The 55,139-nt window shown below is 68.2% G+C and carries 60 protein-coding genes and 4 pseudogenes (1 of these 64 running past the window's edge); 34 read left to right on the forward strand and 30 right to left on the reverse strand.

Going from position 1 to position 55,139, the window contains the following annotated elements; genetic code table 11:
• Positions 1-261 precede the first annotated feature (261 nt).
• From ACZ470_RS34180 to ACZ470_RS34190, 3 genes are all read right to left on the reverse strand, one after another.
• The gene (locus ACZ470_RS34180) at positions 262-1,023 is read right to left on the reverse strand and encodes an SDR family oxidoreductase (protein ID WP_468433796.1); all 762 of its coding nucleotides are present in this window, start codon (positions 1,021-1,023) and stop codon (positions 262-264) included.
• 232 nt (positions 1,024-1,255) lie between these two features.
• Positions 1,256-2,170 (reverse strand): helix-turn-helix transcriptional regulator, encoded by a 915-nt coding sequence (locus tag ACZ470_RS34185; protein WP_468433639.1) that lies wholly within the window; start codon positions 2,168-2,170, stop codon positions 1,256-1,258.
• 134 nt (positions 2,171-2,304) lie between these two features.
• A complete protein-coding gene (locus tag ACZ470_RS34190) occupies positions 2,305-2,850 on the reverse strand; it encodes a TetR/AcrR family transcriptional regulator (protein WP_468433641.1) in 546 nt (181 codons plus the stop codon).
• A 71-nt stretch (positions 2,851-2,921) separates the two neighbouring features.
• Between ACZ470_RS34190 and ACZ470_RS34195 the strand changes: the two genes are divergently transcribed.
• Both ACZ470_RS34195 and ACZ470_RS34200 read left to right on the forward strand, forming a co-directional pair.
• Positions 2,922-3,989 (forward strand): aldo/keto reductase, encoded by a 1,068-nt coding sequence (locus tag ACZ470_RS34195; protein WP_468433643.1) that lies wholly within the window; start codon positions 2,922-2,924, stop codon positions 3,987-3,989.
• A 237-nt stretch (positions 3,990-4,226) separates the two neighbouring features.
• The gene (locus ACZ470_RS34200; RefSeq protein ID WP_468433645.1) at positions 4,227-4,904 is read left to right on the forward strand and encodes a nitroreductase family protein; all 678 of its coding nucleotides are present in this window, start codon (positions 4,227-4,229) and stop codon (positions 4,902-4,904) included.
• Positions 4,905-4,908: 4 nt separating this feature from the next.
• Here the strand turns inward: ACZ470_RS34200 and ACZ470_RS34205 are convergent.
• The 3 genes and pseudogenes from ACZ470_RS34205 to ACZ470_RS34215 all read right to left on the reverse strand — a co-directional run.
• A pseudogene (locus ACZ470_RS34205) lies at positions 4,909-5,548 on the reverse strand (IS5 family transposase); the annotation flags it as partial.
• Between the two features lie 37 nt (positions 5,549-5,585).
• On the reverse strand, positions 5,586-5,930 hold the full coding sequence (locus ACZ470_RS34210; RefSeq protein WP_468433647.1) for a RacP protein: 345 nt from the start codon (positions 5,928-5,930) through the stop codon (positions 5,586-5,588).
• 68 nt (positions 5,931-5,998) lie between these two features.
• A complete protein-coding gene (locus tag ACZ470_RS34215) occupies positions 5,999-6,277 on the reverse strand; it encodes a DUF6192 family protein (protein WP_468433649.1) in 279 nt (92 codons plus the stop codon).
• 41 nt (positions 6,278-6,318) lie between these two features.
• Here ACZ470_RS34215 and ACZ470_RS34220 point away from each other — a divergent pair, with 41 nt between their 5' ends.
• Entirely contained in the window at positions 6,319-7,302 is a 984-nt protein-coding gene (locus ACZ470_RS34220; protein WP_468433651.1) for an MsnO8 family LLM class oxidoreductase, read from the forward strand.
• A 306-nt stretch (positions 7,303-7,608) separates the two neighbouring features.
• Positions 7,609-8,271, forward strand: coding sequence for an amidohydrolase family protein (locus ACZ470_RS34225; protein WP_468433653.1), 663 nt, complete (start codon positions 7,609-7,611; stop codon positions 8,269-8,271).
• Between the two features lie 146 nt (positions 8,272-8,417).
• On the opposite strand, the gene ACZ470_RS34230 is transcribed toward ACZ470_RS34225, so the two are convergent.
• From ACZ470_RS34230 to ACZ470_RS34240, 3 genes are all read right to left on the reverse strand, one after another.
• On the reverse strand, positions 8,418-8,594 hold the full coding sequence (locus tag ACZ470_RS34230) for a transposase family protein (protein WP_468433654.1): 177 nt from the start codon (positions 8,592-8,594) through the stop codon (positions 8,418-8,420).
• A 232-nt stretch (positions 8,595-8,826) separates the two neighbouring features.
• Positions 8,827-9,381, reverse strand: a complete 555-nt coding sequence (locus tag ACZ470_RS34235; protein WP_468433656.1) for a GNAT family N-acetyltransferase — start codon at positions 9,379-9,381, stop codon at positions 8,827-8,829.
• A 129-nt stretch (positions 9,382-9,510) separates the two neighbouring features.
• On the reverse strand, positions 9,511-10,110 hold the full coding sequence (locus tag ACZ470_RS34240) for a TetR/AcrR family transcriptional regulator (protein WP_468433658.1): 600 nt from the start codon (positions 10,108-10,110) through the stop codon (positions 9,511-9,513).
• A 125-nt stretch (positions 10,111-10,235) separates the two neighbouring features.
• On the opposite strand from ACZ470_RS34240, the gene ACZ470_RS34245 reads away from it, so the two are divergent.
• On the forward strand, positions 10,236-10,628 hold the full coding sequence (locus tag ACZ470_RS34245; RefSeq protein WP_468433660.1) for an ester cyclase: 393 nt from the start codon (positions 10,236-10,238) through the stop codon (positions 10,626-10,628).
• 108 nt (positions 10,629-10,736) lie between these two features.
• Here ACZ470_RS34245 and ACZ470_RS34250 read toward each other — a convergent pair whose 3' ends face one another.
• Together ACZ470_RS34250 and ACZ470_RS34255 are read right to left on the reverse strand one after the other, a co-directional pair.
• On the reverse strand, positions 10,737-11,276 hold the full coding sequence (locus tag ACZ470_RS34250; RefSeq protein ID WP_468433662.1) for a DinB family protein: 540 nt from the start codon (positions 11,274-11,276) through the stop codon (positions 10,737-10,739).
• A 59-nt stretch (positions 11,277-11,335) separates the two neighbouring features.
• Positions 11,336-12,502 (reverse strand): acyl-CoA dehydrogenase family protein, encoded by a 1,167-nt coding sequence (locus ACZ470_RS34255; protein WP_468433664.1) that lies wholly within the window; start codon positions 12,500-12,502, stop codon positions 11,336-11,338.
• A 439-nt stretch (positions 12,503-12,941) separates the two neighbouring features.
• On the opposite strand from ACZ470_RS34255, the gene ACZ470_RS34260 reads away from it, so the two are divergent.
• On the forward strand, positions 12,942-13,820 hold the full coding sequence (locus ACZ470_RS34260; protein WP_468433665.1) for a helix-turn-helix transcriptional regulator: 879 nt from the start codon (positions 12,942-12,944) through the stop codon (positions 13,818-13,820).
• 18 nt (positions 13,821-13,838) lie between these two features.
• On the opposite strand, the gene ACZ470_RS34265 is transcribed toward ACZ470_RS34260, so the two are convergent.
• Positions 13,839-14,408 (reverse strand): amidase family protein, encoded by a 570-nt coding sequence (locus ACZ470_RS34265; RefSeq protein WP_468433667.1) that lies wholly within the window; start codon positions 14,406-14,408, stop codon positions 13,839-13,841.
• Between the two features lie 247 nt (positions 14,409-14,655).
• Positions 14,656-15,318 (reverse strand): TetR/AcrR family transcriptional regulator, encoded by a 663-nt coding sequence (locus ACZ470_RS34270; RefSeq protein WP_468433669.1) that lies wholly within the window; start codon positions 15,316-15,318, stop codon positions 14,656-14,658.
• A gap of 58 nt (positions 15,319-15,376) precedes the next feature.
• On the opposite strand from ACZ470_RS34270, the gene ACZ470_RS34275 reads away from it, so the two are divergent.
• Positions 15,377-16,246: an SDR family NAD(P)-dependent oxidoreductase gene (locus ACZ470_RS34275; RefSeq protein WP_468433670.1), complete on the forward strand. Its 870-nt coding sequence runs from the start codon at positions 15,377-15,379 to the stop codon at positions 16,244-16,246.
• Between the two features lie 154 nt (positions 16,247-16,400).
• Here ACZ470_RS34275 and ACZ470_RS34280 read toward each other — a convergent pair whose 3' ends face one another.
• Positions 16,401-16,835, reverse strand: coding sequence for an Rrf2 family transcriptional regulator (locus ACZ470_RS34280; RefSeq protein ID WP_468433672.1), 435 nt, complete (start codon positions 16,833-16,835; stop codon positions 16,401-16,403).
• Positions 16,836-16,965: 130 nt separating this feature from the next.
• Here ACZ470_RS34280 and ACZ470_RS34285 point away from each other — a divergent pair, with 130 nt between their 5' ends.
• Positions 16,966-17,226, forward strand: a complete 261-nt coding sequence (locus ACZ470_RS34285) for an SDR family oxidoreductase (protein WP_468433798.1) — start codon at positions 16,966-16,968, stop codon at positions 17,224-17,226.
• Here the strand turns inward: ACZ470_RS34285 and ACZ470_RS34290 are convergent.
• Together ACZ470_RS34290 and ACZ470_RS34295 are read right to left on the reverse strand one after the other, a co-directional pair.
• Positions 17,160-17,462, reverse strand: a pseudogene (locus tag ACZ470_RS34290) (MFS transporter); the annotation flags it as partial. The gene ACZ470_RS34285 and the pseudogene ACZ470_RS34290 sit on opposite strands and share 67 nt — an antisense overlap.
• Before the next feature lie 590 nt (positions 17,463-18,052).
• Positions 18,053-19,084 carry a TfuA-like protein gene (locus tag ACZ470_RS34295; protein ID WP_468433674.1) on the reverse strand — a complete coding sequence of 344 codons (1,032 nt, stop codon included), beginning with the start codon at positions 19,082-19,084 and terminating at the stop codon, positions 18,053-18,055.
• A 319-nt stretch (positions 19,085-19,403) separates the two neighbouring features.
• Here ACZ470_RS34295 and ACZ470_RS34300 point away from each other — a divergent pair, with 319 nt between their 5' ends.
• The 6 genes from ACZ470_RS34300 to ACZ470_RS34325 all read left to right on the forward strand — a co-directional run bounded on the left by ACZ470_RS34300 (position 19,404) and on the right by ACZ470_RS34325 (position 22,283).
• Positions 19,404-19,628 carry a hypothetical protein gene (locus ACZ470_RS34300; protein WP_468433676.1) on the forward strand — a complete coding sequence of 75 codons (225 nt, stop codon included), beginning with the start codon at positions 19,404-19,406 and terminating at the stop codon, positions 19,626-19,628.
• Between the two features lie 51 nt (positions 19,629-19,679).
• A complete protein-coding gene (locus tag ACZ470_RS34305) occupies positions 19,680-20,315 on the forward strand; it encodes a methyltransferase domain-containing protein (protein ID WP_468433800.1) in 636 nt (211 codons plus the stop codon).
• A gap of 53 nt (positions 20,316-20,368) precedes the next feature.
• A complete protein-coding gene (locus ACZ470_RS34310; protein WP_468433678.1) occupies positions 20,369-20,794 on the forward strand; it encodes a helix-turn-helix domain-containing protein in 426 nt (141 codons plus the stop codon).
• Between the two features lie 86 nt (positions 20,795-20,880).
• Positions 20,881-21,456 carry a transposase gene (locus ACZ470_RS34315; protein WP_468433680.1) on the forward strand — a complete coding sequence of 192 codons (576 nt, stop codon included), beginning with the start codon at positions 20,881-20,883 and terminating at the stop codon, positions 21,454-21,456.
• 45 nt (positions 21,457-21,501) lie between these two features.
• Positions 21,502-21,753, forward strand: coding sequence for a hypothetical protein (locus ACZ470_RS34320; protein WP_468433682.1), 252 nt, complete (start codon positions 21,502-21,504; stop codon positions 21,751-21,753).
• On the forward strand, positions 21,717-22,283 hold the full coding sequence (locus ACZ470_RS34325) for a hypothetical protein (protein WP_468433683.1): 567 nt from the start codon (positions 21,717-21,719) through the stop codon (positions 22,281-22,283). The genes ACZ470_RS34320 and ACZ470_RS34325 overlap by 37 nt, the downstream gene beginning before the upstream one ends.
• Before the next feature lie 16 nt (positions 22,284-22,299).
• Here the strand turns inward: ACZ470_RS34325 and ACZ470_RS34330 are convergent, their stop codons facing one another.
• Positions 22,300-23,049 carry a TrmB family transcriptional regulator gene (locus tag ACZ470_RS34330; RefSeq protein ID WP_468433685.1) on the reverse strand — a complete coding sequence of 250 codons (750 nt, stop codon included), beginning with the start codon at positions 23,047-23,049 and terminating at the stop codon, positions 22,300-22,302.
• A 170-nt stretch (positions 23,050-23,219) separates the two neighbouring features.
• Between ACZ470_RS34330 and ACZ470_RS34335 the strand changes: the two genes are divergently transcribed.
• From ACZ470_RS34335 to ACZ470_RS34375, 9 genes are all read left to right on the forward strand, one after another.
• A complete protein-coding gene (locus tag ACZ470_RS34335) occupies positions 23,220-24,320 on the forward strand; it encodes a carbon-nitrogen hydrolase family protein (protein WP_468433687.1) in 1,101 nt (366 codons plus the stop codon).
• Complete coding sequence (locus tag ACZ470_RS34340; RefSeq protein ID WP_468433689.1) at positions 24,313-25,410, forward strand: phenylacetaldoxime dehydratase family protein; 1,098 nt, start codon at positions 24,313-24,315, stop codon at positions 25,408-25,410. The genes ACZ470_RS34335 and ACZ470_RS34340 overlap by 8 nt, the downstream gene beginning before the upstream one ends.
• A gap of 230 nt (positions 25,411-25,640) precedes the next feature.
• A complete protein-coding gene (locus ACZ470_RS34345; RefSeq protein WP_468433691.1) occupies positions 25,641-26,768 on the forward strand; it encodes an urea ABC transporter substrate-binding protein in 1,128 nt (375 codons plus the stop codon).
• Positions 26,769-26,799: 31 nt separating this feature from the next.
• Complete coding sequence (locus tag ACZ470_RS34350) at positions 26,800-27,666, forward strand: ABC transporter permease subunit (protein ID WP_468433693.1); 867 nt, start codon at positions 26,800-26,802, stop codon at positions 27,664-27,666.
• Complete coding sequence (locus ACZ470_RS34355) at positions 27,666-29,528, forward strand: ABC transporter permease subunit (protein ID WP_468433695.1); 1,863 nt, start codon at positions 27,666-27,668, stop codon at positions 29,526-29,528. Before ACZ470_RS34350 ends, ACZ470_RS34355 begins: the two co-directional genes overlap by 1 nt.
• Entirely contained in the window at positions 29,515-30,219 is a 705-nt protein-coding gene (locus ACZ470_RS34360) for an ABC transporter ATP-binding protein (RefSeq protein WP_468433696.1), read from the forward strand. Before ACZ470_RS34355 ends, ACZ470_RS34360 begins: the two co-directional genes overlap by 14 nt.
• Before the next feature lie 23 nt (positions 30,220-30,242).
• The gene (locus ACZ470_RS34365; RefSeq protein WP_468433698.1) at positions 30,243-31,769 is read left to right on the forward strand and encodes an amidase; all 1,527 of its coding nucleotides are present in this window, start codon (positions 30,243-30,245) and stop codon (positions 31,767-31,769) included.
• Positions 31,770-31,872: 103 nt separating this feature from the next.
• Positions 31,873-33,126 carry an urea ABC transporter substrate-binding protein gene (locus ACZ470_RS34370; RefSeq protein ID WP_468433700.1) on the forward strand — a complete coding sequence of 418 codons (1,254 nt, stop codon included), beginning with the start codon at positions 31,873-31,875 and terminating at the stop codon, positions 33,124-33,126.
• A 47-nt stretch (positions 33,127-33,173) separates the two neighbouring features.
• Positions 33,174-34,772 (forward strand): ABC transporter substrate-binding protein, encoded by a 1,599-nt coding sequence (locus tag ACZ470_RS34375; protein ID WP_468433702.1) that lies wholly within the window; start codon positions 33,174-33,176, stop codon positions 34,770-34,772.
• On the opposite strand, the gene ACZ470_RS34380 is transcribed toward ACZ470_RS34375, so the two are convergent.
• On the reverse strand, positions 34,729-35,112 hold the full coding sequence (locus ACZ470_RS34380) for an ATP-binding protein (RefSeq protein ID WP_468433704.1): 384 nt from the start codon (positions 35,110-35,112) through the stop codon (positions 34,729-34,731). The genes ACZ470_RS34375 and ACZ470_RS34380 overlap by 44 nt on opposite strands.
• A gap of 190 nt (positions 35,113-35,302) precedes the next feature.
• On the opposite strand from ACZ470_RS34380, the gene ACZ470_RS34385 reads away from it, so the two are divergent.
• Positions 35,303-36,529: a PucR family transcriptional regulator gene (locus ACZ470_RS34385; RefSeq protein WP_468433802.1), complete on the forward strand. Its 1,227-nt coding sequence runs from the start codon at positions 35,303-35,305 to the stop codon at positions 36,527-36,529.
• 82 nt (positions 36,530-36,611) lie between these two features.
• On the opposite strand, the gene ACZ470_RS34390 is transcribed toward ACZ470_RS34385, so the two are convergent.
• Positions 36,612-36,794, reverse strand: a complete 183-nt coding sequence (locus ACZ470_RS34390) for a hypothetical protein (protein ID WP_468433807.1) — start codon at positions 36,792-36,794, stop codon at positions 36,612-36,614.
• Between the two features lie 36 nt (positions 36,795-36,830).
• Between ACZ470_RS34390 and ACZ470_RS34395 the strand changes: the two genes are divergently transcribed.
• The 3 genes from ACZ470_RS34395 (at position 36,831) to ACZ470_RS34405 (ending at position 39,782) form a co-directional block, all read left to right on the forward strand.
• Positions 36,831-37,196, forward strand: coding sequence for a hypothetical protein (locus ACZ470_RS34395; RefSeq protein WP_468433706.1), 366 nt, complete (start codon positions 36,831-36,833; stop codon positions 37,194-37,196).
• Between the two features lie 501 nt (positions 37,197-37,697).
• Complete coding sequence (locus tag ACZ470_RS34400; RefSeq protein ID WP_468433707.1) at positions 37,698-38,987, forward strand: hypothetical protein; 1,290 nt, start codon at positions 37,698-37,700, stop codon at positions 38,985-38,987.
• A 45-nt stretch (positions 38,988-39,032) separates the two neighbouring features.
• On the forward strand, positions 39,033-39,782 hold the full coding sequence (locus ACZ470_RS34405; protein WP_468433708.1) for an alpha/beta fold hydrolase: 750 nt from the start codon (positions 39,033-39,035) through the stop codon (positions 39,780-39,782).
• Positions 39,783-40,074: 292 nt separating this feature from the next.
• Here the strand turns inward: ACZ470_RS34405 and ACZ470_RS34410 are convergent, their stop codons facing one another.
• Positions 40,075-40,812 (reverse strand): BlaI/MecI/CopY family transcriptional regulator, encoded by a 738-nt coding sequence (locus tag ACZ470_RS34410; protein WP_468433709.1) that lies wholly within the window; start codon positions 40,810-40,812, stop codon positions 40,075-40,077.
• Positions 40,813-41,632: 820 nt separating this feature from the next.
• Between ACZ470_RS34410 and ACZ470_RS34415 the strand changes: the two genes are divergently transcribed.
• Positions 41,633-41,830 (forward strand): hypothetical protein, encoded by a 198-nt coding sequence (locus ACZ470_RS34415; RefSeq protein ID WP_468433711.1) that lies wholly within the window; start codon positions 41,633-41,635, stop codon positions 41,828-41,830.
• Positions 41,831-42,051: 221 nt separating this feature from the next.
• Here ACZ470_RS34415 and ACZ470_RS34420 read toward each other — a convergent pair whose 3' ends face one another.
• Complete coding sequence (locus ACZ470_RS34420) at positions 42,052-42,459, reverse strand: MDR/zinc-dependent alcohol dehydrogenase-like family protein (protein WP_468433713.1); 408 nt, start codon at positions 42,457-42,459, stop codon at positions 42,052-42,054.
• Between the two features lie 55 nt (positions 42,460-42,514).
• Positions 42,515-42,790 carry an alcohol dehydrogenase catalytic domain-containing protein gene (locus tag ACZ470_RS34425; protein ID WP_468433715.1) on the reverse strand — a complete coding sequence of 92 codons (276 nt, stop codon included), beginning with the start codon at positions 42,788-42,790 and terminating at the stop codon, positions 42,515-42,517.
• Between the two features lie 229 nt (positions 42,791-43,019).
• Between ACZ470_RS34425 and ACZ470_RS34430 the strand changes: the two genes are divergently transcribed.
• Positions 43,020-43,619 (forward strand): TetR/AcrR family transcriptional regulator, encoded by a 600-nt coding sequence (locus ACZ470_RS34430; RefSeq protein WP_468433716.1) that lies wholly within the window; start codon positions 43,020-43,022, stop codon positions 43,617-43,619.
• 341 nt (positions 43,620-43,960) lie between these two features.
• Positions 43,961-45,187, forward strand: coding sequence for a cytochrome P450 (locus tag ACZ470_RS34435; RefSeq protein WP_468433718.1), 1,227 nt, complete (start codon positions 43,961-43,963; stop codon positions 45,185-45,187).
• A gap of 81 nt (positions 45,188-45,268) precedes the next feature.
• Here the strand turns inward: ACZ470_RS34435 and ACZ470_RS34440 are convergent, their stop codons facing one another.
• The 7 genes and pseudogenes from ACZ470_RS34440 to ACZ470_RS34470 all read right to left on the reverse strand — a co-directional run.
• Positions 45,269-46,531 carry a cytochrome P450 gene (locus tag ACZ470_RS34440; protein WP_468433720.1) on the reverse strand — a complete coding sequence of 421 codons (1,263 nt, stop codon included), beginning with the start codon at positions 46,529-46,531 and terminating at the stop codon, positions 45,269-45,271.
• Positions 46,528-47,145, reverse strand: coding sequence for a GTP-binding protein (locus ACZ470_RS34445; protein ID WP_468433722.1), 618 nt, complete (start codon positions 47,143-47,145; stop codon positions 46,528-46,530). Before ACZ470_RS34445 ends, ACZ470_RS34440 begins: the two co-directional genes overlap by 4 nt.
• Positions 47,126-47,482, reverse strand: coding sequence for a DUF742 domain-containing protein (locus ACZ470_RS34450; RefSeq protein WP_468433724.1), 357 nt, complete (start codon positions 47,480-47,482; stop codon positions 47,126-47,128). The genes ACZ470_RS34445 and ACZ470_RS34450 overlap by 20 nt, the downstream gene beginning before the upstream one ends.
• Complete coding sequence (locus ACZ470_RS34455) at positions 47,479-47,898, reverse strand: roadblock/LC7 domain-containing protein (RefSeq protein ID WP_468433726.1); 420 nt, start codon at positions 47,896-47,898, stop codon at positions 47,479-47,481. The genes ACZ470_RS34450 and ACZ470_RS34455 overlap by 4 nt, the downstream gene beginning before the upstream one ends.
• Positions 47,899-48,015: 117 nt before the next feature.
• Positions 48,016-49,797 (reverse strand): sensor histidine kinase, encoded by a 1,782-nt coding sequence (locus tag ACZ470_RS34460; RefSeq protein ID WP_468433728.1) that lies wholly within the window; start codon positions 49,795-49,797, stop codon positions 48,016-48,018.
• Positions 49,798-50,398: 601 nt separating this feature from the next.
• Positions 50,399-50,656: a hypothetical protein gene (locus tag ACZ470_RS34465; RefSeq protein ID WP_468433730.1), complete on the reverse strand. Its 258-nt coding sequence runs from the start codon at positions 50,654-50,656 to the stop codon at positions 50,399-50,401.
• 641 nt (positions 50,657-51,297) lie between these two features.
• Positions 51,298-51,405: pseudogene (locus tag ACZ470_RS34470) on the reverse strand (CGNR zinc finger domain-containing protein); the annotation flags it as partial.
• Here ACZ470_RS34470 and ACZ470_RS34475 point away from each other — a divergent pair.
• A pseudogene (locus tag ACZ470_RS34475) lies at positions 51,383-51,544 on the forward strand (IS701 family transposase); the annotation flags it as partial. The pseudogenes ACZ470_RS34470 and ACZ470_RS34475 sit on opposite strands and share 23 nt — an antisense overlap.
• On the opposite strand, the gene ACZ470_RS34480 reads toward ACZ470_RS34475, so the two are convergent.
• A complete protein-coding gene (locus ACZ470_RS34480) occupies positions 51,466-51,921 on the reverse strand; it encodes an MFS transporter (RefSeq protein WP_468433803.1) in 456 nt (151 codons plus the stop codon). The pseudogene ACZ470_RS34475 and the gene ACZ470_RS34480 sit on opposite strands and share 79 nt — an antisense overlap.
• 185 nt (positions 51,922-52,106) lie before the next feature.
• Between ACZ470_RS34480 and ACZ470_RS34485 the strand changes: the two genes are divergently transcribed.
• The 3 genes from ACZ470_RS34485 to ACZ470_RS34495 form a co-directional block, all read left to right on the forward strand.
• The gene (locus tag ACZ470_RS34485) at positions 52,107-52,775 is read left to right on the forward strand and encodes a helix-turn-helix transcriptional regulator (RefSeq protein WP_468433731.1); all 669 of its coding nucleotides are present in this window, start codon (positions 52,107-52,109) and stop codon (positions 52,773-52,775) included.
• 152 nt (positions 52,776-52,927) lie between these two features.
• A complete protein-coding gene (locus ACZ470_RS34490) occupies positions 52,928-53,590 on the forward strand; it encodes a Pvc16 family protein (protein ID WP_468433733.1) in 663 nt (220 codons plus the stop codon).
• 17 nt (positions 53,591-53,607) lie between these two features.
• A protein-coding gene (locus tag ACZ470_RS34495; RefSeq protein ID WP_468433735.1) for an ATP-binding protein crosses the window boundary here: on the forward strand, positions 53,608-55,139 show its 5' portion. 496 nt of this gene lie beyond the right edge of the window; 1,532 of the gene's 2,028 nt are visible here — the first part of the coding sequence; the start codon lies at positions 53,608-53,610; its stop codon lies beyond the right edge, outside the window.

Below are 55,139 nucleotides of genomic sequence, written 5' to 3' on the forward strand. Positions count from 1 at the left end.
TTTCTTTTTCCCCCCCCCCCCCCCCCCCCCCCACCCCCCCCCCCCCCCCCACCCCCCCCCCCCCCCCCCCCCCCCCCCCCCCCCCCCCCCCCCCCCCCCCCCCGCCGGCGGATTCCCCACCACGAACTACCTGCTGCGCAATGGCAGGACGTCGCGGTGGGCAGTCTCCACCTCTTGCCGCGCCGCGGTCGTCCGGCCCGGTTCACGACGCGTACCGTCTCGCTGCTCCCTGCCGTACCCGGCGGTGCAGGGGCAGTGGTGTCACACCAGGCCTCCATTGATCCGCAAGACCTGGCCGTTGACCCAGTGCCCCTCCGCGCTGGTGAGGAAGGAGACCACACGGGCGGTGTCCTCCGGTGTGCCCAGCCGCTCCAGAGGTGGGATCTTGGCCAGCCGGTCGATGTCTTCGTCCGTCTTGCCCTGGAGAAACAGTTCCGTAGCCGTCGGACCGGGGGCAACGGTGTTCACTGTGATGTCCCGCCCGCGCAACTCGCGTGCGAGGATCAAGGTGATCGACTCGACGGCTCCCTTGCTTCCCGCGTAAGGGCCGTAAGCGGGGAACTGGGTGCCGACCGCAGAGGTCGAGAATCCCACGAACGACCCCCCCGCACGCAGTCGCCGAGCAGCCTGCTGGGCAACGACGAAAGTACCGCGGACATTGGTGCGGATCACGGAGTCGAGGACCGCCAGGTCGAGGTCGGCGATGGGTGACCCGACCGCTCGGCCCGCGCAATTGACGACGACGTCCACGCCGCCGAACTCCTGCTCCGCCTCGTCGAACAACGCGGCGACCGCATCCTCGTCCGCCACGTCCGCCTTCGCGCTGATGGCCCGTCCGCCGGCAGCGGCGATCGCCGCCACCGTCTCCTCGGCGGCAGCCTCGTCCTGGACGTAGTTCACCACGACGGCCAGGCCGTCCCGTGCGAGCCTCTGGGCGACTGCCCGGCCGATACCGCGCGATCCGCCGGTGACGACAGCAACACGTGTGGCCGCCGAGGTGTCAGTGGGGTGGTTCGTAGTCATGTTGTCCACCATGCACACCGCCAGTCGGCGGAACCAGGGGATGCCGTCCCATGTGACCCCGCCCCGACCGGGCGCGGGTCCGGTCCAATTCCTCGGACATCCGCCTCCGCGGGCACACCACTGTCGAAGACCGCATTTGGTGTGTCATGACCACCCGATGCGGCCGCGTCCCCCTGGACCGACGATGAGCGGTGTCTGCCTGACAAGGCCGAGACCGGTGTGGGGGACCCCTTCATCGCCTCTGTGCCAGCGGGGTGCTCCGTTCGCCGATGTCGAGCACCGCGTCAGGCCTCAGCGGCTGGCGAGTTCCTTCGGATTCGACGGCGGTGAGCATGTCGAGTGCGTTGGCACTGTCGGTACCGAGCGCCGGGGTGAACCAGAGCAGTCGTTGGCGGCCGTCCTCGCTGAAGAGGTTGAGGCAGTTGACCTCCACGAGGCCCAGGGCTGGGTGGATGAGTCGCTTGCGGTCGTCGTGGCGGAGCGCGACATGATGCTCGGCCCAGACCTCCGCGAACTCCCTGGATATGGCCCGCAGCTCTTTGATCATCGACGTCGCCTCCTCGTCGTGGACGTGCCGGGCGGCGGCCACGGCCCGGAGCTCGGCGGCGAGAGCACGTGACTGTGCGGCGTGGTCCGCCTCGGGGTAGAGACACCGTGCGTCATCGTCGGTGAACCACCGGTAGATGAAGCTGGCGCGTTTGCCCTGGTACGCGGACTGGTCGCCGAGCAGTGCGACGGCCAGTGGGTTCTGCACCAGTGTGACGTGGAGATCGGTGATGACTTGCGCGGGGGTGGAAGGCAGACGGGCGAGCAGGTCGAGCATGCCCGGGTGCACGTGCGCGCTGGGGCCCGCGGCGGTGGGCACGGGGCGGTCGGCGAGGCGGAAGAGGTAGTCGCGTTCGTCGCGTGTCAGTCGCAGTGCGCGGGCGAATGAAGCAAGCATCTGCTCCGACGGCTGCGAGCCGGTACCGCGCTCGAGTTCGCTGTAGTAGTCCACGGAGGCGCCGGCCAGCTGCGCGACCTCGTCGCGGCGGAGCCCGGGTACTCTGCGGCGTGGGCCGGCGACGAGGCCGACGTCCTCGGGGCGGATGCGTGCGCGGCGAGAGCGCAGGAATGCGGCCAGCTCGTGGTACTTCGCGGGACTCATGGATCCAGTCTGCTGCGGGGTGGGACTCCATGACAGGGGATGGGGTCCCGTGGTTGCGACGATGTGTGTGAGCCCATCGGGGTGGGCCGACGGATTCGGGTCGGACTACGTGATGAGCTTCCACCACAGGACAGTCAGTTCGCAGGGGAGTCGATGATCGCGATCAGAGCCGCGGCGAAGGGTGTGGGATCGACGTCGCCTCTGACCGCGAGCTGCTGGAGGTAGCCCTGACAGAGGGCGACGAAGGCCTCGGCGATCCGGTTCGCGTGTGCGGGTTTGTGGTGGGGCAGGAGCGCCGTGACTGCGTGGCGCATCTCCTCGAGCTGACGTTGGACGAGCGTTGCGAGGCTCGCGGAAACAGCGGCCTCAGCGTAGATCTGAGCGACCAGTCGGGCGTGGTCCCGTTCAAGCGCGAGGGTGCGGATGTGCTGCAGGAAGTCCTTGATCTGGGCCTCGCTCAGCTCTTCGGGGAACGCCTGGTTCGCCTGTGAGCAGATGGCGGCGAAGATCTCGTCCTTGCCTTTGAAGTACCGGTAGATCGATCCGACGGACAGTCCGGAGGCCTCGACGAGGTCGGTCATGGCGGTTCGGGCGAAGCCGTGTGCGGCGAACCGCTCGCGAGCGGCGTCGATGATCTGCTGTCTGCGGGCGTCGAGATGGGCTTGGCTGACCTTCGGCATAAAGAATGACCCTTCATTTTTTTATGTTACCGTCTTCAACGATACAAGTCCGGATGCTGAGGAGATTGTCCGTGCGTTACCAAGTCTTCGGACGACACAGCGGCTTGCGGGTCTCGGAGTACGTGCTGGGTACGGCCAACTTCGGCTCGGCGCCGACCTCAACGGGCGTCGAGGGGGCGCGGGCTATCTTCGAGTCGTTCGCCGCGGCCGGCGGTACCACGATTGACGTGTCGAGCATCTACCAGAACGGCGAGGCCGAGAAGATCTTGGGTGGCCTGCTCGGGAACGAGCGGGACGACTACGTGGTGATGTCCAAGTACAGCGGGACTCGGCAGGCTCAGGTGCGCACCGGGACCACCGGCAACAGTCGCAAGACCATGATTCGCTCTGTGGAAGAGAGTCTGCGGCGTCTGCGTACCGACTATATTGACGTGTTCATGCCGCACTTCCCTGACGGTGTCACACCTGTGACGGAGATCCTTGCGGGACTCGACGACCTGGTTCGAGCGGGCAAGATCCGATACGGCGCGTTGTCGAACTTTCCTGCCTGGCGGGTGGCGGGTGCCATGGTCAGGTCGGAGTTGAGCGGGCACGTGCCGTTGGTCGGCATCCAGACCGAGTACAGCCTGGCGGAGCGATCCGCCGAACGTGAGCTCATCCCGATGGCCGAAGCCCACGGACTCGGCGTGATCTTCTACGCCCCGCTGGCAAGTGGCCTGCTCACCGGGAAGTACCGTCGTGGTGAAGGGGGACGGCTCACGGCGTGGTCCCACAGCGATTCATCCGCCAGTTCGGCAGTCGAGGGGAGCGAGCAGCGCACCGCGGTGCTTGACGCGGTCCTCTCCGTGGCGGCTGAGGTCGGAACCGGCCCGGTCCAAGTAGCACTCGCGTGGCTGCGCCAGCGCGCGGCGCGGGCACATACGTCGATGCTCCCGATCGTGGGGCCTCGCACTCCCGACCACCTGGCGACCTATCTCGACGCGCTGGACCTCGAGCTCGACCCGCGCCACTACGAGGCGTTGGATGAGGTGAGCGCAATCCGGCTCGGCACGCCCCACGAAGACGTGGCCGGCGCGCTGGCTCGCGGCGTCGACGGGGACCGGAGCCTCCTCGACGTCCCCCATGTCCCTGTCGTCTGAACCTTCACGACACTCCGTCCGCCGACGGCCTCCAAGCACCGACGTGTTCTCTACCGGTTGGGGGGGCACCGACGTGCCCTCCACCGGTGGCACCGCCGAATTCGAGGAGACCGGACTCCACCCCTACAAGAGGTCCGGACCGCTCCGCCCTGCCCGGTCGTGGTGTTCTTCCGGTGGAAAACACCGAGCGACAGATCCCTGCCGCCTGGGTGGCGGCCCACTCAGAGGAGCAACACCATGAACAGCGACCCGGCTGACCGCTACCTCGGTCTCTCCGCCGATGAGGTCCTCACCACCACGCGTGCGGTGCGACGGCGTCTCGATCTCACGCGTCCCGTCCCACGCGACCTGATCCAGGAGGCCGTGAAGGTCGCCACCCAGGCGCCGACCGGCCGCAATCAGCAGCAGTGGGACTTCATTTTCATCGACGAGCCGGAGATGAAGGCGAAGGTGGCCGACATCTGGCGAGCAGGCCTCATGCACGGCGCGCCGGACGAGCACAGCTCCGCGCCGATGCCCACCCGGATGAGTTTCCAGTCCGCGGAGTGGGGACGGATCCGGGACAGCCTGGGCCACCTTCTTCATCACATGCACGAGGTTCCGGTCCTGATGATCCCGGTGGTGCGGGTCGCTCGCCGTGAGGAGATGGCCAGTACCCGGGGGCAGGCGCACAACTGGGGTTCGGTCATCCCGGCGACGTGGAGCTTCATGCTGGCGGCGCGGGAGCGCGGCCTGGGCACGGCATGGACCGTCGCGCACCTGTCCTTCGAGCGTGAGATGGCTAACCTGCTCGGTCTGCCGTTCGAGAACACGGTCCAAGTCGCGCTGACGCCGATCGCCTACACGATCGGTACGGACTTCAAGCCGGCGAAGCGTGCCGACGCCGCCAACTTCAGCCACTGGAACCACTGGTAGTCGTCCCCTTCGCCCCTTCGGGCCTGCTCACGGTCTTGACCGTGAGGTTGAGGAAGGTTGGCCCAGCTGACAAGCCTTCCGCCGAAGATGGAATCGGCCCAGACGACGGCGATCTGAGGGCGCATGAGACGTAGCCGGAAGAGGACTTCCTTGGCTGCGACGGCATCGTGGGTGTTGGCCGGCGTCACCATGACGAACTGCAGCAACCCCTTCATTGTCACAGGCGATATGTCTCTTCCGGCCCGGTATTTTCTTGCCCGGATCGTATCCGGATGTGGCTCTCGGGACGGTGGCGGCGACCTTGACGGACTGCGAGTCGATCACCGCAGCCACGGGGTGCGGGGAGGTCCCCATGGCCTGGCGGACCCGGCACCGGAGCTGGTCGCGGATGAGGTTGGAGACTCCGGCCGCACTCCAGCGGCTGTAGAACCCGAAGACTGTCTGGAAGGGGGGAAGTCCGCAGGCAGGGCCCGCCACTTGCAGCCCGTATCCACCACATATCGGATGGCGTCGACGATCTCGCGGCGCGGCCACTTCTCGGGGTGACCTCCCGAGGAAGTCTCGTTCGCCGGAGTGGGCAACAGGTGCTCCAGCAAGGCCCACTCCGCGATAGTGGTGTCCGAGGGATAGCGGCTCCGGCGCATCCGGGCCTCCTGGGAATCCGTCCCCGCCCGGCGGGGATCAGGTAAGCAGGTCGAGGGTGGACTCCACCGAGTCAAGCTGGGCGACCAGGTGGCGGACCCATTTGTCATCCGGGGTGAGCGCGGCGTGCGGGGTGACCGTGCCCGTGATCAGCCTACGGACCTCGGTCGGCTTCACTCGGACCGCTCCCACCTTGTAGGCCTGCAGGGCATCACCGTCCGCCGCGAACTGATAGCCGTCCAACCGTGTGTAGACCAACGGTGCCCAGCCCTTGTTCGCGGTGGTGTCGCGCAGCATCGCCAGTCCCGAGCGGACTTGGCTGCGCGTCAGTTCAGTGGCCCGCATCAGCTGCGGCATGTGCAGGCCCGCGGGTCTGGCCTGCATCAGTACCCCTCAGATTGCAGTGGCGTACTCGCGCGCGGCATCACCGCGCTCGCGTGACTGCGGCGCGGTTACTCACCCCGCAGCAGCTTGGTCAGCTCCTCGTCCATGTTCAGGTGCCCGCTGTCGACGGCGGACACGATCCACTCGCAGGTCGCGCGGGCCCTGTCGACCTGTTTGTGCATCAGCTCTCGCTCGTCCCCGGACAAGCGGCGCCCGTACATCTCCGGCACCAGGCGGCCGGTCGCTGCCACGAACTTGTGGCGGGCCCCGATCAGATCCAGGAAGTCGATCGTCCGCGCGCCCGGTGCTCCACCACCCAGGACGATCGACAGCGCGTCCGTCGTCACTGGCTTACGCCGCGTATACGCGCCATAGTTAGACTTTGATCATGACAATCCCCCTGTCCGCGCTGGATCTTGTGGTCGCGGAGACCGACAGCACTGCCGCCGAGTCGCTCGACGCGACAAGCCGGACCGTGCTTCGACTGGACGAGCTCAACTATCAGCGAGTCTGGTTCGCCGAGCATCATGGAACCGAGCTGTCGGCGAGCGTCGTACCGGCGGTCCTGATCGCGCACTTCGCGGCACTGACCAGTCGTATCCGGCTCGGAGCCGGTGGTGTCCTGGCGCCCAACCACGCGCCCCTGGCTATCGCGGAGCAGTTCGCCACGCTGGCGGCACTGCATCCGGACCGCATCGACATGGGCATCGGCCGCGGACCGGGTACGTTCGACCAGTCGATCGTACGGGCGTTGCGCCGGGGCGGGGAGCCGACCACGGACGCCGAGTACATCGAAGACGTAACCGCGATCTTGCACTATCTCTCCGGCGACGCCGGCGTGCAGCTGATATCCGGCTGGCAACCGGACCTGGGAGGCACCCGCCCGTGGCTGCTGGCGTCCAGCCAGGCCAGCGCGGAGCTGGCGGCCCGGCTGGGGTTGCCGATCGTGCTGGCGCACCACATCCGGCCTGACCAGAGCATCGCCACGGCGGAGCGCTACCGGGAACGGTTCACGCCGTCGCGCTGGGTGGACCGGCCCTACGTGATGGCCGCGGTCGAAGCGATCGTCGCGGACACGGATGAGGAGGCCGCACGCCTGGCGCGCCCGACCGACGTCGCGAGGTCCAGGCAGACCTCGGCGGCGCTGCTCTCCCCGGACGAAGCAGCCCTGCAAGAAATTCCGGAGCAGGTGCGCGCCGCTGTGGAGGCCGTCGGCGCGGCGCAGGCGCGCGGCTCGGTGGAGACGGTGCGGCGCCGCTTCGCGGAGATCGTGGAGCAGACAGGCGCGGACGAGCTGATGCTCTACGCCTCCGTGCACGACTCCGACGCACGGATACGCTGTTACGAACTGGCTGCGAAGGCCGCCGAGTGAGAGCAGTCCTTCTCCCGCCGTCTCAACGGCTCAAGACGGTGACCGCCTGATAGTTGCGCCCGCATCGGCAGGCCATCGGCAACGCACGTACAAAGCTGGCCCCGCTCGACGGTGCCGGGACGGTACTGGATCGGCTTGACCCGGCGTTTTGATGGCCCGACTGGAGCGAGGCCAGCGGCGGCGAAGTTGTCACGTTTGACAGCGGCGACTGACTGCAGAACCGCTCAAGTTTCATCGACAGAGGACGTCCTGATCCGCGGGTCGCGCATCGTCGACGTCGGCCGCCACCTGCCGGACGCCGGGGCCGTGGTCGTCGACGTAACCGGCAGCATCGTCGCGCCCGGCATGGTGGACACCCACCGGCACGCCTGGCAGGCGCAGATGCGCCGCACGATTCCCGACGTCGACGACCTCGCCGGATACCTGCGGTCCACGCTCATGGAGGTAGCACCGGCCTACACCCCCCACGACGTGTACGTCGGCACGCGCCTGGCCGCGCTGACCGCGCTGGACGGCGGCGTCACGACCATGCTCGACTTCTCACACAACTCACGCACCGTCGCTCACTCGGACGCCGGGATCACCGCGTTGATCGACTCCGGCATCCGCGGCGTGCACGCCTCCATGGCACCGCACTTCGGCGACTGGGACGGCCAGTGGTCCGCGGACCTGGCCCGGCTGCGCTCCACTTACGTTCCGTCCGACGACCAGTTGGTGACGCTGTGCATAGCCGCGCTGGCGAGCGGCCGGAGGTGTGTGGTTTCGTTCGTCTTCGCGCCGACCTCTGCCTGGGCGAGGGTCACGACGGTGCCGGCAGTGACCGCGGAGAGCAGATGCCGGCGCGTCGCGGTACCGGCTGATCCTTTGAGTGCTTTGCCGTCGACAGCGGTCGCGCGCGATCGCCCGGACGCGCAGGACGACGGCGCCTGGGCGGGTTCGGTGGCGGCACGGTGCCGGTCGGCCAGGTAGGCGCCGACCGCCCGGTCCAGGGCGTCACCGTCAGCAGCCCCCAGCACACGGCCGATCGTGGCCGGAGCCGGAGTGCGCCGCCATCTGAGCAGGTGACGGCGGATCCTGATCACTGTCAGGAGTGCGTTCGAAGCACGCTGGCCCCACTAGGCGAGTTCATCGATGCCCCTTGCTCCCGAGACGACCGCGCAGGCACACACCAGCAGGATCGCTGTGAGTGAGTACCACCGGCCCTGCCGGGAGCGCGGGTCGGGCACCGAGTCGAAGTAGGGGCGCCGGTCGGCGATCCGGTCGGTGTCCAGCGGACCCAGTTTCACCAGCACGGCAGGGATGGGAGAGGATGCAGCAACAGGCACGGGCCACCTCATGATCATCTGGCTTGGACACCACAATGATCACGAAGTCCGTGCCTGCTCCGCTATGCGCCCTAACCGGTCACAACCCGACCACCACGACCCCGGAACTTGCAACCGCCCTGCCTGAACACGTGAACCAGACGGGCCGGAACGCCAGCATCGCGATCACAGCAAGCGACGGGCGCTTACTGAGGAAGGCTCAGTGGTATCGCACTGACTTGTGGTAGACCACGAAATCGCAGGGCGTTGCCAGATGGGGAGCCAGATCCGGATAGGACTCCTCGATCGTCCCCTTGCGGACAATCCGATAGCCGCTGCGCGTATACCAGCCGATCAGGAACTCCTTGGAAGGGTGTGCCCATTCCCGAGGTACCAGCACTTCGAGTTGCATGACTTCACGGCCGATCTCGCGAGCGTGCTGCTCAGCGAACTGAACCAGCTCTCGCCCGATGCCCGTACCTCGCTGCTCGAAGGAAGCCGCCAGCATGCCGAACTCGCATACTTGGTCACTCAGCGGCTGTACCCGGATACACCCAACGATCTTACCCTCCAGACGCGCCGTGGTGATCTCACCCGCACGAGTCAGCGCGGCTACCTCCTCCACTGTCGTCCGTGTAGTGCCCTCAGCCCACAGCCCCTTCTCGGCCACTTCGTAGACGTCATTGATCAGGGCTGTCACCGTCGACATGAGATCGGAGTCTCCGGCTTGAGCCGGAGACAGCGTCACGATACTGAGCCCGTTGCCACTGGCCATACCGCCCCTATCGTCGCGGACCGCTCGCGGCCCCACTGATGAGACAGAACTCTAAACACTCCCAACTCGGGTTCTTGCAGGGGCCCTGCCTGCTTTGTGAGTGCCGGACTCGTCACAGGATTTGCGTCGTCAAGCTGGTGGCCAGCTCTGCAGAGCTGCGTCGGCCACCTGTTGCAGGTCCTCGCATGTCGCGCCGCCCGCTGCCTGTACGGCCACGCCGTTTGCGATCGTCATGACGTAGCGGGCGATCTTTTCCGGATCGGCGTCAGCGGGCAGGTCGCCCACTTGGACGGCCTGCCGGAACCTCTCACGGAGCAGTGCCTGACCGTGGGCGCGCCATTCCGCCAGGGTGTCGCGGGCGACTCGTCCGGTCTCGCCGGTGGCCAGTGCGCCCTGGACACCGAGGCAGCCGGCGGGGAGTCCGGGCATGGTGTTGGCGCGGGCCGAGCCTGCGAGGAAGGCCATCGCGACCTCTCGCGCGGTGGGTGCCTGCAATGCCTCGGTGACATAGGCGCCGGGCCCTTCCGCGTAGCGCTGCAATGCCTTGCGGAACAGGTCCTCCTTGTTGCCGTAGGCGGCGTACAGGCTCTTCCGTGAGATGCCCATGGCCTCGGTCAGGTCGGTGAGGCTTGCACCTTCGTACCCCTGCGCCCAGAAGACCATCATCGCCTTCTCGAGCGCCGCGTCGGCGTCGAACGCTCGCGGGCGGCCTATCTGTGACGTGCGCATTGCCTCATCCTACCGCTTTGACACCGATCGGTGCAGAACTGGTACTGTCGCTTTCTGCATCGAGCGGTGCAGAAGTTTGGACAGTTCAGAGCCGCTCCCTGCGGCACAGAGGAAAGAGGAAGATCATGAGCGAGAGCGATCTGCGCGACTGGTACATGCGCTACGCCGAGGCGCTCAACGCCCACGAGTTCGACCGCATGGACGAGTTCATCAACGACGAGGTACTGCTCGGTGGTCAGCCCGGCGCTCGCGACGACGTCGTCAAGGTTCTGAAGGGGATCGCTGACGCCGTCCCGGACATTCGCTGGGAGGTTGACGAGCTGCTGTTCGATCGGGATGGCATCGCGGTCCGTGCCATTAATAAGGGCACCCCGGCGAAGGAGTGGCTCGGTGTCCCCGCCTCCGGTGCCTCCTTCGAGATCGTCGAGTACGCCATCTACAAGGTCCGTGACGGTCGATTCGTTCAGATGACGAACCTGCACGACTCGGCCGAGATGCTCCGGCAGCTGAGCGCCTGACCGCTGAGAGGCTCTGGCTGATTCGTTGACCGGTCAGAGCCTCTCCGGGCCTGTTCAACGGGGCTACTCGCACCTGGCTGTAGCTATAGCGAGGACAGGGCCTTTCCTTCAGCCCGTGCTCTTCTTTCCGTCAAGCGCTTCACGGATGATGTCGGCGTGGCCGGCATGCTGGGCGGTGTCCAGCACGACGTGCAGCAGCACTCGGCGGACCGTCCAGTGCTGCTCGGTGAAGAAGGGGCTCTCCGGCAGCGAGATGGTGGTGTCCAGGTCGGGCTGTGTGGCGATCAACGTGTCGAATCGGCGGTTCGACACGTCGTAGCCGACGAGCAGATCATCCAGCGTCTCGCCCGGCATCATGCGGAACTGCTCGGCATGCCGGGCCCAGTCCGCCTCGGTCAGGCTGGCAAAGTCCGGCAGTGCAGACCGGCCCTCCGCCAGGAAATTCGCCCACATCTGCTCTACGGCCGTGACGTGCTTGATCAAGCCGCCCAGACAGAGGTCGCTGACGGTGGTGCGTCGGCGGGCTTCCTCGTCGCTCAGGCCGCTGATGGTCCCCCGCAAGGACTGCCGGGCCCGGTCGATCTGGGCGACCAGGTCTGCATGCTCACCGCTTCTGTTCTGCTTACCATCGGTCGTGCTCTCGCTCATAATCCGTACCTCTTACGTCTTGTCAGGCTGGCGGCCTGCTGTGTGCGCTCCCGGAATACCTAGGAGTCCTCGGCGGGCAGCTTCTCGGGGGCCAGGGCGCTGCCGAGCTGGTCGGCCAGCACGTATGGGTTGACCGCGCCGTGGCGGCTTCCGATGGCGACATCGCGCCAGAACCTGCTCAGCGCATTGCCCCCCCGTGAGCGCGCTGGAGCCGTGCAGATCGAGCAACATGTCCAGTGCCGTACGGCAGTCCCGCAGGGCGGACACCAGCTGCATCCGCGCGCCCGCCGCTTCGGTGGCCAAGGAGGTGTTACAAGGTTTGCAGCATCGAGCATGTCCGCCACCCCCAGCGTGCACTGCTCGGCGGTGTCCACGAGCTGGCTGGACTCGGCGAACAGGTGCCGCGCCGACGGTGACTGGCTGCGCCGTGTGTAGGGGGTGCCGAACACCGGGCGCTCCGCTGTCATCAGCGGCTTGACCAGGTCCAACGCTCCCCTCGCCGCCCCGAGCAGCGGTGCCACCGTGTGCAGGACGACCGACAACTGGCGCGTGCCGATGCCCAGACCGTCCAGGTGCTCGGGCCGGGTCATCAGGAACGAGTCCGGCACGAACACTTCCTCGGCCACCAGGGTGTGGCTGCCGGTGCCCCGCAACCCCACCGCTTGGTCCCAGGTCCGGTCAATCAGCAACTGTTCCGTGGGCAGGACGACCAGACACGCGCGGTCCGTCCTCTCGTCGTCGATCATGCCCAGGCCCACCTCCGCCCACTGGGCTTCCAGGCACCCCGACGCGTAGGACCAGCGCCCGTCGACCAAGTAGCCGCCGTCCACCCTGCGGGCATGGCCTGCGGGCATGGCGGTGCCGCACACTCGCACGTTCGGGTCGGCGTACACGGCCTCCTGCGCCTCGGTCGTCATCCAGTCGAAGAAGAACGACTTGGCGGTGGCGCTCACCGCCGCGAGCCAGGCGGTCGACGGGCACCCCGCGCCCAGTTCGGCTAAGACCCGACCCATCGTGCGGTGGTCGGCGTCGAGCCCCCCGAATTTCTCGGGGGTGGTCAGGGCGAACGCACCCGCTTCCTCGGCAGCGGCCCGACTCTCCACTGTGGGCCTTCCCTGCTCTTCCGTCGCCGCCGCGTTCGCAGCGAGCACCGCCCGAGCCGCGTGGGCGCGGCTGCACGGGTCGGCGGTGGCAGTCGAGGGAACGGTGGGGTGATCAACCGGCATAGTAATTCTCCAAGCGATTCATGAGTCCAACGAGGCGAGCGATCCGCGCACCCTCGTCGGCGCCACGCGTTATGCAGCAGTTCCAGGCAGGCGGGGCAGGAAGTCCGCATTCTCCAATCGCGTAGGCGATGGTTCCGTCGGATCGATGCCGGAGTGCGCCAGCCAGTGCCCTTTGAGCTGCTCGTCGGTCAAGGTGCGAACATCGTCCATGCCGTGGTGGAAAGTGTTTCCTGTGAGGTCGCGATCGCGACCTCGTGACCCGCGGACTGCAACAGCTGGGCCGTCGGCGCGATCATGGCCCACAGATGCGACGGCACGGCAAGACCTTGTCAGCACAACTTTCATGATCGACAGTCAAGATCGTGGACCGCCACGGTGCCATGTCCGTACGGTCACCGTGCATGTCCCGCTGTGCGCGCCCCGCGCTACCATGCAGCGGGTGGACTTGCTCAGCGACATCGCCAGCCGGATCCGGGGCGGTCGCGCCTTCGCATGCCAAATCGGCGAGCCGGGGCCGTGGCGGCAGAGGTTCCCGTCCAAAACCGGCATCGGCTTCCACGTCGTCCAGCGCGGAACCGTCTGGCTGACGTCCGCGGAGAAACCACCGGAGCGGGCGGGCGCAGGAGACGTGATCTTCCTTCCTACCGGTGCAGAACACGCGATCCACGGCGAAGACGTCACCTTGCTGTCCGGCTGCTACCACCTTGCCGACCCACAGGTACATGACGCTCTGCGACGCCTGCCGCCGGTCTCGGTCGTCACCGGTGGCCTCCCCCGGCTGGCCGAGCTGTCCACCCTGCTGAGCGACGACCTTGCCGCTGACCGGCCCGGGGCGGACGCGAACCGCGCGGCGCTGGTCGGCCTCGTCGTCGTGCAGGTGCTGCGCCACGCGGAGACGGCCGGCGCATGGGCAGTCCCCGACCCGGTCATCGCGGCCGCCGTGCGTTCCCTCCACGATGATCCTCGCGCGCCGTGGACCGTCCAGCTCCTCAGCAGCCAGGCAGGAATGTCGCGCACGGTCTTCACCCGGCGATTCACCATCCTCATCGGCAAACCCCCGATGGCCTACCTGAGAGATGTGCGGCTGAGCACCGCCGCCCTCATGTTGCGCGAGACCGACGCACCACTCACCGCGATCGCCCGTCAGTCCGGTTACGCCAACGAGTTCTCCTTCGCCACCGCCTTCCGCCGCGAGTACGGCATCTCTCCGGGCCGCTACCGCACCGGCCCCCACCATGGGCCGGACGTTCCCGACCTCCAGCACGCGGCAACGCGGCCACGCGGTCCTTGGCATGCCGAGCATCATGGAGCCCGCTGACCAGGCAAAACGGGCACGTCACCGTATCGAAGCCAAGATCGATCCACTACCGTAATTTTCGTTCGGATACTCCCCGAGGGCCCTCAACCGCAGCATCCTGGACACCGCGGCAGCGGCCCCACCGCTGGATCCGCCGGACGAGAGCGCGGTGTTCGAAGGGTTGCGGGTGGCTCCCCAGGCAGCTGACTCGGCGGTGGGGAGGGCGCCGAACTCGCTGCTCGCCGTCCGCCCGGCGAAGATCAGACCGGCCGCGCGGTAGCGTGCCACCAGCGGGCTGTCCGCAGAGGCCGGCCGGGCCTGCGCCTTGAGTCCGACGTTGGCCTCGGTGCAGGCCTGGCCCGCGACATCGGTGAAGAGGTCCTTGATCAGGAACGGTACACCTGCAAGTGGACCGGTCGGGCCGGCCGCCGCGGACGTGCGCGCCTGGTCGAAGTAGCGCAAGGTGACCGCGCCCAAGGCTGGGTCCAACTGCTCGATCCGCTCGATCGCGGCCTCGAGGAGCTCGCCTGGTTTCACTTCTCCCGATGCGACGAGTGCTGCCTGGTCGATCGCGTCGAGCCAGCGGGTCTGATCAGCGAGTGCGCTCATCCCGTATGTGTAACACCGCCTTTGAGCGCGTACCTGGTACACGGTCGTACCCAGCATGTGCGGGCAAAGACATGGACGAAAGGGAATTGGGCGTTACCCGATCAACACCGTGTCCCGTGGGGTGAGGTGGAGGAACCCCATGTAGCAGCACGGGGCGGCAGTGGAGCCAAAAGGCCCGGTGGCAACGGGAGTCCAGCGGGAAGACCGCGTCCCTTGAGCGGTTGAGGGCCTTGGTCGATGCGTCGGTTCAGTCGCTTGAGGTCGTGCCGAGCATGCCTGTGATGAAGGCTGTGAGCATGCGGGCGAGCCGGGGTTCGAAGTTGACGAGGGCGTGCCCGAGGCGGGGGTCGGATCGGTAGAGCGCCTCGAGTTCCTCGCCGGGGGTGGAGATCTGCCACAGCGCTCCGGCCAGGCTGGTCGCGGCGGCAACGACGTCGACACCGTCGCTGTCGGCCAGGCCGGGGAGGGCACGGCGCAGAACGGAGACGATGGCGTCGAGTTCGTCGTGGGTCACGAGCTTGAACTCCCGCACCGACTCGGTCGAGACGTTGCGCTCCAGGTTCATCGGTGCCTGTGCGAGCAGGTCGCAGAACATGCCCCGCTCGGCCAGCGTGCCGGCGAATACTTCGGCGACGGCCCCCGGGGTGGGGTTCTCCAGCGCTTCGAGGGCCTGGCACAGGGCGGCCGACCAGTCGCGCCAGCCCTCCGCGGTCAGCAGCAGGAATATCTGCTCACGGGTTTCGAAGTACCGCAGCAGCGCCGACTTGTGCATGCCGACCGCCTCGGCGATGTCGGTCAGGGTGATCCGCCGGATGCCCCGCTCATGCCCCAGTCGGCGAGCCGCGTCGAGGATCGCCGACTCTCTGGCCCGCTTGGCCTCTTTGCTGCGTGCGCGCTGGAACTCCGGCATGAGCGAAGTCTATCGGAACGACGTTGCGTTATTAACGCAACAGTGTTTCACTATGGGTATGCGGCAGACATGGTTCATCACCGGCTCCTCCCGCGGCTTCGGTCGCTCCCTCGTCCGCGCGGCTCTGGCCGCAGGCGATTCGGTCGCGGCGACGGCCCGCCGCCCCGAGCAGCTCGACGACCTCGTCGCCGAGTACGGCGACCGGATCCTCACCCTCCCGCTCGACGTCACCGATCCCGACGAGGCGCAGTCCGCCCTCGGCGCCGCGCACGAGCGTTTCGGCCGACTCGACGTGATCGTGAACAACGCGGGCTACGCCAACATCGCCCCGATCGAGACCGGCGACACGAACGACTTCCGCACCCAGTTCGAGACGAACTTCTGGGGCGTCTACCACGTCTCCCGCGCCGCCGTGCCCCTCCTGCGGGAACAGGGCGGCGGGCTGATCATCCAGTTCTCCTCGATCGGCGGGCGCGTCGGTGGATCACCGGGCCTGGGCAGCTACCAGGCGGCCAAGTTCGCCATCGACGGCCTCAGCCGCGTGCTGCGCACCGAGACCGCGCCCTTCGGGACCAAGGTCATGCTCGTCGAGCCCAGCGGCTTCAAGACAGACTGGGCGGGCGCGTCGATGACGGTGCACGAGGTCCCCGAGCAGTACCGGTCGACGGTCGGTGCGATGAATAGCACCGTGCGCCAGAGCGGCGTCGGCCAGGCCAGGGACCCCGACCGAGCAGCGGAGATCCTGGTCCAGGTCGCCAAGCGGGAGGACATCCCCACCAACCTCCCCCTGGGCGTCAACGCCGCCCGCATGTCGGTCGCACAGGACGAGCGACTGCTCGAACAGGATCGGCGCTGGGCCGCGGTCAGCCGCTCGGCGGACTTCGCCGAGAGCTACCCCGTACCCTTCCCTGCCGACACCCTCGCCTGAGCACATCGAGGCTCTGCGCCGGCGGGATCGTCCCGCTCGTCCCGCTCGGCCCGCACCTCCGCCGGGTGTTCAGCCAGTTGTTCTTGGAGTTCGTCCAGCTCCGCGCGGCGCGCGGTGATGGGAATCTGGGCGATGTCAGGGCGCAACGGGGAGGCTAGCGAGGTATCGGGAGTACGTCCCGGAGTACGTTCTCGAGCGTGACGCGGGCCAGCTCGTGTCTCAGGGTCTCCTCGACGCCCTCGTAGATGCTCTGCATCGTCGGCTGGATGCCGTGGCCCACCACGCATTTCTGGTCCGGGGTGGTGCGGTGCATGACGAACAGCGGGCCGGGTTCCACTGCCTCGTACACGTCGAGCAGGGTCATCGCGTCCGGCTCGCGTGCCAGCGACCAGCCCGCGCCCACGCCCCGCCGGGACTCCACGAGCCCGGCCCTGCGCAGCTCGCCGAGCAGCCGTCTGATCACCACGGGGTTGGTGTTCGCGCTCTTCGCGATCTGCTCGGAGGTGGCGACCTCATGGCCCTGGCACTGGTGGAGGCCGATCCAGGCCAGCGCGTGGGCTGCGATGGTCAGCCTGCTGTTGGCGCTCATGGGACCCGGACGTCGACGCCGCCGCGCTGGAACGAATGCACACCACCAACTACCTTGGTGTGGTCGCCATCATCCGGGCGGCCTCCCGAGTGCTGCGAGCGGCGGCCGTATCGTCACGGTGAGTTCTGGAATGGGCTCCCGGGTCGGTATCCCGGGCATGGCCGGCTACTCGGCAGCCAAGGCAGGGATCACCAGATACACCTTGGGGGCCGCACGGGACCTCGGGCCCTGGGACATCACGGCCAACGTCGTGGAGGCGGGAATGATGGAGACCGAGATGGAAAAGCCGGACCCCGAGGCCCTCGAAACCCTGCTCAGCTCGCTGTCCCTGCAGCGCCTGGGACGCCCCGACGAAATGACGGCGCTGGCGACCGGGCGAGGCGCATCGTAGGCGGCACTGGCCACCAGGGCACCGGCCAGTAGGGCGAGTAGGGAGTGTGACTCGGTGAGCAGCGGCATAACCACGGAGGCGAGCACCATCGCGACCAGGAGGGTGGGGCGGCGCCCGATCCGGTCGGCGAGGTAGCCGCAGGCCATCTGCACGGCGATCCACCCGGCGCCGAAGGCCGCCAGGACCGCCCCGGTCGCACCGGGGCCGTAGCCGAGGTCGGCCAGGAAGTAGGCCATGAACGGGTAGGTGAAGCCGGCGGCGCGAGTGATGAAGGTGCCTGCGAGGAGAGCCCAGACCGGTGCTGGCCAGCGCCTGGTGCGTGGCGGAGTCGGCTTGGCGACCCGTACGACGGCGGTGGACACGCGCTCCTCCAGGGGGACATGGCGCGACGGGCGGGGTGCTCGTCGGCGGCTGGGGCGGGGGCGCCGCCCAACAGGCGCCCCCGCCCGGGGGCGAGGGCGGGGGCGCAAAGCGGGGGGTTGCGACCCGGCTCCTCGACGGTGTCCCGGCCGGGCGGGAGGGATCCGCTGGCCGGGAACGGGTATGGTCTGGGCCCGGGCAAGCCGGGCGGGTGCTCGCGGAGCACGAAGACTTGGACGGGGCGGGTCGCGTCAGGTCGACTCGCCCCGGCGGAAACGGCTGCTTCCACGACGGTGACGGTAGCCAGCGGACCGTGCCAGCACGCCTGACGAATAGCCCGCGTGTGCCCCGCGCGCGACCCGGGTGATACCGAAACCCGGCAGGAGAGGGGCCACCACCTCCCATGTCTCCTCCGGGGACCGGGCGCGTACCGTGCCCGGCAGCGCCACCATGCCGTTACCGGGCATCACCAGCTTGCCTCCTTCGTCTTGTGCACGTCGTCGAGGTACCCGGGAACCAGCCGCTTGGCTTCCTCGACGGCGCGTGCTCCGTGGAGCAGGCCGCGCGCGGAGGCTTCGCGATCGAACCGCCCCTCAGAGCACTGCCACACCTCCAGCAGCACTCGGCGTGTGAGGTCGTCGCGCACCGCCAGCGCGGTGAACTCGGCCCGCGCGAGGGCGTCGGCATAGCGGGCGACCGCCCGCCGGTCGTCGGGAGTCTCGCCGGCCAGCAGCAGGGCCACGGTTTCCGCGTCTCGCAGGTCGACGGGCGGGTGGAACACCTGATGGGCCGGCACGTCCCCGCCGGTGACCGCGGCCAGCCGTTCCTCCAGCGGCACGCCCGGCCCACCATCGGCCGGGTTGAGGGAGCGGTGCTCGAGGTAGGCGGACCATGTCCTGGCGAACCCGGGATCGAACACTTGCTGGTAAACGACCCGGTCGGCGGTGGACAGGTCGAGCCCGTCGACACGGCTGCGGGCGAAGGCGTTGGACCAGCGCCTGAAGTACGTCGTCTCCCACACGGGCGGCGGAAAGCTGCGGGCCGCCGATGGGGTGTGGCCGTCGATGGCGGCACGTACGGCGGCGAGGGCGTCGGCGCGCTTGAGATCGGCGAAGTGCCCATCCTTCTCGCGCTGCGCGGCCAGCCATTCGGCGAACCGGCTCTCGCCGAGGCGACTGCACACGGCCCGCACCGCCGTCGTGGTGCGCTGCGGGTAGTAGACCGCCTTCAACGCCTCCAAAGGCCGGTCGGCCCGTCCCTGGGGGAGCACCCCGGTGGTGACCGCCAGCTGCATGGCGCGCCGGAGGTTGACCACCGGCCAGGTCAGCGCCTCCCAGTCGCCGTCGATGTGCCCGTGCGCGTAAGAGGCGTAGATACTGCCAACCCCGAGCATCCCGAACTCGGCGAGCTCGGCTGCCCGCAGCGCACCGATGCTTGCGGCACGGTGATCTCCAGACAGTGAAGCGCGAGGGGCGCCCCCGCCCTCCCGGGACCTCAAGAAGGTTCAGCGGAGAGACAGGGGCACCCAGGCCGCGACGCGAGAGACGCCTACTCCTCGTCCTCGATGTCGACGGCGACCACCGGGGCCTGCGTGATGGTCTGCTCGGTCGTCTCCTCCACCGCCGCCGATGTGCGGGCGGCGGCGTTCTGGGACTTGGACTGCATGAGGTTCCTCCTCCGGAGCGGGGGTTCGGCGGCCGGATCGGCACGCCTGCGACAGCCGCCAGTGAAGCCGCCCCCGACGTGGCCGGTAACCCCACCGTGGGGCCCCCATCGCGGGGGTATCGTCAGACCTGACGCCCCGTCATAATCCGCAATTGGGGGAACTCGTGGACGACTTACCGGCATCACCAGCCCAGGTTCCGTACCGCCTGCTGCACGATCCGGCGTTCGTCCATGCCGTGAAGGACCGGGACTTCCCGGTCGTGTTCGCCATGGCGCACGGGGCCGGGATCAGCTTCAACCGGATCGGTGAAGCATGCGGCATGAAGGCCGACCGCGTCTCCAAGATCGCTCGCGGTGAGGCGGGTGACCGCGCTTGACACAATTGAGCGGGTTGCGGACGCGCTTCGGATACCGGGTGCCTTCTGGGCCTGGCTGCGCGACCCTGGGAGCACAGCTCCCCCACGCCCTTCCGGGCCACCGAGCGCCACCGGTTCCTCCCCGGCGCCGAGCTCCAGGCCGCGTACGTCAACGACGCCGTACCCATCAAGCACGACGCGACGGGCGAGATGATCTCCTGTATCTCCGCACCCTCGATCGTCGCCACCCAACTGGAGCGGGTCGGCGCCCAGCCCGGGCACAAGATCCTCGAAGCCGGCGCGGCCACCGGCTACGACGCTGCCCTCCTCGGCCACCTCGTAGGATCCGGCGGCCACGTGTGGACCGTGGACGTCGACCAGGACCTCGTCGACGGCGCAAGCAAGAACCTCGCCGAGGCCGGATCCACGAACGTGACCGCCGTACTGGGCGACGGCGCTGCCGGTCTCCCCGAGCGCGCCCCCTACGACCGCATCCAGTTCACCGTCGGCGCCGGCGACATCCCTGTGCGGATCCTCGACCAGCTCGCCCCCGGCGGACGCCTGATCCTCCCCATGCGGATCCGCGGCAGCATCTCCTGCTCCTTCGCCTTCGAACGCGACGGCGAAGGCGACACCTGGAAGACGGTCTCCTGCGAGATGGCGACGTTCGTGCCCCTGCGCAAGGGCATCTGCGACGACATCTACTGAGTTTTTCGTTAGTTCTGTGGTGGTTGTGGTTTCGGCAGTGTGAGCATGATGGTGTGTCTTCCAAGCCGCAGGATACTGTTGTTGATGTCTCCGTTCTGCCGTTGACGCGGCCGCAGTTGGCCGAGGCCCGTCGTATGCGCGCGGCCGAGTTGTTCGAGCAGAGACGTCCTTCATCCGAGGTTGCCCGGGAAGTGGGGATGCATCCTGAGAGTGTGCGCCGGTGGAAACGCCTATGGGAGCAGGGCGGGGCTGAGGCATTGCGGCGGAGCCCGGCTACCGGTCGGCCGCCCAAGCTGGATGACGCCCAGGTCGTAGCGGTGCGGACTGCGCTGGAGCAGGGCGCTCAGGCGCACGCATTCGAGGCGGACCTGTGGACCTTGGAACGGGTCGGCGTGGTGGTTGAGCGGGTGACCGGGGTGACGTTGGCCCGGGCCTCGGTATGGCGCCTGCTGACCAGGCGGCTGGGATGGAGTCTGTAGCGGCCCAGGCGCCAGGCCGTCGAACGGGACGAGTCCGAGATCGCCCGATGGGTCGCCCACGAGTGGCCGCGCATCAAAAAGGGGCGGTGAAGAAACGTGCCTGGATCGTTTTCTTCGACGAATCGGGCGTGTCGCTGCTGCCTCAGGTGCGCCGCACCTACGCACCCCGCGGGCACACTCCCACCCTGCGGCACCGGCTGAACTGGAAACGAGCCGGGATGGCCGCCGCGCTGGGTTACCACGCCGCCGACCTCGAACGCGGCCCGCGGCTGTGCTTCCACCTCAAGCCGGGCAGCTACGACACCACTTCCCTGATCGAGGTGCTGGAACAGATCAAGACCTTCTATGCCGGTGAGTCGGTGGTGTTGGTATGGGACGGACTGTCCGCCCACTGGAGTCGGGGTATGCGGGCCTGGGCGGCCGAGCAGGACTGGCTCACCCTCGAGCGGCTGCCGGCCTACGCACCCGAACTCAACCCGGTCGAACTGCTGTGGTCGGCCATCAAGACCCGCGAGCTGGCCAACCTCGCCGGCGACCACCTCGCCGATGTCGCCGACGCAGCCGAACGCGGCATCCACCGAGTCTGCTCCAGCGAGCAACTCCCGTGGTCCTTCCTCACCCACACCGGCCTGACTATTCATACCCAAACACCACAGAACTAACGAAAAACTCAGTATATCCTCGTTCCCCACGAGGGTGGGGGCAACGTGCGCCTGGAGACCTTCAGCGAACAGGAGGTGGACCGCGAAGCGATGCGCACCGTCCTGGACCAGGCGCAAACCACGCTCTACACCGGCGTGAAGTTCCGCAAGGGCGCCCCCTGGGAGTGGATGTACCTGTACCTGGCGTGCGTGCTGCCCAACGGCCTGTCCCGCATGCCCGGCTCCCGGCCCGGCTACGCCCCGAGCTTCGGCTGGGGGCCATGGCCGCCCTCGACGGCGACACGCTCGCCTACCTGACCCAACGTGAAGGCGAGGACAAGCAGGGCAAGTTCTGGGAGGTCGGCGTCACCGGCCACGGCTCGCGCGCCGCCGAGCTCGCCGACCACGTCGTGACCGAGATCGGCGAGTGGCACCGCGGCTGGGGCAACGACGGTCCGGAGCCCGGCTTCCGGATAGCCGTCGGCGACGCCCGCGACCGACTGACCTCGGCCGAGCCGCGCTTCGTGATCGACAAGGCCTACAGCCGTCTCGTCAGCGGCGACGAGCCCGACGCCCGCAAGCTCGCCGGCGAGGGCGCGCCCCAGGAGCTGGCCGACGCGATGCACGAGGCGTGGGTGCGGTTCGTGACCGACAGGTCCCCGGGATGGGAGCGCTGGGACGAGGGCCACCCGGTCCGGATCTTCGGCGACGGCCCCCCCCGCACACGGCCGACGGCCCCGCGACCGCGAACTGGCCCTGTGGACCCCCGCCCACCCCCGAACACCCGCCCCCCGAACCGCTCGGTCGTCCGCCGCCTACGCCGCACGGGGGCCCTCCGCAGGACCTAGGAGGAGGGTCCGGGTTTCACCCGGTGCTGATGGACCAGAGGGAGTCGAAGAGGCCGGACTGGAGGCCAGCGTACTCGACGCTGTCGATCATCATGGCGAAGTTCTCCTGGCGTGACGAGATCACCGCGACGGACTCCGTGCCGATGACCGTGGTCATGGTGAAAATGTGCTGCGGCGGTGCGAAGCGGACCTCGCGCAGGTACTGCTGATCCGAGGGCCAGATGTCCTGGGTCTCCTTCTCCGGTGAGCGGATCACCCGGAGGCTGATGCCGAGCTCACGACGCCTGGCGATGTACTCCTCCACGGCCTGCTCTCCGGGCACCTGCAGGAGGTCCATCATCGACAGGATGCCTTTGAGGGGGACACCCCAGGTGAGGGTCTCGCGCAGCGCCGCCGTGATCCCGGCCTGCCCCTCTAGGTAGCGCACGCGGGGCCTGCCGGACTGTGTGCTCATCACGGCTCTGAGGCGTGGAACGAGCTGTTCGAGGACGTTGCCCCGCTCTCGCCACTCGTTGAGGAACTGCTCGGGATCCGTGGCGCGCAGTACACCGCGGCTGCGGCCGGCGCGCTCCCCTGTGGGCCCGATTTCGGTCACTGTGATCAGACCGCGTTGTGTCAGCCTGCGCACGACGTCGTACGCGTTGGTGCGGCTGATCTGAGCGGCATGCGCGGCCTGGGCAACGGTTGGCTCCCCCAGTGTGAGAACGGCCAGATACAGCTGTGCCTCCTTCGGCTCGAGCCCTGCTTGCTCCAGCTCTTCCCTCATCGCCCCTCCTGTATTGTCGACGCTTTTCGACTATATCCCTGACTGCCTTTTGTGATGCTCCCGTGCTTCTTCCTGGGCGCATCGCAGCTATCTTCATCTCATGCCGCGCCTCGGTGGAATTCTGTCGAGCAACTTCGACAAGCTGAGTGGGCTGCGGCCAAGGAGCTGATATGAGCCAGGAACACCGCCGGAAGACGATCACCGTCGCAGCCGTCCAGGCCGCCCCGGTCTTTCTCGACGTCGAGAAGACACTCGACAAGGTGGAGGAGTTGGTCGCGAAGGCATCCAGCCAGGCGGACCTCATCGTGTTCGGTGAGAGCTTCGTCGCGGGCTATCCCTTGTGGGGAGGAGTCATCCCGGCCGTCAGGCAGCACGGCTTCTACGAAGAGCTCGTCGCATCGTCGATCACGGTTCCAGGACCGCATGCGGACCGGCTGGCTGCCATCGCGGCACGCTTCAACGTCGCGTTGTCCATCGGCGTCAACGAACTGGCGCCGAACAGCACCGCCCAGGTCTTCAACACCAATCTCGTCTTCGACCGCAGCGGCCGTCTGATCAACCATCGGCGCAAGCTCGTGGCCACTTGGTACGAACGCCTCACCTGGTCACATGGTGACGGCTATGACCTGCAGCCGGTCCAGCTGGATGACACTATGGTGGGTGTTCTTATCTGCGGCGAGAACACCAACACCCTCGCCCGCTACACCCTCCTCGCACGGGGTGAGCAGGTGCACATCGCAAGCTATCCGCCGGCCTGGCCGTTCGAGCAGCGCGAAGGCAAGCCCGAGTACGACCTCGTGGACAGCATTCGTGTGCGCGCCGCGGCGCACTCGTTCGAGGGTAAGGTCTTCACCGTGGTCGCCGCGACGACGCTGGACGCGGCGACCGTCGAGCATGTGGCCCAGGGCGATGCAGAGATCACCCGCGCTCTGACCAGCACACCCACCGCGACGCTGGTCATCGGACCGCGCGGAGACGTTATCGCCGGCCCGCTCATCGGCGAGGAGGGCATCCTCTACGCGGAACTGGATCCCCAGGAATCAGTCTCCCTCAAACTGGCCCACGACATCGTCGGCACCTACAACCGCTTTGATGTGTTCCAGCTGACCGTGACTGGCACCCGCCACAAGCCCCTCACCATCGTCGGCGAGGAACCTGCCACCACACCGGCGGCATGCGATCGCTCAGGGAACGCGCCTGCCGATCAGAGCCGCACCGTGCTCACCGGCGGACCGCGGGCCGACTCACACCGGAGCGTGGCTGATGAGTGACGAATCGACTTCTCCGCCGTTCTTCGACGTCGCCTACCAGCGCCGCATACCCGCCCGCAGACCAGAGGGACACACACCGGCGGCACCACGGTATTCACTGCGCTGGCGCCATCCCGTGCCCGTGCTGATCAGCGAGTACTTCGGCCTGCAAAACGCTGCTCCTGGCAGCCCGCAGCAGCACTCCTTCATCCAGCAGATGCGCCGATGGTTCAAAGAGCCGAACGGTCCGTCCGCACACGAGGTCACCGTCTGCACCGATGAGGCGGGCCTGCCGAGCACCGTGATCATCGCGTACTGGACGTCACCGGCCGAGCACGGCGCCTGGGACACAGACTCATCCTGGCGCAGCTGGTGGGACGAGCGTACCCGTCTGACCGACGAGGTCGGGTACTGGCGCGAGCGGCTCCTGTGTCCCTACGACCGACACGAGACGATCTACTCCGATGCCGCCTACCGCATCGGGCTGGCACGGACACCGGACACAGCCCTCGTCCCTATCACCACCAACGGCTACTTCGGCGCGGCACGCGACCGCATCCCCCTGTCCGCCATGGACGATCTGCGCGCACCAGCGCTCGCGCCGCCCCTGCCCGGCCCGAAAAGCGCCGGCAGTCGTCTCGCAGTGACCGTCCCCCACAACCTGACGGTCCTACGGTCCGGGCAGTTCTGGCACAACTCCGAACCGGAACAGGCCGAGGACTACGAGCACAACCTCAAGGCAAAACTCGATCGCGGCATGGACTACCTGGAGCAGCACCCCTCCAGCGGATGCCTGTATCTTCGCCGCCTGACGAATCTGTCCGACAGCGGACAGCCACGGCGAGAGACATCCATCCAGGCGGTGTTCACCTCGCTGGCCGACCTGGAGTCCTGGGCCGCGCAGCACGAGTCGCACCTGGCGATCTACCGGCACGCCATCGCGATGAAGCGCCGTTACAAGGAACGACGGGACGTCGTGACCTGGCACGAGCTCTTCGTCCTGCCCCAAGGAACCCTCTTCGAGTATGTCAACTGCGCCGAGGGCACTGGCTTGCTTCCTCATCTGCCTCGTCTGCTCAGCTCGCCGGGCACCCCAGCACTGTCCGACTAGCACATCACCGGCCGGCCGCATCAGCACGCCCAGCGCGGCTGAGGCACGGCTGCGTCGCAAGAGACACCACCCACGCTGCCTGATGGCACTGCACAGAAGTGAGACTTCGGATGTCTACTTCCCGAACCTTGTTCACCTACGGCGGCTCCGCCGCGACCGCACTCCTCCTCGTAGGCGCGACAGCTTGTGGCCCCAACAACGCCGCTGGATCCGACAGTTCCTCTGGCCCCATGTTGGTCGGCAGTATCCTCGACGCCACTGGCCCTCTCAACGTCGTCGGAAAGCCGAAGATCGAGGCCACCGAGCTGGCGATCAAGGACATCAACGCCCACGGCGGCGTGCTTGGCCGTAAGTTGAAGCTCGTCAGCTACGACGCGCAGTCCGACAACTCCAAGTACACGCAGTACGCGAGCAAGCTCACGCTGCAGGACAAGGTTTCCGTCGTCATGGGTGGCATCACCAGCGCTTCCCGTGAGGCGGTCAGACCCGTCGTCGACCGCGCCAAGACCCTGTACTTCTACAACAATTTCTACGAAGGCGGCGTCTGCGACAAGAACGTCTTCGTCACCGGAGCCTCTGCTTCCCAGCAGCTCGCACCCCTGATCCCCTACACCACCCAAAACCTCGGCAAGAAGATCTACATTGTGGCGGCCGACTACAACTTTGGCCGCATCTCAGCCGATTGGGCCAAGCAGTACGCCAAGAAGGCGGGGGGCAACGTAGTTGGCACCGACTTCGTCCCCCTGGAAAGTTCCGACTTTGGCGCGGTGATCAACCACCTCCAGGCCGCCAAGCCCGATGTGGTGGTGTCATTCCTCGTCGGCGGCAACCACTCCGCCTTCTACCGGGACTTCGCCTCCACCGGCCTCAGCAAGAAGATGAAGATCGTCTCGACGACCTTCGGAGGCGGCAGCGAGAACATCGTGCTCGCCCCACGGGAGGGTCAGGGACATACGGTCGCCTTCCCCTACTTCCAGAGCCTGAAGTCGCCAGCAAACACAGCCTTCCTCAAGGCCTGGCGCACCAAGCACAAGAACGACAGCTACGTACCCAACGCCGCCGTGGAGGAGTGGAACGGCTGGCATCTGTGGGCAAAGGCTGCCAACAAGGCCGGCACCTTGGACCGCGACAAGGTCATCGCCGCCCTGGAGGCCGGAGTGTCCATCGACACGCCGACCGGCAAGGTCTCTATGAGCGGCGGCTCGCACCACGCGACACAGAGCATCAGCATCGCTGAAGCCGACGCCCACCACGGCTTCAAGGTCCTCGAGACGAAGGACGCAGTCGCGCCTGCCTATGAACAGTCGGTGTGCGACCTGCAGAAGAACCCCTCCCTCAACAAGCAGTTCACCCCGTAGGCGCGCCGCGGACCGAACAAAGGGCAAGACTGTGCAACCTGACCAACTCGCCAACCTGGGCATCACACTGCTCAGCAGCATCGCTCTCCTGGCCGTCATCTCGCTGGGGCTGGGTGTCCTCTTCGGGATGATGGGCGTCATCAACCTCGCCCACGGCGAATTCCTGATGCTCGGTGCTTTTTTCACGCTGGCCGGTGTCCAGCACGGGCTGAACCTGTGGATCGCGATGCCCCTGGCCGCCCTCGCCGTCGGTGGCGTCGGAATCGTCGTCGAACGGCTCCTCATCCAGCGCTTGTACGGGCGCATGCCGGCGACCATGCTGGCCACCTGGGGACTTAGCCTGATCCTGGTCCAGGTCGTAGTCCTCATCTACGGCCCGGCCACCAACGGCATACCGACCCCGCTGGGCAGCGTCCGTATCGGTGACTACTCCGTCTCCGAATACTCGTTGGTCCTCATCGCCGCAGCGCTCCTGCTGTTGGTGATTACCCACCTCGTCCTCACCCGCACCCGCTATGGCATCATGGCCCGCGCTGCCGTCGCCATCCCGGACATGGCAGCTGCTGTCGGTGTCGATGTGCGCCGCACCAACATGCTTACCTTCGGCTTTGGGTCCGCCTTGGCGGGAGCAGGCGGAGCGCTCCTCGCACCGATGACTGCCGTCGTTCCGAGCATGGGCCAGGCTTACGTCGGGCGGGCCTTCATGACCGTCGTCGTCGGCGGCCCCGGAGTGCTCTCCGGCACTGCCAGCGCAGCCGGCCTGCTCGGCGGCGTGAACGCCGTCGTCTCCAACCTAGCCACGTCGGTTCTCGGCACCGTCGCCCTGCTCGTCGTCGCCATCGTGATCCTGCGGTTCCTGCCGACGGGCATCTCCGGATACTGGGAAAGGAGGCGCTGATGTCGGCCAACCACACCTGCGGTTCCCGCCCGGCAATCCCGGCACTGGGTACGCTTCGCAAATATCTGCCCATCGAGATCCCCGGCGCCGGTGTTGTGATCGTCGCCGTCGCCATACTCTCTGCCACTGTCGCCCCCTTCCAGGCACAGAGCTGGAGCCTGTGGGCCATCTACGGCCTGCTCGCCCTGAGCTTCACCTTCGTGTGGGGGCGCGCCGGGATCTTCAGCTTCGGCCAGAGCGCCTTCTTCGGAATCGGCGCCTACGCCTACAGCATCCTGGGCATTAACATCGTTCCCCGCACCAACGAAACCATCACCGCGCTCCTCGCAGCGATCGTGGTGACGGCCGTGGTCGCAGCCGTGATCGGCTACTTCATCTTCTATGGCAACGTGGGAGACGTATACGTCTCGATCATCACGCTCGCCTTCACCCTGGTCCTCCTGACCTTCATGTCAAGCACGGCCGACCCGAGCTACCACATCGGGCAGGCCCTCCTGGGCGGCTACAACGGCATCATCGGCGTACCCCCCTTGATGCTCCCGGGCACCGGCCAGGTTCTGGACCCCAACAGCATGCTCTTCACATCCGTGGCAGTGGCAGCCGTCGTCGGATTCGGCCTGCATCTGCTCCTGCGCCGCCCGTTCGGCCGCATCCTCGCTGGCCTGCGTGACAACGAGCTGCGCACCGAACTGCTGGGCTATGACGTACGCCGCTACAAGCTGATCGCCTTCACCATCGGCGGCGCCATCGCCGGCCTGAGCGGAGGACTCTTCGCCGCTTGGGGCACCTCCGTCACCCCAAGCATCTTCAGCCTGGCCCAGGCCGCGCTGGTACCGATCTGGGTGCTGGTCGGAGGGCGCCGCTCCCTCTTCGGCGCCTTCGTCGGCGCGGCCATCGTCCAGGGTGTCTCGGACGAACTGGGCGGCGGCGCTGGTTCGGCCACCCCGATCGTGCTCGGCGCACTCCTGATCGCCGTCGTGCTCCTGCTGCCCGAGGGAGTGCTCCCCGCCCTGTCGGCACTCGCCCGCCGAGTGCTGACGGCCATCCGCCCCGACACCACCGAGTCCGCGCCCCCGGCCGGCACGTCCGAGGAACTGGAGTCCGTGGACATCGTTCCGCGTGAGACGCGTCCCGCCACGACCATCACGGCGGTGGACGTGCACAAGCGATTCGGCGGTGTGGCCGCCCTCGCCGGTGCCTCCCTGAGCGTGCCCCCCAACGGGGTGCACTGCCTGATCGGGCCCAACGGCGCAGGCAAGAGCACGTTCTTCAATATGCTCTCCGGACGCTACCGGCCCACCTCCGGCGACATCTTCCTCGGCGACGAACGCGTCACCCGGCTGCGTGCCGACCAGCGAGCCCGGCGCGGCCTGGGCATCAAACTGCAGGTTCCCAGCCTCTACGGCGAACTGACCGCCTTCGAGAACGTCTGGCTCGCCGCGTACAGCGCGCACCACAGCATCGCCGAAGCGGACACCCGGGCCCAGCAGACCCTGGCTTGGCTGCACCTGTCCCACAAGGCGCAGCGGCTCGCCGGCGAGCTCGCCCACGGCGAACGGCAGTGGCTGGAGATCGGCATGGTGATGGCCGGCGAATCGAGGGTCGTGCTGCTCGACGAACCCACGGCCGGGATGACCCGCGAAGAGACCATGCGAGCCGCACATCTCATCCAGGATCTCGCCCGGACCGCGACGGTCATCGTCGTCGAACACGACATGGAGTTCGTCCGCAATCTGGACTGCCCGGTCACCATGTTCAACGAGGGCCGCATCTTCACCAGCGGCACCATCGAAGAACTGCGTGCGGACGAACGCGTCCTGGACATCTACCTCGGACGGGGAGCCTCCCATGCTGATCGTTGATGGCGTCCACGCCGGCTACGGCCGCACCACCGTCCTGCACGGACTGTCCCTCACCGTGGAGAAGGGCGACATGGTCGCGGTGCTGGGCCGCAACGGAGTAGGAAAATCGACGCTGCTGAAGACCATCGTCGGGGCCGTCCCGGTGACCAGCGGGAAAGTCATGCTCGACGATCAGGACCTCACCCGTCGGCGGACTCACCACCGTGCCCGGGCAGGCATCGCCTATGTGCCGCAGGGGCGCGACATCTTTCCAAGCCTCTCGGTTCTCGACAACCTCAAAGTCGCAGGCTACGGAGCTCGGCCGGACGACTGGACCGACACCCTGGAGCACATACTCGACGAGTTCCCCGTCCTGCGCGCCAAGCGTGCGGAGCGCGGCGGCGGACTCAGCGGCGGGCAGCAGCAGATCCTCGCTCTGGGGCGTGCACTGATGACGAACCCCCGGGTTCTGCTGCTCGACGAACCCTCCGAGGGCATCCAGCCGTCGATCGTCGACCAGATCGCGGACACGGTCTGTCGCATCAACAGCGAACGCGGCATTACCGTCGTGATCGTCGAACAGAACCTCGACTTCGCGACCAAGATCGCCCGGCATGCGCACCTGATGGACAAGGGTGAAATCGTCCGCGACCTCCCCGCCCGGGACCTTCTCAGCGACCGCGAACTCCAGCATGAGTTCCTCGGCGTATGACCCTTACGAACTAGGAGACCATCGTGCACATCGAACGCCCCACGCCGGAACAATTGCGCAGGATCGCCCGCAGCTTCGGCATCGAACTCACCGCTGAGGCCGAAGCCGCCTTCGCCACCCTGATCGACGAGAACCTGGACAGCTACGAGACGGTCGAGCAGGAATGGGCGGCGCAGGCACCCAAGGCCCCGGACCGCCGCTGGCACCACCCTGCGCCGGAGGCAAACCCCCTGGGCGCCTGGGCCTCGTGTTCCGAGATCAGAGAGACGGACGAAGGTCCCCTGGCGGGTCAACGCCTTGTGATCAAGAACAACGTTGCCGTCGCCGGCCTACCCATGAGCAACGGTTCCAAGACCCTCGACGGCTACACGGCCGATGAGGACGCCACCGTTGTCCAGCGCATCCTGCGCGCCGGCGGCATCATCGTCGGTACCTCCGTCTGCGAGGACCTCTGCTTCTCCGCGGGGAGCCACACCGCCGCCTCCGGTCCCGTCCGCAACCCCTGGAACACGCGGCACAGCAGTGGCGGATCCAGTTCCGGCAGCGCGGTCCTCGTCGCGACCGGAGAAGCCGACATGGCCATCGGCGGCGACCAAGGGGGATCGGTCCGCATCCCCGCCGCCTGGTCGGGCATCGTAGGGCTCAAGCCCACCCATGGCCTGGTGCCGTACACCGGCGCCTTCCCCATCGAACGCACCCACGACCACCTCGGCCCCATGACCAGGACGGTCGCCGACGCCGCCCGGCTGCTCTCCGTCATCGCGGGACCCGATGGACTCGACCCTCGCCAGATCGGGCTTCCGCCCCTGCCCGACTACACGCGAGACCTCGACAAGGGCATCGCAGGCCTGCGCGTCGGCATCCTCAAGGAGGGCTTCGGACAGCAGGCCGGCGAGGACGAGGTGGACAGCACCGTCCGTGCCGCCACCGAACACCTCGCCGCGGCCGGTGCCACCGTCGTGGACGTCTCCGTACCGGAACACAGCCACCTCGCGATGGCCCTGTGGAACGTCATCGTGACGGAAGGCGGACTCTGGCAGATGATCCACGGCAACGGCTACGGGATGAACTACCGAGGGCGCTACAGCCCCTCCACGATGAGCGCCTACGCGGCAGGACGCGAGAAGCACTTCGCGGACGTGTCACCCAGCGTCCAGTACGTCGCCATGATTGGCCAGTACATGCTCGAAAGGAACCACGGCACGTCCTACGCCAAGGCGCAGAACCTCGTTCCGGCACTGCGCGCGGCCTACGACCGTGCCCTGGCGGGGGTGGACCTCCTCTGCCTGCCCACCACCACGATGCGCCCCACCACCCTGCCGTCCTCCGACGCACATCTCCTCGACAAGGTCCACCGAGCGCACGAGATGCTCGGCAACGCGGCGCCCTTCGACACGACCGGCCACCCGGCCATCAGTGTGCCCGCGGGTGTGTCCGGCGGACTCCCTGTAGGCATGACGCTGGTCGCACCGCACTTCGCCGAGCCGAGGCTCCTGCGTGCGGCCCATGCCTTTGAGCAGGCGGTCGGAGGCTTCCCGACCGCGCCGTAGAGCAGCGGCCGGATCGCAAAGCCGCGGGTGCCTTGCACGAGGCGCCCGCGGCTTCTCTCAAGGTGCCTCGGCGCCTTTCAGGATCTAATGATCAAGGTGTCACATGCGCTATTCACGACGTCGTGTCAAGACGGCGGGAACGGCGGCTGCCTCGGTATTTCTCCTGGCGTCCGCGATGTCCTGCAGCAGCGGGAGCGAGAGCGATACGAGGGTCGATTCGCAATCGCCGGTGCTTGTCGGCAGCGTATTCGATCTCACCGGCACGCTCAGTGTCTACGGGAAACCGAAAAACGCCGCCACTGAGCTCGCGATCAAGGACATCAACGCCCGGGGCGGTGTGCTGGGGCGAAAACTGAAGCTCATCAGTTACGACGCGCAGTCGGACGACGGCCGGTACACCCAGTACATCAACAAGCTGACGCTCGAAGATCGGGTGTCCGTCATCATGGGCGGCATCACGAGTGCCTCTCGTGAAACGATCCGGACCATCGTCGACCGTACGAAGACGCTCTACTTCTACAACACCCTGTACGAAGGTGGTCTCTGCGACAAGAACGTGTTCTCCACCGGGTCGGTCCCCTCTCAGCAAATGGCGCCGCTGATTCCCTACGCTGCCAAGAAATTCGGCAAGAAGATCTACGTCGTCGCGGCCGACTACAACTTCGGGCACATCTCCACCGAATGGGTGAAGTTCTACGCGTCGAAATCAGGAGCGGGCGTCATCGGCAGGGACTATGTCTCGCTGGACAGCTCAAAATTCGGTCAGGTGATCAGAAATCTGCGGGCGGCCGAGCCCGATGTCGTGGTTTCCCTTCTCGTCGGCGACAAGCATGTGGCCTTCTATCGGGATCTCGCCGCCGCCGGCCTGACCGAGAAGATGAGGATCGTCTCGACGACGTTCGGCGGAGCCCGCGAGAACATCGTGCTGACCTCCGAGGAGAGCCGGGGCGCAACGGTGGCCTACTCCTACTTCCAGGAACTCAAGTCTCCGGCCAACGCCGCTTTCCTCCAAACCTGGCGTGCGGCGTACGGGCAACAGCACTTTGTGTCGGACCATGCGGTGAACGAGTGGAACGCCTGGCAACTGTGGGCCGCGGCCGTGAAAAAGGCGGGCAGTCTCGACCGCGACAAGGTCATTCGCGCCCTGGAGTCCGGGATTTCCGTGAACGGGCCGAGCGGCAAGGTCACGATGAACGGCCGCTCGCACCATGTGACACAGAGCATCAGCATCGCCGAGGCGAATGACAAGCACGGGTTCGATGTTCGTACGACGACGCCCGACGTGCCGCCGGCGTACGAGAACAAGATGTGCGACCTGCAGAGAAGACCTACGCAGAACCAGCAGTTCGTCTTCTGAGACCCTCGGCCAGGGGCTCGCGCCCTGACAGTGGAGACATTCGAGAAATGAACCGTAGAATAGTGGCGTCGACTGTCGCAGGACTGGCCATCGCCGGAATCGCTGTATATGAAATACCCAGCTCCTCTGACAGTGCTCGTGATGTGGTCGTCGTAGGGACCACGGACCGGACCACCGCCTCCCCGCACGCACCCGCTCCACTGGATCCCGCATACGCGTATGACGTGAGTACCTGGAACCTCCTTCGGCAGACGGTGCAGACGCTGCTGGTCCAGCCGGCGAGCGGTGGAACGCCCGAGCCGGAGGCGGCGGAGAGCTGTGGCTTCACCGACACCAGTGGCGAGCGCTATGTCTGCGTACTGCGCGGGGACTTGAAGTTCTCCAACGGGGACCCGGTGACGCCGGCGGACGTGAAGTACTCCATCGACCGCGCCCGCACCCTCAAGGCCGACAGTGGAGTCTTCGCGCTGCTGTCGACGATCGACTCCGTCGAGACGAAAGGCGATGCGGTCATCTTCCACCTGAAGTCCCCGGACGCCGCCTTTCCGTCCAAGCTGTCGACGCCGGTGGCCAGCATCGTCAGCCGGAAGCAGTACCGGAAGAACAGACTGCGTGAGGGGTTCGAGATCGATGGCTCGGGGCCGTACACGATGCGCGTCCGGGTGCGGGGCAACGTCCTGGTGGAAGCCACGTTCACCAAGAACCCGTACTACAAGGGAAGGTTCACGCCGAAGAACGAGAAGGTGGTGCTGAAGTCCTTCCAGGACGCCGGTGCCATGGGCGCCGCGCTCCGCGACGGTGACATCGACGTGATGGCGCGCACGATGTCTCCGGACCAGATTCGCGGGCTCCAGGAGGGCAGTGACACCGGGGTGAAGCTCCTCGAGACGTCGGCGCTCGAGATCCGTTTTCTGGTCTTCGACACCGATGCCCCGTCGGTGCGGAGCCGGGCCGTCCGCCAGGCGATGGCGCAGATCATCGACCGCGGCGCACTCGTGTCCAAGGTCTACGGCTCTCAAGCCGAACCGCTGTACTCACTCGTGCCCGCGGGCATCATCGGGCACACGAACGCGTTCTTCCACACCTACGGTGAGCCCAGCGTGAGCAGGGCCCGCGCCCTTCTGGACAAAGAGGGAATCACGACCCCGGTGAGGCTGACCCTGCACTACACGACCGACCACTACGGCCCGGCGACCAGGGAGGAGTTCGAGGAACTGCGGCAGCAACTCAACGACAGCGGGCTTTTCGATGTGGACATCGAGGGAACCGACTGGTCCCGATTCCGGGAGAAGGGCCGCAGCGGTGCGTACGACGTGTACGGCATGGGCTGGTTCCCGGACTTCCCCGACGCCGACAACTACGTCGCGCCCTTCCTCGACAAGGACAACTTCCTCAACCTGTCCTACACCGACAGTACGGTCCGTGATGTCCTTATCCCGGAGTCCCGACGCGAGGTGGACCGGCTCGCGGCGGCGAAAAGCGTCGCCCGTATCCAGGACATCGTGGCCGATGACGTGCCCGTCCTCCCGCTCTGGCAGGGTAAGCAGTATCTCGCTGCCCGCGACTCCGTCACGGGGAGTGAGTGGGCGCTGAACTCCTCGTCTACGCTGCAACTTTGGAAGCTTGGTCAAGGTCTGGGTGGATGACCAGCTCGAACCACACGGTCTTGTTCCGATCCCGGACCTCCACCCCCCACCGATGAGCGAGCCCGTCGACCAACTGCAGTCCCCGACCGGACTCGCCGTCCGGTGAGACCGGACGCGTCGACGGGGCGGCGGCGAGGCCGTCGGTCACTTCGCACACCAGGGTGCGGTGTCCCTTCCTCATGTGCAGGGTCACCGGGCCCGCCCCATGGATCACAGCATTCGTCACGAGCTCGCTGACCAGCAGCTCAGCCGTGTCGGACAGCTCTGCGAGCATCCAGTCGCCAAGCAGCTGCCGAGTCAGCCTCCGTGCTTGCCTTGGACCTTCGACTCCCCAGGCCATGATGCTCTCCTTGTCCTTCGGGACCTTCGCTTCTCAGCATCAGCGCGCCGGATGTCCAGCTGCAGATGGTCGGCTCACACAGTGGGCAAATCCTTCTTGTGGTCGCCCCACAAAACGGGGCGTACTATATGAAACCTCTGGCCTTCAGCTCCTGGAGTGTGAGGTCTATGAGGCGGGAGCGTGCGTGAGCATGCCGGACATTCTGGAGCCGGGCATGCGGCGCATTATCGATGTGCTGGAGACCACGCTCGACAGCCAAGTGGCCGCAGCCGTGGATGCCATTTGGGAACAGGTCCCGGCTTACCGCTCCAGCCCGGATCCCCGGCTCCACCACGATGTGACCGTGCATGTGGATGTGATCTTCCGGGCCCTGCTGAACAGTGTGAAGGGGAAGAGGCCGGCGACCTGGTACGACTTCCCCATCACCGCGGAGCAGGCCGCACGGCGTATCGGTCAAGGCATCGCCTTGTCCGACTTTCTCCACGCCTACCGCGTCTCGCAATTCGTCCTGTGGAAGGCCGTGCTCAAGGTGGTGCGGGAGGAGCCCTGGACACGTGAGGCGGCACTGCTGATCGTCGAGCAGATCATGCACATCATCGAGGTGGGGAGTTCCGTCGCCGCGGAGGAATACCTGCGTGCGCAGCAGCACCAGCTCGCCGAGAGCGACCGGATCCGCCGTGACCTGCTGGAAGACCTGCTCGCTCGCCGCGACCTCTCTCCCGGGCCGAAACAGGCGATGTTGCGGGGCGCCGGCCTGGAACCGAGCACCCACCTTGTCGTGGTCTCCGCCTCAGCACTGGCGCCGGGCAAGGAACAGACGCTGCGCGACGCAGTCACCGTCGTGCGCAAGTTGGTGGCCCCCAGTGCTCCCGGCCTCACCGTGGTGCGCCATGACGAGCTCGTCGCCGTCGCACCGGTGGGGCCGGGGGGAATGACCAGGCAGGTGGGAGGCCTCAAGGGCGAACATGCCCGCCTCGATCAGCTCGGCATCCACCTGGCGCTGGGCATCAGTACCGTGCACGCCGGGCTAGCCAAGATTCCGGAGGCGTATACTGAGGCGTGTATCGCCCGCGACTCCCTCGACGGCAAGGCGGGAGTGGTCCCGCTGATGCTGGTCTCGCCCCTGGACTACCTGGTGCGGCGTGAGGACGAGATCGTACGGCGTCTCGTCCGGCCGGAAGTACATCGCTTCGTGCGGGACGACGTGGCGCGGGGCAGCGAGCTGATTACCACGTTCCTCGCGTACATCGCGAGTGACCTCAACGCCAAGGCGGCGGCGCAGGCCCTCCACATCCACGTCAACACCGCCTACTACCGGCTGGAGCGGATTTCCGAGCGAACAGGATGCGACCTGCGCTGCTTCACAGACGTCCTCGACCTCCTCGTGGCAGTACGCCTTCTGAGGGCCGTCCCGTAACCGCCCCCCTACCCGCCGGGGGTGCCTCTATGTCTTTCGTCAAGGCGCCCGGGTTCGGTTTGGGGTGGTTTGGCTTGTTGGGTCATGCGGCGAGTTCGACGTCCTTGGGGACGCGGGGGTCGTAGAAGGTGCCGTCGCGGAGCATGGCGAACAGGACATGCAGCCCCCGGATGCGACCGACCGAGGCTGAGCTGTTGGATCGAGCCCGGCGCGGTGAGGAGAACACGTGGCCTGTGACGGCCGAGGTGTTCGTGAACCCCAACACCAGGGGGTGCTGCGGCTACTCGGCCCGAACAGGAATGTGAGCGACGAACAGAACGTAATCCGGCTCGACGACGGCCAGAACGGGCCCCGTGGCCCGCACCACGAGCCGATGGCCCCGGCGCTGCTGATGGCGGCTGCGCGCGTGTTCGAAGGTCGCGGGTTCCGTGTGCGGCGCGGGAATGTGTGGGTGCAGCACGGCAAGGACAGGACGACCGCGCTGGTGTCCAGCGAGCCCACCCACGCCTACCTGTCGTTCGCAGAACGCAGGTTCGGTCCGGAGCCGGAGTTGGCCCAGACGCCCGGGGTCACGTTCGAGCGGGTGCAGCGTGGCCGGTGGATCGCGACGGCCGACAGCAAGACGTACGCGCTCACGTGGCAACCGACCCTTGACGGCGCGCGATAGCGCGTGTGGGGCGGGGAGGGACACGCCCACCTGATCCGCTCCTCCAAGCGGCTGGAAGAAGGCCCTGTTCGTCCTCAAGTACCCGCCAGGCGACCACTTCTGACGTGCCGTGGCCCCAGTGTCGCTGTCCAGGCGAACCTCGCCTGACGTCGTGCCGGGTCAGCCCCAGCCTCCGCCCCACGCGGCGGGGGCGGGGGGTGACCGGGCACGAAGGAGGACGCAGAAACCGACTGGGTGCCGGGCACCGCTGGCAGGCGCTACGCCCCGCCTCGGGACGCGGCGCCGTCCCAGACACTGGACACGCATTAACGCAGGTCAGCGGCCCGTCCTACGCCATCAGCCGTCCGTAGTGTTCGTCGGGCCGGGCAGCGGCCTCACCTCAACTCCCCATCACCGGGCCGCTGTCCGGCCCCCACCGGCCGCCACACAGCGAGGAGCACCCGATGGCCACGAACCAGACGCGCAGCACCGGCACGGCACAGCCGGCCGACCGTTTCCAACATGCGTACCGTCAACGGCGGCACCCCCGAGCGCATCGAGACTCGCACCGCCCGGGCCGAGATCGACAACGCGTCGATGCTCCCGGGCAAGAAGGCCGTCCGCACGGTGTCGGCCGCCGGTTCCCACGCCTGCATCGAGTACCGGGACAACCGGGGCGTGGTGGAGCTGCGCCCGGCCACCGCGAAGGAGACCGCGGCGGAGTGGAAGCCAGAGGCACAGCGGTACGCCCCTGGCGACTCGGTCATCGTCCGCCCCGTCGTCTTCAACCCCAAGACCCGCAAGCACGAGGTCCTGCCCGAGTACGCGGGCACGGTCGTGAACTGGGCGGGCGGGTACTACAACGTCCGCGCCAGCAACGCCGACGAGCACGGGCACGGCGTCCGGCAGTGCGCCGTGCACGAGCTGCGCCCCGACCCCCGCGTGACCGGCACGGCCCCCTGGTTCACCGACGACAAGGACGTCACCGCCGCCCTGGCCGTGCTCAAGGCCGGCGGGGAACGGGCCGACCCGCCCCTGCCTTCGGGCTGGGCGTACCGGGCCCGGCCCGGGCATTGGGAGCCGTTCACCGCTCCTCCGCCCGCCCCCCGGGCGCGGCCCGTTTGGAAGGACCCAGACCATCCGTACGTGCGACCCTGCTACGGCCAGCGGTGCCGCCCTGGCGACATCGCGGTGATGTCGCTCATGCCGATCATCAACATCTCCCGGCTGCTGATCCGCGAGGGCGACGGCGAAGCCGCCTACGACGTACTCACACGGCTCTACCGCGCCGCCCAGAAACGCGGCACCACCGAGATCCGCGGCCACACCGTCGACCTGTACACGCTGATCAACACCGACGCAGACCACCAGACCATCTGCAAAGAGCTGTGGGTCAGCGTCCTCGTCGACGGCGCCAGGGCCCTGGCCCGCATCGGCCGCTGGACCGAAGCCGCCGACGCCATGACCGCACACCGCGGCATCGGCAACCGCCTCCTCGAGGGACGCCAAATCAAGATCATGTCGCTGATGGAACGCGGCCTCAACCGGACGCCTGGGCGACCGCGCCCTGAACCTGGGAACCGATCCGCGCGCCGATCCTCGGCTTGTCGGCGCTCTGAGAGACCTGGGGATGCCCGTCGACAACTCCACGCCCGCGCCCCTCGGTCCCAGTGCGGCGCGAGAGCAGTTGCTCGAATTTGTCATGGCAGCAGAGGTCAGGAACGAGGCCCTGTTCGCTGCGCTCGTCGACGGCCTGGAACCGATGGCCGGGCTCGACCACAGCACCAGGACGATCTCCGGACCTGCCGGTAACGAGATCCAGTTATATGTGACGCGGCCCGCTGACTCCTCGGGCCGTTGCCCGGGATCCTGTACCTGCACGGTGGCGGCATGGTGATGCTGAAAGGCTCGGGCCCCATCTATGCACGGTTGCAGGACGAGTTGGCTGTGAGGGGAGCCGTCGTCATCGGCGTCGAGTTCCGCAACGGCGGAGGTGTTCTCGGCCCGCATCCTTTCCCTGCCGGTCTTGATGACTGCGCGGCGGCGCTCGACTGGGTGCACGAGCACCGCGCGACGCTGGGGATCTCGACCCTCACCGTCGCGGGTGAGTCGGGTGGCGGCAACCTTGCGCTTGCCACCGCGCTGCGTGCCAAGCGCGAAGGCAGGGTCGCGGCCATCGATGGTGTCTACGCCCTGGTCCCCTTCATTTCGGGGCTCTACGGTGCCAGCGTCGAGACACGAGAAGCGGAACTGCCCTCGCTCGTCGAGAACGACGGATACTTCTCGCGATGCGACGCCGCAGCGATCATGGCAGAGGTCTACGATCCTGGTGCTGGGCACGCCACGGATCCGCTCTGCTGGCCTTACCACGCGACCGTTGAGGACCTGTCCGGGCTGGCGCCGCATGCCCTCTCGGTCAATGAGCTCGATCCGCTGCGCGACGAAGGACTCGAGTACCATCGCCGACTCCTCAAGGCGGGTGTCGAGAGCACCGTACGGACCGTAGCCGGCGCAGTCCACGCAGGAGATCTCATGTTCCGGAAGGCCGCCCCTGACCTGCACTACGCGACCATCGAAAGTGTGCACGGGTTCGCTGCCGGCCTGTAAGCGAGAGGGGGCGCCGTGCGGTGCGGCGAGTAGTACATCGCACGACGCCCTCGTCCCCTTGGCATGATGCCCCGGCCTGGAGTGGTGGCCCGATGTGCACCGGGCGGTCCCGAGAGGGTGCATCACGGCGGTCAGAGCCTCCGTCGCGCCGGGATGCCGCCGGGCGACTGTGTGCAGCGGTCACGTGGGCGACCGCGAACAGGCGCCCGGCAGGGCACCTCCCACTCCTCCACGCGCATCACGCTGCGGACCGGCGTCCGGCCGGGCCGGTGTCCTGCGGCAGGCGAGAAGGTCAGGCCTGCACCGGCGTATTCTCGGTGTCGGCGGTCTCGGCGGTCGGGGCCACTCCTACGGCGGCGTCGTCCGCAGCGGGCGCGGACTCGGGTACTGCGGTGTACAGCACGGTGTGTTTCTGCTTCGTCCGCTCGATTCGGCTCTTGGCGACGAGCCGCTCCAGAGTGTTGCGCACGGTGTTGATGTCACGGGCCCGTTCGGGGTACGTCCGTTCCAGGTCGCTGACAACCTCGCCCGCGGTGCGCGGTTGTCCTGCATGCTCGCGGAGGATGGCGAACAGCAGCTCGCCCAAGGGCGGCGCAGTAGTTGCCTTGGGAGCTGCCGCTGTCCGCTCGGGAGCAGCCTTCTTCTTTGCGGCCGTCTTCTTGACTGTTGTCTTCTGGGATGCGGTCCTCTGCGTGGATGCCTTCGCCGGCTTGTCCTGCCGCTGCTCGGGAACAACTGCGGCAGCCTCGACATCCGGCTTGCTCGCTGCGGCCGGCTCGATGGGCCCGGCCATGCTGCCTGGTGACTGCGCCGAGTTGTCCTCGGCCGCCTGGGGGCCGGAGCCGTCTTCAGGCGGTGCAGCCAGCGTGCCGAGGGCCCTCACCAGCCAGGCTTCGTCCGTCTTGAGCTGGTCAAGACGCTCACGCAGCCGGGCCTGCTCCTCTCGGTTGGCCCTGAGGTGGTTGGTGAACTGGTCCGCATACTGACTCTGGAGGCTCGGATTGGTGGGCTTTTCCCGCTCGGTGGACACGTGCCAGACTCCTTCGCACAGGGGGTATTGCTGTTGCCGGATGCTACTCACCCTTCAGGACCGCCGCCGCTGTCCTGTAGAACACCACCCTGCGAAGTGCCGTACAGGCCTGCGACGGTCCCTCTCACCGGCCCTCAGACAAGACCACCGGAGGGGGCACCATTTCACCGTTGCCCCCTCGGTTGTGGCGAAGTTGTTGTGACGTACCTGTCCTCGCGGGCTGCGACCGTGCACCGGCTCTGGCCGAGCACGTCGAGCGGCAGGAGAACGCGGACCCCGACGACAGGCCGACCAAGGCCCTGCTGCGCAGCGGGGCGGCGCTTCGAGGGGCCCGGCACGTGTCTGGCGCGCGTGAGGCGGTGACGGGCGATCTGTATGTGGCGGCCGTACTCGATTGTCGCCTTCGCCTCGAACCGGGAGGACGACGGGCAGGCATCCTGGTTCGAGCAGGTGGGTGTCCCGCTGCGCCGCGGATGCGGCCGGATCCGCTCTGCCCGGAGCGTCGAGGTGACCGGCAAGGACGGCACCACGACCTCGCTGACCGCGCGGCACGCCGTCGTCGTCGCGATCGGAAGCGGCGCGCTGGCCCCGGACGTGGAAGGTCTGCGTCGGGCTGCACCTTGGACCAGCCGGGAAGCAGTTGCGGCGGGCGTGGTGGTGGCGTCGGAGATGGCTACCGCGTTTGCCGGTCCGGGCTCCTCGGTGACGATGCCGGCACGCGACGGAGCGCTCCCGCTGGCGGAGAAGTTCGCCGGCAGGTGCGTCGTGGAGCCGTTGCGGCAGGCAGGGGTGTCGGTGCGCCCGGCGCCGAGGCTTATCCGTGCAGCGTGCCGACGACGGAACGGTGTCCACCACGCTCACCAGCGGTGAGCCGGTCGAAGCCGACGAACTGCTCGTCGCGATCGGTCGCACGCCGAACACCGAGGAAATCGGACTGGACACTGTCGGCCTGACGCCCGGCGCCTGGCTCATTGTCGACGACACCATTCGTTGGAGGGGACGGCGCGCCGATCGGTGACGCACCGCGCCCCCGTGGGCGGGGCAGCCCTCGGGCGCCGGGCGTGCGGCTGCGAAAGTGCTGGTAGGGCTCACCCGCTCGTGCGGCGCCGCGTGCGAGATGTTGGGGGCCGGTATTTCGCTTCGAGTGCGCACATGCCCAGGGGGCGGTGTTGATCACATGGTGACGACGAGCTTGCCCAAGGTGTGTGTGCGGACGAGGTCCACACACGCCTGCGGGCCCTATTCCAGGGTGTACCAGCGGCTGATGGTCGCCGGCAGTCGACCGGCCACCGCTAGTTCGCCGACCTCACGCATACCGCCGAATTTCCCGCCCAGGTCGAGTACGGAGCGAAGATCCACGTCGTCGCGACCGATGTGATCAGGCTGGGGCGGCGGGTAGACGACCGTGACCAGGCGTCCACCGGGCCGAAGCGCGGGCACTATTCCGGGCAGACGATCGCCGGGCAGAGTCAAGTTGAACGCGGTGTCCACGGACGAGGGGTAGTGCGCCTCCGCGTAGCCGATGACCTCCGCCGCGCCCATACGGAGTGTGTCGGCGTCCGCAGGGGTGGCAGTGGCGATTACCCGCGCACCTGCAGCGGCGAGCAGCGGAACCACGGCGGTGCCGACACCGCCGGTCGCGCCCACGACCAGGACGGTCTCGCCTCCTTCACCTCGGCGGTTCTGATCAGCGGCAGCGCGGTCAGACCGGCTGTCGCCAGTGCTCTGCCGCATCCGGTGCCGACAGCCTTGGCGGACGGTGAGCGATCAGTGGGGTGTCCGCCTCGGACACCGTGTATTCGGCGAGCGAGCCGGTGCTCAGCGAGGGGCGCGAGGCGCTGGCCACTGCGCGCATCGCACGAGGCACGGCCTCGCCGAAGACCTCGTCACCTACCCGGAAGGCGGTGACACCGGGACCGACCTGGTTGACCGTTCCGGCGAAGTCGTTGCCGGGTACGTGCGGGAACCCCAGTTCCACGGCCCCGCGGTACTCACCTCCGGGCAGACGGATGTCCGTCGGGTTGAGTGAGCGGAGATCCGGACCTGGATCTGCCCCGGTCCCGGCTGGGGTTCCGGCACATCCATCACTGTGAACTGCTCGGGCGGTCCGTAACCGGTCGCGACCACAGCCTTCATGAGTATCGCCCTCCACATCCGTGACATCCCACGGTAATCGGACCGCGCGGTCAACTTGCTAGTCTGCTGGCATGACATCTCTCCGACCGCTGCGCGCAGACGCCGCCCGCAACCGGAAGTTGCTGCTCGCGGCTGCGGCGGACGAGTTCGCCGAGCGGGGGCTGAACGTCTCGGTGGCGGACATCGCGCGGCGGGCCGGCGTCGGGAAGGGCACTGTGTTCCGCAATTTCGCGACCAAGGACGACCTGGTCGCGGCGATTGCTTTCGACCGGATCGCCGTGCTCACCGAGGTGGGGGAAGGCCTGCTCGACGCCCCGGATCCCGGGGCCGCGCTGCTTGAGTTCCTCACCGCCGTCGGGCGAGAGCCCCAACGGCTCGACTTGTCGTTCCTGCGGCGCGCCGGCGAACTCGACAGCAAGATGGCCCAGGCTCAGGAGCGGCTGTTCCAGACCATCCACGCGCTGGTCGATCGCGCCCGTGAGCACGGTGATGTGCGAGCGGACATCACCGGAACAGACGTCGTCGCGCTGATGCGCGCGCCGAATCACGTGGTGAGTTCCCTGTCAGACGCCCCACCCGACCTCTGGCAACGCTACCTCGCGATCATCTTCGACGGCCTGCGTCCCGAGGGAGCCCACCCGCTACCCCAGCCGCCACCCACCTCGCTGTGACACGGCGGGCCCTGCCGTGCGGGGCTCGTTGGCATCAACGGGAACAACCACTCCGAGCAGTGACATCAAGTGACCACGCATGAGCAGCAGTTGAACTGCCTCCTCGAACTGCGGGCGTATGCGGGTGCTGATTCTCGCTGAAGCACCGAACCGGATCGCCCCCGGCGTCGGGGGTCTTCCTCCCCGGACTCCGCGTCCGTGCGTACCCGCGGGGGCGGGACGGATCGGATGCGCAGGGGCGGTTCCGGTCGACACCGTTGGGGGTGGCAGGCACCTCTGTCGCAGCTGACGGTTGATCAATAACCTTGTGAGTAACTGATTTCCCGAGCACAGGGAGCCCCATGTCCACCGCTCAGCAGGTGCCCGACATCCTCTCGCCCGAGTTCGCAGCCGACCCCTATCCCGCCTACCGGGTGATGCGGGAGTCCGCGCCCCTCATCTGGCACGAGGCCACGCGGAGTTACATCGTCTCCCGCTACGAGGACGTCGAGCGCGTCTTCAAGGACAAGGCCGGCGAGTTCACCACCGACAACTACGCCTGGCAGATCGAGCCCGTGCACGGAAAGACGATCCTCCAGCTCAGCGGGCGCGAGCACGCCGTGCGCCGGGCCCTGGTGGCCCCCGCCTTCCGCGGCAGCGACCTGGAGCGGAAGTTCCTGCCCGTCATCGAGCGCAACTCCCGCGAACTGATCGACGCCTTCCGGCACACCGGCTCCGCCGACCTCGTCGCCGACTACGCCACCCGCTTCCCGGTCAACGTCATCGCCGACATGCTGGGCCTGGACAAGGCCGACCATGCACGCTTCCACCGCTGGTACACCGCGGTGATCGCCTTCCTCGGGAACCTCTCGGGCGACCCCGAGGTGACGGCGGCGGGCGAGCGGACCCGGGTGGAGTTCGCCGAGTACATGCTGCCGATCATCCAGGAGCGCCGCGAGAACCTGGGCGACGACCTGCTGTCCACGCTGTGCGCCGCCGAGGTCGACGGGGTGCGGATGAGCGACGAGGACGTCAAGGCGTTCTGCAGCCTTCTGCTGGCGGCCGGCGGCGAGACCACGGACAAGGCCATCGCCGGCATCTTCGCGAACCTGCTGCTCCACCCCGACCAGCTCGCCGCCGTACGCGCGGACCGCTCGCTGATCCCGCGCGCCTTCGCCGAGACCCTGCGGTTCACCCCGCCCGTCCACATGATCATGCGTCAGTCCGCGACGCAGGTGACGCTCAGCGGCGGCACGATACCCGAGGGCGCCACCGTCACTTGCCTGATAGGCGCCGCCAACCGCGACGGGAACCGCTACCGCAACCCCGACCGCTTCGACATCTTCCGCGACGACCTCACCACCACGACCGCCTTTTCCGCCGCCGCCGACCACCTCGCCTTCGCCCTCGGTCGGCACTTCTGCGTGGGCGCGCTGCTGGCCAGGGCAGAGGTGGAGATCGGCGTCAACCAGCTCCTCGACGCCATGCCCGACGTGCGCCTCGCCGACGGATTCGAACCGGCCGAGCAGGGCGTGTTCACCCGCGGACCGCAGCGCCTCCCGGTACGGTTCACCCCCGTGCACGGCTGACCCGTACCGGGCGGCCACCACAGGCCGATCCGCGCCGCGCCGCGATCCGGGCCCCTGCCGCTGGGGGCCCGGGACCCCGCGCTACGGCACCACTGGGGTGAAGAACACCGGAAGCGCCGACAGCCCTCGCATCCAGATCGACGGACGCCAGGTCAGTTCCTGTGGGTCCGCCGCCAGCACCAAGTCGGGTAGCCGCTCCAGCAGCGTCTCGACCGCCGTGCGCGCCATCACGTCCGCCAGCAGGGGAGCCGGGTAGGGGCAGCGGTGTTCGCCGTTGCTGAACGACAGGTGCGCGGCGTTCTCCGCGCCCACGTGCCCCTCCGGCCAGATCTGCGGGTCGGTGTTGGCCGCGGCCAGTCCCAGCACCAGGCAGTCACCGGCCCTGATCTGCCGGCCGCCCAACTGGATGTCCCGCACGGCCCACCGCCCGATGAAGTTCTGCGTCGGCGTGTCCAGCCACAGCACCTCGTTGAGCGCCTCACCCACGCTGAGCCGGCCGCCCGACACGTTCACGGCGAACCGCTCGTCCGTCAGCAGCAGGCGCAGCGTGTTGCAGATCCAGTTCGCCGTCGGCTGCTGCGCCGCCGCGATCACGGAGATCAGGTCCTGGACGATCTCCTCGTCCGTCAGACCGGCCGGGTGCGTCAGCATGCGCGAGGTGACGTCCGGGCCGGGCGCGGCCCGCTTGTCCTTCACCAGCTGCCGCAGCCGCTCCCCCACGCGGCCGTACGCCGCCACGGGATCGTCGCCCTCGCCCGCGTCCAGCGAGATCCGCAGGTCGTCGACGAGACGGCGGGTGTCCTCGCCGGAAGTCGGCATCCCGCACATCTGCACCACGGCCCGCATCGGCAGGGCGTGCACGAAGTCCTCCATCAGCTCCGCCTGGCCGCTGCCGGCGAACCGGGCGATGAGGTCGTCGGCGATCAGCCGACAGTCGTGGGACAGCTCGAACTGGTCGACGCCCTCCAGCGCCTCGGTGATCACCCCGGCCCGGCGCCGGTGCTCCTCGCCCTCGGTGAACAGCACCGACGGCTGGTAGCCCACGAAGGGCAGCAGCGGCCAGTCCGGCGGGATGTTCTCCCACTGGTTCCAGCGCCGCGAGTCGCGTGCGAACAGCTCGTCGTGGCTGGTCACGTACGTGACCTCCGAGTAGCCGAGCACCAGCCAGGCGGGGATGCCGCCGTCGAGCAGGACCGGCGCGACCGGGCCGTGCTCCCGGCGCAGCGCACGGTAGAGCTGCGACGGCGTCTGCTGGTACTCGAGCCCGGTCAGGCGCACCGCGCCCGCGTGGGCGGGGCAGCCCTCGGGCGCCGGGCGTGCGGAGGGGTGGCCGGAGTCGGTCACAGGGTCGCCTCCTCGGCGATCGCCATGTCGTGGAGGTGGTTGACGAGGGTGATCAGCACGTCCTTGCCGGACTGCCGGACCCGCGCGTCGCAGTCGACCATCGGCACGTGCGCGGGCAGGGCGAGCGCCTGGCGGATCTCGTCCAGGGAGTACCGGGCGGTGTCGTCGTCGAACCGGTTCACGGCCACCACGAAGGGCGTGCGGTGGTGCTCCAGTCTGTCTATCGCGTACCAGGAGTCGTCCATCCGGCGCGTGTCCACGAGGACCACGGCGCCCAGGGTCCCGGAGAACAGCCTGTCCCACAGGAACCAGAACCGCTCCTGGCCGGGCGCTCCGAACAGGTACAGCACCATGCGGTCGTTGAGGCTGATCCGCCCGAAGTCGAACGCGACCGTCGTGGTGGTCTTCGTCGACACCGCGCTGGTCTCGTCGACGCCCACGCCTGCCTGGGTCATCACCTCCTCGGTGTTGAGCGGCCGGATCTCGCTCACGGAGCGGACCAGGGTCGTCTTGCCGACGCCGAACCCGCCCACGACGACGATTTTCAGACCGGTCTCCGCGGAGTCGTTCAGCGGTGTGCGGCGGGAGGGCAGCTCAGAGGTTGCGGAGCCCATGGAGCACCTCTTGGAGTAGGGCGGAATCGGGCAGGGAGGCGACGGACGCCGCCGCGCGCGGATGGCGGGCGGTGATGCGGCCCGTGTCCAGCAGGTCGCCCAGCAGGATCCGCACCACCGTGACCGGCAGCCCGAGCTCCGCGGCGATCTCGACGACCGCGGTGGGGTGCCGGCACAGCTCCAGGATCCGGGCGTGTTCGGACTGCATCCCCGACACCGGCCCGCACTCGCTGACGACGAGGGTGACCAGGTCGAATGAGTCGTCGGCGCGGCTGCGCCCACCGGTGACGGTGTAGAGCCGGTCAGGGTCACCCGTGTCGACGGGTTTGCGCGTCACGACGTGCCGCTCCCTCGGGCCTGGTCCCGCGGTTCGGCCCGCAGGTGCTCGCCGATCTGCTCGACCAGTTCCGTCATCTGGTGGCCGACCACGCCGGGGTCGGCGTCCTCCCGGGCGACGACGGCGAGGTGCGCCCCCTCCCCGGCCTCCACGATGAACAGCAGGCCGCCGTGGAACTCGGTCATCGACTGCCGGACGCCACCGGTGCCGTCGCCGAACTCGACGGAGGCGCCTTGGGCGAGGGCCTGGATGCCGGAGCAGATCGCCGCGAGCTGGTCGCCCCGGTCGAGCGTCAGGTGCTCGCTCCAGCAGAGCTTCAGGCCGTCCCGGGACAGGACCAGGGCGTGCCGCGCTCCGGGGGTCTGCTGCAGGAGGTTGTGCAGGAGCCAGCTGAGGCTGTTGTCGGTGGTCTGCATGGTGGGTGATGGGACGGTGGTGCCCGGCTGACCGGTCACCGGCCCGTTCCTCCTATCTCACGAACTCGAGCGGGACGGGGCGCCGTCGCCCCGGACGCCGTACGGGACGGACGGGGACTATGGAGCCTTTGGCGGCTCGGCACCGGGCGGGGCGGTGCCGTTCCCGGACTGCCGTGCGCGGTGGAAGGCGCCGAACCGGGAGCCCGCGTCGCGTGCCGGGCGCGGCGTCGTCGGTGCGTCGCCGGTCGGGCCGGACACCGGCCGGCGCTGCTCGCGTTCGCGCTCCGCCTCGGCCATGGTGCGGCCGGGGGCACGGACCGGCAGACCGTTCGGCGTGGTGCCGTCGGGCCGCCGGTGCCGTCCCTGTTCGGGGAGGTCGGGCTGCGCGGCGGGCCGCTCCGGGGCGGCGTTCCGCTCCGTGCGTGCGGGCGGCTCCGTGAGAGTGGTGCGGGGGGCGGTGCCGGGCAGTGGAGTCGTAGCGGGCGTCGGCTCGGCGGGCGCGGGCGCGGCCTGGGCGGCGGGTCCGGGGGCCGTCTCGTGCGGGGCGGGGTCGCGCTGCTGGGCGAGCAGATCCAGGGGCAGCAGGACGACGACACCGGTGCCGCCCCGGGAGGAAGGGCGGTAGTTGACGCTGATGCCGTACTTCACCGCGAGGCGTCCCACCACGGCGAGGCCGAGCCGGGTGCCCTGCAGCGAGGCGAGGTCGGTGACGCGGCCGCTCACGGACTCCTCGGCGCGGCGCATCGCCGCGTCGGCCATCTTCAGGCCGCTGTCCTCGATGGTGACGACGATGCCGGCACTGCGGTCCTCGACGTAGACGTGCACCTCGTCGATGGGCGGGGAGAAGTTCGCGGCGTTGTCCATCAGCTCGGCGAGCAGGTGCATTACGCCTTCGGCGGCGAAGCCGGAGACCGCGGCGCGGGTGGAGCAGTGGAGGCGCACCCGCTGGTAGGCGGCGATGCGTCCGACGGCGCCGCGCAGGATGCTCTCCATCACGATCGGCTTGTTCCAGGCGCGGCTGGACCTGCCGCCCATGAGCAGGGCCAGCCGGTCGGTCATCAGGCCCAGCTGGGAGGTGCTGTGGTCCAGCTTCAGCAGGTCCCCGAAGACCTCCTCGCCGTGTCGCTCCTGCATCTCGCGCAGGTCGGCCAGCATCCGCACGGACTTGGCCTGGACGCGGCTGAGCGCCTTGGCGGAGGCGGCCTGTGCCGCGGCGCCGCGGCGCTCGCTGTGCGCGAGCTCACGGACGAATGACTCGGCCGGGGTGCGCACCGCGGGCAGCAGGGGCAGTTCGATCTCGGCGAGTACGGTGCCGGCGGACCGGCCGTCGCGCAGCCGGGCCACCGCGGCCGGCAGTGTCTCCCGCGCCAGCCGCTCCAACTCGCCCAGCACCCGGTCGAGCTCGTCGCGGGTCTTGCGGTACTCGCCGTCCAGGGCGGCGGCCCGTCGCACGTCCTCCTCGACGACGGTGGCGAAGGTGTGCGTGAGCCGCTGCAACTGCGGGTCCGACGGGGACGGCAGACCGCCCAGCGCGTCGGCCGTGCTCGCGCCCTCCCGCAGCCTCGTGGCCACGGCGGGGAGTGTCACACCGGCCAGGTGCGAGATCTCGGCCGAGCGCCGGGCAGCTTCGGCCCCGAGACGCCCCTTCTCCGCCTCCTGCGCGGCGGCCGCGCTCCGGGCCCGGTGGACGAGCCGGTGGCCGACGAGGACGGTGACGGTCACACACACCCAGGCGGCCACCACCGCGGCCAGGACCCAGGTGAAGGCGTCGGACGGTGCCAGGGCGACCGCCGCACCGCCGACGGCGGCGCTCACCACGAGGACGACCGACGGCACGGCGAACGAGGTGCGCGGCGCCCCCACCGGTTGGCGCTGGCGGGGCGAAGCAGGCACTGGCATGGAGCGGTCCCTCGGTCCGTGAGAGCAGGGAATCGGGGCGGCGGCACGAGCCGGCCACGGGCCGGAAGGGAGGTCAGCCAACAGGAGGGCGATCTTCCGGTCACGTACGGCTCATGCTAGTCATGCCGTCGGGCGAGGAGACGTGGGTCGGCGGGATACTCCGCCGTCAGTACGAGTTCGTCGCGAACCCGTCGCCCGTACGGAGCGCTGTGGTAAAGGAGTTGACGCCGGATGAGGCCCATTCTGGAGGAGCGTCGCTTCACGCTTGAATTGCTGCACCATCACAGCTTCTTGATACATGGAACTTGACGAACGAGTCACTCACACGGGCTGTCGAGTTTCAGCCAACTACGCGCCCACCAGGGCAACTTGCTCCCGCGGTGATGACGGGGGCCGGGTCGCGGCAGTGGGGAAACGGCCGGTGGTCGTGAAGGTTCTGTGATGCCGCCCGGCAAGGGGGCGGCAGACGAGTCGGGGTGTAGCGGGGGTGTTCCGCAGAGCTCGGTGTGGAAGGTGAGGGGTGCCAGTCTTCAACCGCCGATGCGAGGGTGCTCGCAGTGCCGTGGGTGATGCGCGGACCGTTCGTGATCTGACCGCACTATCAGCAGATGTCGAGGTGGTCGAGTGCGGACTGGCGTTCGGGGCGGAGCTTGTCTGCCTGCCGACGGGCGTTCGCGGCGAACGACCCAAGACCCAGCACCTCTCCATCGACCTGCACACGGTGCTGTCGTGGGACACGGCGGTGGCCTTCGCGGGTGTCGAACTGGCCAGCAATGGTGAGACCAGTGCTCCCCCGGTCGTCATGGAAACTGTGCATCGGCCGCGCGCCACGGGCATCGTCGGGGTCGGTGCCGAGCATCTCCAGGGGGTACTGCTGCGCGGGCATCAGTGGGCATCAGTGGGCAGCCGGGTCCCGGTAGGCAGGTGCACTTGCCGAGGATCTCCCGGCAGGGCCGGCAGAGGGGCGCTGCAGCGCAGGCGCCAGACGAGTATGTCCACGACGGACGTGGCAGTGCCCAGTTCACGACGTCGCGCCGCCTCGGTGAGCAGGGTGGCAGGGTCGTGGCCGTCCCTGTGGGCGTTGTGGAGGGTGGCCGCGAGGGCGGGCCGGGCGGGTTCCGTCCGAATGCGGGGCGGCCAGCTCAGGCAGTGGCAGGCGTACCACACTTGGTACCGCCGCTACCAGGCCGCGACGGTGTCGAGCGCCTGCGGACCCGCTCCAAGGCGCCGAAGAACGCGCACAGCCGCTTCCCCGGCCCAGTGGGGGCATATGCCAGGCAGAGGCCCGGCAAGCATCTCCAGGACCAGGCCGTGGGCGGTGAAGCGGTCGGCGAGATGGCTCCCTCACCAGCGCGTTTCCGTGAGTCGCCGCTCTATCGCTTCCCGCGTACGCACCTACACCACGCGCTCGGGAGTTCGTGAGAAAGCCGACGTCGTCGCAGGTCATGCCTCACTCCGTTGGAACTCGGCCTCTGCTGCCGCAAGGCTGTGGGGGATGTGTTAGCGGGTGCGTTCGTAGTGGCGGCGTGCCTTTGCGCGGTTGCCGCAGGCAGCCATCGAGCACCAGCGGGCGCGGTTGGCGGGGCTGCGGTCGAGCCGGGGCAGCCTCGAGGGGACCGTCGAGTATGCCGCCGCGCAGTGGGACGAGCTCCGCCGCCGCATGCGGGACTACGTGCGCGGGCTGTTCACCCCGGTGGTCCGCAAGGACAGCCGGCGGCCGGCCGAACAGGCCGGCCACTTCACCCCAATCGAGGGAGAACGTTCGGACTTGTCGGTGACGCCGAGGTCCGTGCCGACGGTCTCCTCGTTCGGCAGCACGTCAGCGAGGAGGGTGGGTCCGACGGTGAAGAGGGCACCCGTTTCCGCGCCGACGATGAGCTGCCCGAGCAGCAGCATGGGCGGCGAGGTCGACAGCGCGATGAGGGCACGACCAGCCGTGCCGATCAGCGACGCGGTGACGACGAACGGCTTGCGGCGACCGACCTCGTCGGAGAGCCGGCTGGACACCGGGGTAACGATGAGCAGCCCGAACGAGTGGCCGCCGCTCGGAGAGCGCCGCCGAGGCGGCCCTTCGCAGCTTGGCCCGGTGATGTGGATAGAACGTTCGGTATTGACGGACGGGATCTGTCGTGATTCTCTTTACGGGAGCGAACATTCCATTCACGGACGGCCTGCTGGGCGTGTCCACCGGTCAACGCCCAGGGCGTCATCCGGTTCCGGAATGTGCGTGTGCAGCACAGGACTTGGGGTGCCGGGCAGGTCTGTCGCCGGCCCCCTGCAGGTGGCCGGCAGCAGGATTTGGGGGAGACATGTTCAGCTCGTCGCGGACCGCACGCACCGGCACGGTCGGCGCCCCTGAGCGGATACCCGTGGCGGTGCAGGCGGTTGACCCGATCCTGTGCGAGGGCGTGATCAGCCAGTTGCGCCGGTACCCGGAGATCGAACTCCGTGAGGAGAACGCCTCCGGCCCCGGGACGGTGGCACTGCTCGTCGACGATGTCCTGGACGCGGGCACGCTGAGCCGGCTGCGTCGCCTGGTGCGCGGCGAGGGGGCGCGAGCGGTGCTGGTGGTCCGCTCGCTGAGGGAGGGTGAGCTGCTGGAGGTCATCGAGTGCGGCGTCGGCGCGATCGTGTGGCGGCACGAGGCCACCGCGACGCGCCTGGTGCAGGCCGTGCTGGCGGCCGCGCACGGCGACGGGGATCTGCCGGCCGACCTGCTGGGCCGGCTGCTCAGCCAGGTGGGCGCGCTGCACCGCAGCGCCGTCGGCCGCACCGGCGGATTGCCCTCGGGTATGTCCCTGCGCGAGGTGGATGTGCTGCGTCTGGTGGCCGAGGGGCTCGACACCGGTGAGATCGCCCGCAAGCTGTCCTACTCGGAACGCACGGTGAAGAACGTGATCCACGGACTGACCACCCGCATGCATCTGCGCAACCGGGCGCATGCGGTCGCGTATGCCCTGCGGGAAGGCTACATCTGACACAAGGGCGGCCCTGCCAGGCCACCGGGGCAGCACAGTCTGCCCCTTCGCCGTCCCCAGCGTTCTTGCGGCGGTCGCCCGGGCCGGACACAGGATGGGATACAACAACAGGTTTCGTGCGGTGCCGGGCACCGCGAGGCGGGAGCAAGACGGTGATCCACGAGGTGGACGAGGTCCTGAAGGACCTGCTCGGCAGCGGTGCGCTGGCGGGTTCGGACATTGACATCGCGTTCGACGCACCGACCCGCGACTGGGCGGCCCGCCGCAACTCTCCCACGGTGAACGTCTACTTGTACGACATCCGGGAGGACGTCCGCCGTCGTCAGCGCGGACATATGCCGGTGGTCGACGAGCGGGACGTCGTGGTCAAGCGCCGTCAGCCGCCGCGCTGGTTCCGGCTGTCGTACCTGGTGACGGCGTGGACGAAGCGCCCGCAGGACGAACACCGCCTGCTGTCCGCCGCGCTGGCCACGCTGATCCCGCGAGAGCTGATCGCTCCCACCGAACTCCCGGGCGCGCTCGGTGCGTTGGGTCTGACAGTGCCGCTGTCGGTGGCGGGCATTCAGACGGAGTCGCGGTCACTGGCGGAGATCTGGTCCGCCCTCGGCGGTGAACTCAAGCCCTCCCTCGACCTCGTGGTCACCGCGCCTTTCCCGGCTTTCCCCGAGTACGACGCCGGTCCGCCCGTCACCGAGGGCGCCGCGGTCCGCGTGCGCACCATGGACGAGGATGCCCCGGTCACCGAGGAGCGCGCCCACCGTCCCTCGCGGGTGGCGGCGGCCCGGGAGGCCCGCGCGACGGCCGCACGCGAGTGAGGGACGGAACCGGTCCGGTGACGACGTGGACACCAACGGACGAGACGACGGAGTCCGGCCCTGCCGCCGCTCTCGTCGCCCGGCTCTGGGCATTGCGCGAGCGCGTCGCCCAGGTCGTGGAGCAGCGTTCCGCACACGATCCCACGGCCGGCGATCCGCTGCGCGGGCTGTATCTGACGGAGGAGGTGGTACGGCATCTGCTGTGGTCGGCGGAACCGCCGGAGCCGGTGGTGCTGCCCCACCTCGACGGACCGCCGCGGGACCGGCTGGCAGGACTGTCGGCACGACTCGGGCTGACCGAACTCGACGCTGCGCTGCTGCTGATCGCGCTCGCCCCCGACCTGGACCGCGTCTTCGAGCAGTTCTACGGCTATCTCAACGACGACGTCAGCCGGCGCCGCGCCACCGTCTCGCTCGCCCTGGACTTGGTGGGTGCCTCGCCCCTCTCGCCCAGCGCCCGGTCCCGGCTGCACTCCACGGCGCCGCTGGCCAGGCTCGGGCTGCTGGTGGTGGAGGATCCCGAACGGCCCTTTGCCGGACGGTCGTTGAGCGTCCCGGACCGGGTCGTGGCCCATCTACTCGGCGACGACACACCCGACGCGACGCTCGCCGGGCACCTGCACCCGCTGCCCGCGCCGTCGCGGCCGCACGACGGCCAAGAGCCCTTCCCGGACGACGAGTTCGACCTCCTCGTACACCGGCTGGCCGCCCGCCTTGCCGCCGGTGCTCCGCTCACCGTCTACCTGCGCGAGCGCCGCGAAGGCGACGGCCTGGCCTGCGCCGCCGCGGCGCTGCGTCTCGCGGGCCTTTCGGCACTGCACTTCACCGGACCCGAGGACCAGGTCGCGGACCTGCTGCGGGAGGCCAGGCTCAGCGGGCAGGCCGTCGTCGTCACCGGCCTGCCCGAGCAGCCGGCCGAAGTGATACGCAAGTTGGCAGCCGCCACGGATGTGCCCGTGGTGCTGGCCACGCCGCGCCCTTACGACCCGCAGTGGTGCGACCAGGACCCCCTCGCACTGGATGTGCCCGCGCAGCAGCACGCGGGCGCGCTGCGCGCCTGGTCGGCCGCACTTGGACAGGAGCCGGGCTTTGACCTGGCCGCCACCATCGCCCCCTACCACCTCCCCGGCGACCGTATTGCCCGCGCCGCGCACACGGCTCTCGGTCTCGCACGCTTCGACGGCACCCCCCTGTCCGCCGCCCATGTGCGCCTGGCGGCCCGCCAGCAGTCGGCCTCGGGACTGGAGCAGCATGCCCGCAGGATCCGTCCGGCCGTCGGCTGGCAGGACGTGGTGCTGCCCGAACGCCCCTTGACTCAGCTACACGAACTCGCCGTGCGCGCCCGGCACCGCGACCGCGTTCTCGGTGACTGGCGGCTCAGCGCGGGTGGCGGGCGCGGGCGGGGCGTGCTCGGGCTGTTCGCCGGCGAGTCGGGCACGGGCAAGACGCTGTCGGCGGAGGTCGTGGCCGCAGACCTGGGACTGGATCTCTACGTGGTGCAACTGTCGTCGGTGGTCGACAAGTACATCGGCGAGACCGAGAAGAACCT

It is taken from the genome of Streptomyces sp. NPDC031111, from assembly GCF_055570675.1.

Excerpts from the sequence above, each read along its gene's own strand:
- ACZ470_RS34180 (WP_468433796.1), bottom strand. The coding sequence starts at position 1,023 with ATGACTACGAACCACCCCACTGACACCTCGGCGGCCACACGTGTTGCT.
- ACZ470_RS34185 (WP_468433639.1), bottom strand. The coding sequence starts at position 2,170 with ATGAGTCCCGCGAAGTACCACGAGCTGGCCGCATTCCTGCGCTCTCGC.
- ACZ470_RS34190 (WP_468433641.1), bottom strand. The coding sequence starts at position 2,850 with ATGCCGAAGGTCAGCCAAGCCCATCTCGACGCCCGCAGACAGCAGATC.
- ACZ470_RS34200 (WP_468433645.1), top strand. The coding sequence starts at position 4,227 with ATGAACAGCGACCCGGCTGACCGCTACCTCGGTCTCTCCGCCGATGAG.
- ACZ470_RS34210 (WP_468433647.1), bottom strand. The coding sequence starts at position 5,930 with ATGCAGGCCAGACCCGCGGGCCTGCACATGCCGCAGCTGATGCGGGCC.
- ACZ470_RS34220 (WP_468433651.1), top strand. The coding sequence starts at position 6,319 with ATGACAATCCCCCTGTCCGCGCTGGATCTTGTGGTCGCGGAGACCGAC.
- ACZ470_RS34235 (WP_468433656.1), bottom strand. The coding sequence starts at position 9,381 with ATGGCCAGTGGCAACGGGCTCAGTATCGTGACGCTGTCTCCGGCTCAA.
- ACZ470_RS34240 (WP_468433658.1), bottom strand. The coding sequence starts at position 10,110 with ATGCGCACGTCACAGATAGGCCGCCCGCGAGCGTTCGACGCCGACGCG.
- ACZ470_RS34245 (WP_468433660.1), top strand. The coding sequence starts at position 10,236 with ATGAGCGAGAGCGATCTGCGCGACTGGTACATGCGCTACGCCGAGGCG.
- ACZ470_RS34250 (WP_468433662.1), bottom strand. The coding sequence starts at position 11,276 with ATGAGCGAGAGCACGACCGATGGTAAGCAGAACAGAAGCGGTGAGCAT.
- ACZ470_RS34255 (WP_468433664.1), bottom strand. The coding sequence starts at position 12,502 with ATGCCGGTTGATCACCCCACCGTTCCCTCGACTGCCACCGCCGACCCG.
- ACZ470_RS34265 (WP_468433667.1), bottom strand. The coding sequence starts at position 14,408 with ATGAGCGCACTCGCTGATCAGACCCGCTGGCTCGACGCGATCGACCAG.
- ACZ470_RS34270 (WP_468433669.1), bottom strand. The coding sequence starts at position 15,318 with ATGCCGGAGTTCCAGCGCGCACGCAGCAAAGAGGCCAAGCGGGCCAGA.
- ACZ470_RS34275 (WP_468433670.1), top strand. The coding sequence starts at position 15,377 with ATGCGGCAGACATGGTTCATCACCGGCTCCTCCCGCGGCTTCGGTCGC.
- ACZ470_RS34280 (WP_468433672.1), bottom strand. The coding sequence starts at position 16,835 with ATGAGCGCCAACAGCAGGCTGACCATCGCAGCCCACGCGCTGGCCTGG.
- ACZ470_RS34285 (WP_468433798.1), top strand. The coding sequence starts at position 16,966 with ATGGGCTCCCGGGTCGGTATCCCGGGCATGGCCGGCTACTCGGCAGCC.
- ACZ470_RS34325 (WP_468433683.1), top strand. The coding sequence starts at position 21,717 with ATGGCCGCCCTCGACGGCGACACGCTCGCCTACCTGACCCAACGTGAA.
- ACZ470_RS34330 (WP_468433685.1), bottom strand. The coding sequence starts at position 23,049 with ATGAGGGAAGAGCTGGAGCAAGCAGGGCTCGAGCCGAAGGAGGCACAG.
- ACZ470_RS34335 (WP_468433687.1), top strand. The coding sequence starts at position 23,220 with ATGAGCCAGGAACACCGCCGGAAGACGATCACCGTCGCAGCCGTCCAG.
- ACZ470_RS34340 (WP_468433689.1), top strand. The coding sequence starts at position 24,313 with ATGAGTGACGAATCGACTTCTCCGCCGTTCTTCGACGTCGCCTACCAG.
- ACZ470_RS34345 (WP_468433691.1), top strand. The coding sequence starts at position 25,641 with ATGTTGGTCGGCAGTATCCTCGACGCCACTGGCCCTCTCAACGTCGTC.
- ACZ470_RS34355 (WP_468433695.1), top strand. The coding sequence starts at position 27,666 with ATGTCGGCCAACCACACCTGCGGTTCCCGCCCGGCAATCCCGGCACTG.
- ACZ470_RS34360 (WP_468433696.1), top strand. The coding sequence starts at position 29,515 with ATGCTGATCGTTGATGGCGTCCACGCCGGCTACGGCCGCACCACCGTC.
- ACZ470_RS34370 (WP_468433700.1), top strand. The coding sequence starts at position 31,873 with ATGCGCTATTCACGACGTCGTGTCAAGACGGCGGGAACGGCGGCTGCC.
- ACZ470_RS34375 (WP_468433702.1), top strand. The coding sequence starts at position 33,174 with ATGAACCGTAGAATAGTGGCGTCGACTGTCGCAGGACTGGCCATCGCC.
- ACZ470_RS34380 (WP_468433704.1), bottom strand. The coding sequence starts at position 35,112 with ATGGCCTGGGGAGTCGAAGGTCCAAGGCAAGCACGGAGGCTGACTCGG.
- ACZ470_RS34385 (WP_468433802.1), top strand. The coding sequence starts at position 35,303 with ATGCCGGACATTCTGGAGCCGGGCATGCGGCGCATTATCGATGTGCTG.
- ACZ470_RS34400 (WP_468433707.1), top strand. The coding sequence starts at position 37,698 with ATGCGTACCGTCAACGGCGGCACCCCCGAGCGCATCGAGACTCGCACC.
- ACZ470_RS34430 (WP_468433716.1), top strand. The coding sequence starts at position 43,020 with ATGACATCTCTCCGACCGCTGCGCGCAGACGCCGCCCGCAACCGGAAG.
- ACZ470_RS34435 (WP_468433718.1), top strand. The coding sequence starts at position 43,961 with ATGTCCACCGCTCAGCAGGTGCCCGACATCCTCTCGCCCGAGTTCGCA.
- ACZ470_RS34445 (WP_468433722.1), bottom strand. The coding sequence starts at position 47,145 with ATGGGCTCCGCAACCTCTGAGCTGCCCTCCCGCCGCACACCGCTGAAC.
- ACZ470_RS34455 (WP_468433726.1), bottom strand. The coding sequence starts at position 47,898 with ATGCAGACCACCGACAACAGCCTCAGCTGGCTCCTGCACAACCTCCTG.
- ACZ470_RS34460 (WP_468433728.1), bottom strand. The coding sequence starts at position 49,797 with ATGCCAGTGCCTGCTTCGCCCCGCCAGCGCCAACCGGTGGGGGCGCCG.
- ACZ470_RS34465 (WP_468433730.1), bottom strand. The coding sequence starts at position 50,656 with ATGCTCGGCACCGACCCCGACGATGCCCGTGGCGCGCGGCCGATGCAC.
- ACZ470_RS34485 (WP_468433731.1), top strand. The coding sequence starts at position 52,107 with ATGTTCAGCTCGTCGCGGACCGCACGCACCGGCACGGTCGGCGCCCCT.